The following is a 57671-nucleotide window of genomic DNA, read 5'->3' as shown; positions in this document are numbered from 1 at the left end:
ATCAACTCCCTATCCTCATCACTTACATTATCTTTCACCTCTATATTTTTGCGCCAAGAAGCTAAAATCTCCAGCAATTGATCCCATTTAGAACTTTCTTCTGACAGTTGAACCAACTCTTCTACCGCCTGTTTTTGCGTCCTTCCCTTCCCCAAAACCCTTAGCCATAGGGTATCTTCAATAACAGGTAACTGATTAATAGCTACGATCGCTCCTTTCAACAATTCTGGCAGAAAATAAACCCCCTCAACCCAATTCTCTGACTCTTGAATTTTCCCCCCAAATCCGTTCAGCATTCTAGGAGAACAAGAAGGGGTTAAAATCCATAAACATGGCAATTCTCCCTCTGACAAAGACCGTTTTTCCCGTTTTGCTTGTCGTAATAAATCTCCATGAACCGTATATAACTTTAATAAACAACTCCTAATTTCCACTTCACTAGGAGCATTACGGAACGGTTCAAATAGACAACTAGTTGCAGCCATTTTTGCCAATAAACCTAATTCTGATGTATTAGATGGAGACGTATTGGGGACAAACCAAACATCTATCTCACGAACTTCGCTTTTAACATCTTTGCTAGTTTCTACTTTACCTAAAGAGGTTAACAACTCTTCTAGATATTCCTTGGCAAATTGGTCATGGGGTTGTCGAGTCATGAAATTATGATTGCCAGCATTGTTAATTTTGCAGTAATTAGTATTTTTTCATATCCGGGAATAATATCTCAAAGAATGCAAATATTTAACTTTATATATTCTCAATTTGAAAATATCGAAGATTTTTAGCACAATATCAGGTTGTATCAATATCTCCCCACTCTTTGCATCAGGGGGGAATTGTTTTTTCAATTTCGGCTGAGGTTTTATTGATGAGTGCGATCGCGCAAGCACTATAATGACATCCGTCGTTGCTGACTTATCAGTTCACATTTTTGTTGCTTTAGGTGCGATGTCTGACGACAAGCCTTACGGCTACGCACCTAAAGCTATAGTTTCTAGTTCACAATAGAGTTAACATACCCTTATCGAACTGTAATTGATGCTCACCTCCTCAGCTACCATTCCTCATATAATTGCTGCTGGCTTTCACGCCCTTTCTGATCCACTCAGGATTAGTGTGCTGGAATTGCTCCGACAGCGAGAATTATGTGTATGTGATTTGTGCGAAGCCTTGGGGGTAAATCAATCGAAACTATCTTTTCACCTGAAAACCCTCAAGGAAGCCGGCTTAGTTAACTCCCGTCAGGAAGGACGTTGGATTTATTACAGTTTGAATCTGTCCCAATTTAGTGTTTTAGAGGAATATCTGGCAGATTTTAGCCATAATTCTATAATTTCATCTGCCCGTTCCTGCTGTGATTAAGAAAGAGTTTAGATAAGTTAATTCATTGAAACCAGAATCTTACAGCTTCAAGCCCTAGAAGTGTCAACTAGGACTGATTCCGTTTGTGCTGAATTAATTTATTTAATGCATCAAGTTTTTTTGATGAATTTTTATGTATAGTGCTATGCTTTATATTGACACATCAAGTTTTTTTGAAATGATATAAACATACTTTCAAAATTACCCCTAACGGTGAGGTCAATGAACGCAATAGCAAAGAAATTGGCTCTCTTATTTGGAGTGTTGGCTTTTGCCACCAGCTGCACAGCCACACCTAATTCATCTACTCAAACTCAGTCGTTGCCAAAGGTTACGGAAGTCAGTAATTCGACAAAGGTAACGACAATTAAGATTGATGGTTCTAGCACAGTGTATCCGATCGCAGAGGCGATCGCTAACCAGTTTCAACAGAACAAGCAACAGTACAAGGGACGGGTTGTAGTTAGCTTTTCCGGTACTAGCGCCGGGTTTAAAAAGTTCTGTAGTAAACAGACAGACATCAGCAACGCCTCGCGTCCTATCCTGAAAGCAGAGATAGAAGCTTGCAACAAAAATGGTGTCAAGTTTATCGAGCTTCCCGTTGCCTTTGACGCGCTGACTGTTGCCGTAAATTCCGAAAATACTTGGGCAAAAGATATTACTGTAGCCGAATTGAAAAAGCTTTGGGAGCCAAATGCCCAAGGAAAAATCACTCGTTGGAACCAAGTGCGATCGTCTTGGCCCGATAAACCAATTAACTTGTATGGTGCAGGTGGTCAGTCTGGTACTTTTGATTACTTCACAGAAGCTATTGTTGGTAAAACTAGAGCCAGCCGCACTGACTACATCTCCAGTGAAGATGATCTTGCTCTAGTGCGTGGAGTTGGCACAGATCCTAATGCCTTGGGTTATTTCGGGCTTGCTTATTATGAAGACAACAAAAGTCGGTTAAAACCTCTTGCAATTGATAGCGGTAAAGGAGCAGTATTGCCATCAACTGAAACTGTTGAAAAAGCTGAATATCAGCCATTAGCTCGACCTTTGTTGATTTATGTTAATGCTCAGTCTTTACAAAATCAGCCAGAACTCAAAGAATTTGTAGATTATTACCTAAAGTACGCTCCAATAACAACTAGTTCGGTTGGGTATGTGCCTTTACCTAGTGAAGCCTATGAACTGGCAGAAAAACACTTTCAAGCTGGTAAAGAAGGAACAGTATTTGCAGGCAAAGAGCAGATAAACTTCCAAATTAGTGATTTGTTGAAAACACCACAAAAATAGTGGTTTAACTCAAAAATACTGATGTAAAAGAAAGTTTTGATAAGTTCGTAGTAAGCACTTTAGTGCTTAAAAAATTAAGGACTAAAGTCCTTACTACAAACATACTATTGAATAAATTTGGTGCTACCCATTAATTGAGGATGCATTCACAAACTCAGATTTTGTTGATTTAAATAAACTTAGGAAAACTGATGAGAGTACGTGTTGGCATCAACGGATTTGGCAGAATTGGACGGCTAGCTTTGCGGGCTGCTTGGGGTTGGTCAGAGCTTGAGTTTGTCCATATCAATGAGATTAAAGGCGGGGCAGTAACAGCTGCTCATTTGCTCAAATTTGATTCTGTTCACGGGCGTTGGGCACCGGAAGTAGAAGCACAAAGCGATGATCGCATTCTCATTGATGGCACACCCCTCAGCTTTAGTGAACATTCTCAACCGGGTGAAGTCCCTTGGGAAGAGTTAGGCGTTGATCTCGTGCTGGAATGCTCCGGCAAGTTTAGGACTCCTGCCACTCTAGATCCGTATTTTAAACGGGGAGTACAGAAAGTAATTGTGGCTGCTCCGGTGAAGGAAGAAGCCTTGAATATTGTCATGGGGGTTAATGACCAACTTTATGAGCCAGAAAAACATCATCTGTTAACTGCGGCTTCTTGTACTACTAACTGTTTGGCTCCAGTTGTGAAGGTGATCCATGAAGGCTTGGGCATTAAACATGGAATTATTACCACAATCCATGACAACACCAATACTCAGACCATTGTGGATGCCCCTCACAAGGATCTGCGCCGCGCAAGAGCTACCAGTTTATCTTTGATTCCTACTACCACTGGATCGGCAACTGCGATCGGGTTAATTTATCCCGAACTCAACGGCAAACTCAATGGTTTGGCAGTACGGGTGCCATTGCTCAATGCTTCTTTGACAGACTGCGTGTTTGAAGTTGTGCGACCCACCACAGTAGAAGAAATTAATAGCTTACTAAAAGCAGCTTCAGAGCAAGCACCGCTCAAAGGAATTTTGGGCTATGAAGAACGTCCTTTAGTATCTATCGACTACAAAGACGATCCTCGATCTTCCATCATTGATGCCCTCTCCACAATGGTGGTAAACGAGACGCAAGTGAAAATACTCGCTTGGTATGACAACGAATGGGGCTATGCCAACCGGATGGTTGAACTCGCCCGGAAAGTAGCTCTGAGTCTTAAACATTAAAGGTGATTGAGCATGGGAAAGAGGCAGAGGGGCAGGGTGCGGGGGGCAGAGGGGAAAACTCTTCTCCCTTGCTCCCTGCTCCCTGCTCCCTTGCTTCTTCTCCTACTTCCCTCTGCGGCATCAACGCCAGCTTGGCATTGCGAAATCGCAAATTGTCCAAATCGGTTTTAATCGCGCCGCCTTGACCTGACGACGCTATATTAGTGGAAACCCATCGCCCTTGGTTATCCTGTTCAATGTAAATATCTGGGTTGACTAAGGTAACATCTAGCTTTAGCTGGCGGTTAAAAATTAACTGCACTGGGTTAAAACCCACCTCCACAGCTTCGACTGCGGCTCGATCTGGATCTGTGGATGTGGCTGGGATAGTTGAAGCTCCAAACTGCACTCCCGTCAACGAAAATTGTGTGACTCTTCCCAGTTTTACCGGACGATTGAGTGTAGTCGTGAGACTTTGTTGTGCCAAGGGTGTTAACTCTGTTTGGACAAAAGTCCACAACCGCCAAATACCAACGAGAACTCCTAACAGCAAAAGTCCGCCCAAAGCAATGCTGCCCCGACTCAACACCAGTAACCACAGACGCTTGCGGATAGGGGACGGGGAGAAAATATCTTGATTGGGAGATTTAGTCATTTGCTTTCACTGTATTAATTGCCAGATGTCGCTGGCCCGCACAAGCATTAACTGGCACATTGATTCAGTATGCCATTTCCAGGATACGCCAACTAAACCCAAGACCTCATTGGTTGAGTTACGGTATTTGCTTGATCCAATACTTAAATATTGCTTAATAATATTGGCGTTTTCAGGTAAATCTGATCTGAATAGAGTGAAAATTGTTCCTGTGACTTTCGCTGAGTCACAACCTAGAACTTTAATATGAATAGACCTTAAAAAAGACAGATGATTACACCAATGCGTGTTTTTGTGTTAATTTTTAATGCTCGAACGGAAAATGAGGGGATTCACACGATTCGGGAGGGCGATCGCAATAAAATTTTGATGTTCGAGTCAGAAGACGACGCCACGCGCTTTGCCCTAATGCTGGAAGCTCAGGATTTCCCGTCACCTACACCAGAACCGATCGATGCTGAGGAAATCAAGGAATTTTGCGAAAGTGCTGGATATGAATGGGAAATCATCCCAGAAAACAGCAATTTAGTTATCACTCCGCCAGAACTGAACGTGGAAGAAACCGATTGGCAAGAAGATGCCCAGAAGGAGGATACTGTTGAAGACACCTTCCCTCTCAATCAACAGCCACTAGAAGAACCAGAATTGTCTGATTCTGAACTAGAGAAAATTCGTCGCCAATTGGAAGGATTGTTGTAATTAGTCATTAGTCATTAGTCATTGGTCACTGGTCATTAGCCATTGGTCGCTGACTAATGACAACGGACATAGACGCCCAAAGAGCGGCTTCCCGTAGGGTAAGACAAAGGACAAAGGATAAATGACAAATTTGCAGGAACGCGGGCATCTTTTAACCGAGTTGGTAAATCCTAACAGTCTGAACTTAGACCAGCTCAGTTCTCTGGAATTGGTGGAGCTGTTTAATAACGAAGACCAAAAGGCGGTCGAGGCGGTTGCAGCGGCGAAAATTCAGTTAGCAGAGGCAATTGAGCGCACCGCAGAGCGTTTGCGCCACGGAGGACGGCTATTTTATATCGGTGCGGGTACGAGTGGCAGGTTAGGGGTGTTAGATGCTGCTGAGTGTCCACCTACTTTTTGTACACCCCCAGAGTTGGTACAGGGAATTATTGCTGGTGGTGCTGGGGCACTGGTACGCAGTTCAGAGGATTTAGAAGACAGCATCCAAGATGGCGAGGCTGCGATCGCTGGGCGACATATTACCCAGCTAGATGTCGTAGTCGGCATTACCGCTGGTGGGACAACGCCATTTGTTCACGGTGCGCTTCATGCTGCTCGTCAGCGAGGAGCCACTACTATTTTTATCGCCTGTGTTCCAGCGGAACAAGTTAGATTTGATGCCGATATTGACATTCGCCTATTGACAGGGCCAGAAATAATCGCCGGTTCAACTCGCCTGAAAGCTGGTACAGCCACTAAATTAGCTTTAAATATCCTTTCTACTGGGGTGATGGTTAAGCTAGGCAAAGTGTATGGCAATCGGATGGTGGATGTGGCGGTCACAAATCAAAAGTTACGCGATCGCGCTTTGCGAATTTTGCAAGACCTCACAGGTTTAAGTCGTGAAGCTGCTGGTTTTTTACTAGAACGCAGCGGTAAATGGGTCAAGCTAGCCCTATTAATGCACTGGACTGGTTTGGAAAAAGACGAGGGCGATCGACTTCTTGCAGAACACCAAAGTAATCTTAGGGCAGCAGTTTTGAGTTATCAAAACCACAACCAAGCTTAAAGAAATTTTTCTAAATAAATACTCTATTGATGGCTGCTACTTGTCTTAGTAGCACGCCTTTTTTTAAGATAATATTCTCTCGAAAAATTCACTACTAGTGATATACATTAAGAAAAATAAAGTTAAATATTTTTTTTTAACATTTCTCGCCAATCTCAATAACTAATACAATTTTCTAAGAGGCTACACAAAATAAAGCAAAAATATCTAGAAACGGTTAATCTCTTTTAAACAAAAATTCAGAACTTATACGGATATAATTCCGTATGAAAATTCTTAAAATAATATATCAATACTGAATGCATATTAATGATGTGGACTATAACAACCCACTTGAGTCGTACACTTTGCCAATAAGAAACTTTGCGCTAGATAACTTTTTTTAGCAACTTTTTTGCTATTTCCCCATCTCCCTTGCTTTTAATAATCTTGATTTAGCCTGCTATATACCAAATGCATTTGCCCATATTGACATGTCTGCTGAAGACCATATAGCTAGTGTGGGTTTTTTAAGGGCTGGCTTTTTAATTAAAGGAATAAAGTATGACCCACCCAGAACTTATTTTTTCAAATAACATAGTTAATGAATTTAAAACTTGTACTCAGCTGCAATACAATGGCAAATTAAATATTAAAAGTTCAAAAGGCAGCCAATGGACTTTTTATTATCGGCTAGGACGCATAGTTTGGGCGACAGGGGGAACTCATCCCTTCCGGCGCTGGCGTAGACATATGGCCCAAAATTGTCCTCAAATTGATCTTGATAAATTGCAGTTGCGTTTACAAGACTTATCAATTGATTATTGGGATTACCGCCTTCTAGAAATCTTTTATAAAAAACAAAAAATCCAGCGAGAACAGATTCAGTCTATTGCTGAAAACACGATAGTAGAATTATTATTTGACCTAGCTCTGCAAGGGAATTTTGCTTCTATAAGTTGCAATCGCAGCCAAGAAGTTATCTTAGAAACAGCAATGAGCTTTACAAGTGCAGAAATGTCTGTAAAGCATATGCAAGACTCGTGGAAAATTTGGTCAGAAGCTGGTTTAGCAAATTTTTCTCCTGACTTGGCACCAGTTCTGCGGCGACCAGAACAACTCCAGCAAATGGTAAGTCCATCTGTCTACAAAAACTTTGTCAATTTAATCAACGGCAAATTAACTTTGCGAGATTTAGCCGTGAAAATGAAGCAGAGTGTACTGCCACTCACCCGTTCGTTGCTTCCCTATGTTCTTAAAGGAATTATTGAATTGGTGGAAGTACCTGACATACCCTTAGGAGTTACTGAAGGCAACAAGAACTCTAGCACTACACAACCAAAGAAGCGGACTGCTCCACTAGTGGCTTGTGTCGATGATAGCCCTCAGGTATGTAAAATGCTAGAGGATATTATCACTTCCAATGGATTAAGGTTTGTCAAGATTCAAGATGCTGTACAAGCTCTACCAACCCTCATTCAGGATAAACCAGACCTGATTTTCTTGGATTTGATTATGCCAGTTGCCAGTGGTTACGAAATTTGCACTCAGTTGCGACGAATATCTACCTTTGCCAACACACCAATAATTATATTAACAGGCAGTGATGGTCTTTTAGATAGAGTTCGTGCCAAAGTAGTTGGTTCTACAGATTTTCTCACTAAACCTGTAGTGGCTGATAAGGTAATGGCTATAGTCCGTAAATATTTACCTACATCGAATGTATCTATCGATAAGAGTAAATCTAATTTAGAGGTTTGTAATTAGGGGGAATTAGTAATTTTACTTGATGATTAATCACGAGCTAATCTGATGAGCTTTAAAATTTAATTGTTCAGGAATAGCCATAACAAAAAATTTTATAGCCTGATACTTTTCCACCTCAGTAAACATAAAAATGCTGGGGTGATGAATAAAAACTCAGAATTCAAAAAAGACAATTCAATTAGATAGTGGTCTGAAACCAATCTAACTTTAGGCCAAAAACAAAAAATTAAATACTTAATAAGAATTTAAAACATAATTTATCATCTGATATTTCTACAAGATAACTTCTTAAGTATAATGATAAATGCTTTTATTATCTTATGAGTTTAATTTATATGAAACATAAATTAAATTATATTTATTACGTACTTTTTCTGAGGTTAATAAATAAAGATTAAACCAAAATTAGACAAATACAATTTTTTGTATTTATAGCAATCCTATTTGAATTGTTAAATAGTGGTTAGGGGCTAGTCTCTAGTCCCTTCCATCTCTTTGTAAGGAATCATTTAGGATTTGTATGTCTAATTTGTTTACATTCTCAAAAGATTTTAACGAGTAATTGCCATGAATACTGTTTTAGTTGTTGAAGATGGCTTAACAGATATGGAAATAATCAGCCGTTACTTGCAACAGGCAGGTTATTCTGTGATTAGCGCCACAAGCAGTGAAGAGGCTCAAGACAAAATAGATAAAAATAAACCAGATTTAATATTTCTTGACGTAATTTTACCAGGGAAAAGTGGCTTTGAAATTTGCCGAGAATTGAAAAACAATCCCAACACTAGTAAAATACCTGTAGTTTTTTGCTCTACAAAAAATAGTGATGTAGATAAAATTTGGGGTAATATGTTGGGCGCTGATGGTTATTTATCAAAACCGATTAATAGAGAAGAACTAGTGGTAATTTTAAAGCGTTTAATTAATTAATAAAAATGAAATAATTCAACAAACACTAGAAGACACTATTTCTAATCATAACTTCTGCAAGATTCACATAATAACTGCAAATAGTGGCTAGAGTTCAATAATCAAAGACTAAGGATCAATAACTTTGGAAACCAAGGAAAAGTTTTTAAGTTTTAATTTGGGAGTAAGTGATACAGCCGTAATTTCGTTACAACACATCACAGAAATTTTGCAAGTATCATTACCAGAAATATGTGGCGTTCCTCAGATGCCCAATAGCGTCTTAGGTATTTATAACTGGCGCGGTGAGATGCTTTGGCTGGTAGATTTAGAGGCAATGTTAGGTTATCCTCCAATTTCGCAAGGATCAAATTTACTTTCAAGAATGATGGCGATTGTTCTGGAAAATAAGGGTAAGTATTTGGGGCTATTGGTGCGACAGCTTATAGATATTGAATGGCTGGATACTAAGCAAATGAAACCCCAAACTCCCGAATTATTTTATCCTAAAATATCACCTTTTTTACAGGGATACTTTATTAATGATTCCGAGGATATGATTTTTAATTTGGATGCCATAACTATTATCCAAGCTTCCATTTGGGGTATTCACAATTAAACATAGACATAGTATTTTGACGATTTTTAATCCTGCCTGAATTACCAAATACTATTTCATTCTTACCTGCAACATATCAAACTATTACAAACCACAAATCTTGAGGATAATCAAATGACATTTTTGTATAACAATAGCCATGAAAATCAGCATCTAATCTCTGAACTAGAAAATCAGAATGGTAACGCTCATATAGCAAATATTGCTAATAATGAAATATCTTTATTAAATGCGATCGCTCAGGAATTTAAAACTTGGCGGCGACAGTTGCAAGATATCGCAACTCATATGCGCCAAGCTCCAGACCTTGATACACTACTCAAAATCACTGTAGCGCAAATTAGAGAAAAGATTGGCTGCGATCGCGCCTTAATTTATCAGTTTACTTCCCTTGATTCAGGTAATGTTTTAGCAGAATCCAGAACACTAGGTTGGACACCAACTTTAGGCGAAAATATTCCAGGAATTATTTTTGGATTATATACCAATCAAGACTATATAGAACCTGTAGTTATTGACGATATTAATCAGATACAACTTACACCCTATCAAAAGCAGCTGCTAGATAAATTTCAAATTAAAGCTAGTTTGAGTTTACCGATTGTAGTAGAAGGTAAAGTGTGGGGGTTACTGGCAGTAAATAATTGCTACTCAACGCGGCAGTGGCAAGAGGTAGAAATCAGTCTCCTATCTCAAATTACAACAGAATTAGCCTACAAATTGCAGAGCTTTGGATTCCAAAAAGAACAGCAACAGCGAATACTAGCAAAAAAATCGGTAGCTAAAGTCATCGACAAAATTCTGCGGGTATCAAATGTTGATAAGCTCTTTCAAACAACCACTCAAGAAGTACGCCAATTACTAAAATGCGATCGCGTTGGTGTTTATCGCTTTAAACCTGACTGGAGTGGCGAATTTGTAGCTGAGTCCGTGGGTAATGGCTGGATAAAAATGGTAGGCCCTGATTTTTACATGGTCTGGGAAGATAGCCACTTACAAGACACTCAAGGAGGACGTTATGCCAAGGGTGAAAGCTTTGTAGTCAATGACATTTATCAAATGGGCCATGCTCAATGTCACATTGACATTTTAGAGCAGTATGAAATGAAGGCTTATATCATTGCGCCGATATTTTCTGGAGAAAAATTATGGGGTTTGCTCGCAGCTTACCAAAATTCTGGGCCTCGTGATTGGCAACCTTGGGAAGAAAGCTTTGTAACTCAAATTGGTCTGCAATTTGGTGTGGCTATCTCACAAGGGGAATATTTGGAACAAGTGCAGACTAAATCTGACCAACTAGCTCAAATAGTTGAACAAGAAAAAGTTTTCACTAAGATAGTCAACCGTATCCGACAATCTTCAGATGTAGAAAGCGTCTTCAAAACAACCACTCAAGAAGTGCGTCAATCACTGCAATGCGATCGCGTCGCTGTCTATCGCTTTAACTCTGACTGGGGTGGCGAATTTGTGGCTGAGTCTGTGGGTACTGGTTGGACAAAACTGGTAGGCCCTGATATTCAAACCGTTTTGGATGATACCTACTTGCAAGAAACTAAGGGAGGTAGGTATGTCAGAGGTGAAAACTTTGTTGTAGATAACATCTATGAAGTAGGGCTTGCTCCTTGCCATATTGAGATTTTAGAGCAGTTTGAAGCCAAAGCTTACATAATTGTTCCTATATTCTTCGGGGATAAATTGTGGGGCTTGCTGGCGGCTTATCAAAATTCCAGCATCCGTGAATGGCAAACCTGGGAAGTGAACTTTTTGGTTCAGACTAGCTTGCAATTTAGCCTAGCTAAATCACAGATCGATTATTTGGAATTAGTTCGAGTTAAATCTGAGAAACTAGCTCAGATAGCAGAACAAGAGAAAGCTGTCACCAAAATCAGTAACCGCATCCGCCAATCTTTAGATGTAGAAGAAATCTTCAAAACCACCACTCAAGAAGTAAGACAATTACTGCGATGCGATCGTGTCGCAGTCTATCGTTTCAACCCTAACTGGAGTGGTGAATTTGTAGCAGAATCAGCAGGTCATCTTTGGGTAAAACTGGTAGGCCCGGATATAAAAACTGTCTGGGAAGATACACACTTACAAGAAACTCAGGGAGGCCGATATATCCAGGGTGAAAGCTTTGTTGTAAATGACATCTATCAGGTAGGTCATTCTCCTTGCCACATTGAAATTTTAGAGCAATTTGAAGTTAAAGCTTATGTAATTGTTCCTGTATTTGCTGGGGAACAATTGTGGGGATTGCTGGCAGCTTATCAAAATTCGGGAACTCGTGATTGGGAAGAATCGGAAGTCACTTTGTTATCACGCATTGGTAGCCAGTTAGGACTGGCATTACAACATACCGAGTATTTGCAACAAGTACAAGCGCAGTCAGCAAAATTAGCAGAAGCAGCAGCACGGGAAAAAGCAGCCAAAGAATTACTACAACAACGATCTATTCAACTTCTAACAGCCCTTAGACCCGCTCTCAACGGCGACTTAACGGTACGCGCACCAATTACAGAAGACGAACTAGGAACGATCGCAGATGCTTACAATAATACTCTGCAAGCACTGCGGCAAATCGTTATTCAGGTACAAGGGGCTGCTCAACAAGTTGCCCAAACTTCTAGCAATAGCGATGCTTCACTAGCAGGATTGACCAATCTAGCGCAACAACAATCTGAGGAAATTACCGCAGCCTTAGGTGATATTCAACAGATGGTGGACTCTACTCAAGCTGTGGTCGCAAATGCCGAGTTAGTGCAACTAGCAGTGCAACAAGCCAATCAAACTGTAGAGTCTGGCGATACTGCGATGAACCTAACTGTAAAAGCAATCCAAGGAATTCGGGACACCGTTGCTCAAACCAGCAAAAAGATTAAACGCCTCAGTGAATCTTCGCAAAAAATCTCCAAAGTGGTGAATTTGATTGGTAATTTTGCCACACAGACAAACGTACTGGCTCTGAATGCTGCCATTGAAGCCACCCGTGCCGGTGAATATGGCAAAGGCTTTGCAGTTGTAGCTGATGAAGTCCGTTCTTTATCTCGCCAGTCAGCAGCAGCAACCATCGAAATAGAAAAATTAGTCCAAGAGATTCAAGCAGAAACCGGAGAAGTTGCAGTAGCGATGGAAATTGGCATTCAGCAGGTGGTAGAAGGTACAAATCTTGTCAGTGACACTCGCCAAAACTTAAATGCGATCGTTTCTGCAACTGCCGAAATTAGTCAGCTAATCGAGCGCATTACCGCCGCAACTCAAAAACAAATGACGCAATCTGTAACAGTAACTAAATCAATGCAAGATGTAGCAGAAATTGCCAATAAGACTTTTGCTGAATCTCAAGAAATTGCTACCGTGTTCCAAGAGTTATCAGGAATGGCGCAAGAGCTATTAACAACTGCAAGCAAGTTTAAAGTCAAATGAAAAATAGTTAGGAGTTAGGAGTTATTAGGTCAAAGCATTAATTAAATAAGTCACTATTTTATTTGAAAATTTAAAAATGCTTTGACCTTAATTAATTGTAACTTTTGAGTTGAAGGTAGGAAAAGAGTAATTGGCAGAGAGTATTATTCAACAGAAGAGTTTTAAATTTGCTTTGGAAATTATTCACCTATATATGAAACTGCAAGAGCAACGGGAATATGTGCTTTCTAAGCAATTACTACGAAGTGGGACAAGTATTGGCGCGAATGTTGAAGAGGCTAGCGGTGGTCAGAGTAGAAAGGATTTCTTGGCAAAAATGTATATTGCATAAAAAGAAGCTAGGGAAACTAAATACTGGCTACGTTTACTACAACAGTCCAGACTAGTAAATATTGATTTAACCAATGAACTAATCTATGCAGACGAAATCATTCGAATTTTGAGTTAAATAGCCAAGACAACTGAAAAATCAATTAGTTGATCAACTCTCAACTCCTAACTCCCCACTCCCCACTCCCCACTCCCCACTCCCTAATTATGATTACAGATAAAGAAATTCGAGAACAAGGATACATCTATTTTCTAGCTGAAGCCCCGGAATTAGTCCAAATTATTGAGCAAGAACTATTTAGCTTATCGGAAGGTTATAGTACTGCTAAAGTTCACAACTTAATGCGGGCTACTCATACACTTAAAGGTGGTGCTGCTAATGTTGGGCTAGAAGTAATTAAGATGATAGCCCATTTTTTAGAAGATGTATTTAAGGCTCTATATAATCCAAATGTGGTAGTTGATGCCGAATTACAAACACTTTTATTACAAGCTTATGAGTGTCTTAGCATAGCATTAAATACCGAATTAATAGGTAGTACTGTTAATGACGAAGAACTAATACATCGGGCAACTTCAGTGTTTGCACAGTTACAAGAAAAACTAGGTGATGCTTTTGGTGCTGAGTCTCATATTCCCACTTCTGAAGAATTGGGATTTGATATTGTACAATCCGTTTTTGAAGTGGGAGTAGAACAACGGCTAAACAGTATTGCTGAAGCTGTTAAAAATCCACCAAATAATGACGATTTTATCGAATTCTTACACTCTCAAGCTGAGGTGTTTCTCGGTTTAGCAGAATCTTTAAATTTACCTGGATTGGGAGAAATTTCTCAAACAATTTTGTCAGCGCTGCAAGCAAACCCAACTCAGGTGCAGCAAATTGCAGAAATTTCCCTTGCAGATTTGCAACAAGCGCAACAATTAGTACTAGCAGGCGATCGCACATCTGGCGGAGAAGCTTCTCCAGGTTTGCGAAAACTCACGACAGTCGCAAATAATGAGTTATCTGGAGAATTGCAAAATAATTCATCTGCTGGAATGTTTACCCTCAATGAGGAACAATTTTACCAGTTTCTCACTACATCCGATAACAATAAAAATGAATCTGTCAACCCAACAACTGCCAAGTTTTATTTAAAAGTAATTCGCTACATTTATGGCTGGTTTAATCACCAGATGGAAATACCAGAGCCAGAACTAAGTTTGACTTTGCTGGTTCCCACATTAGAAAGAAAAACTTTACTTAATTATATCGAAACTTGGCTGAAAAGTTTTCTTGATTTTGTGCAAGAGAAAGAAGATAGTCAAAGTCTTTGTATTTATCGACGTGGTATCATCTTAATCATCCTATTTGCAGTTGTAAAATTTCAATATTCTATTAAACCATCTGACAGCTATCTCTCAGTAATTAAAATATTACAAAATAGAATTCATACATTAGCACAAGAATATAAAAATTATCCTCCTGTTACCAGCAAAGAGAAGAATTGGCTTGATAGTCCCAACTTACAAACACTGCTAATTCTTAAAGAAATATCTAAGTCTCTATCTTCTCAAGCTACTGATAACCTACTAGAAGCAATATGGGGAGAAGAAGCTAGCCAAAATATTGCTGCTGAAGTCGTGACTACCCAAACTGATGATTCTTCAGAAAAGCTTGATTCATTAACTGTTGGTGAGCAGGTAGTTGCAGATATTTCTGAAACAGCTATTGAAGTCATGCCTGATTTAGCTACACAAATCAATAAAGAAATAGAAGATAAATCACAGTATGTTCAAACTAAAACTTTTCGCCAACCTTCATTTATTCGAGTAGATACAGAGAGACTACAACACCTCAATTATCTAGCTGGAGAATTGCTGATTTACCAAAAACGGCGTAGTTTGCAAGATGAACAAGTCAAAGAAATAATTGAGCAATTAATACAGCAACTCGCTAGACACCAAAGAACTTTAAATGAATTACGTGATTTACCATTACAAATACAAAATATTAACTCACAACAAACACAAAATTTTGCAGTGAAGTTTGACTCTCTAGAAATGGATGTATATACAGAATTTCAGATGACATTGCACGAAGCAATAGAAGAGACACTGCAACTACAAGAAACCACAGAGTCTCTTGACTTACTCGTGACGCAAGCTGCTCAAATTAGTGACAAACAAGAGAATTTAACTCTTAATATTATAGATAGCTTAGTCGAAGCACGAATGTCGCCTTTGGGCAATATACTAAATCGTTTCCCCCACATGGTAAATAAGTTGGGGAATGTTCATGCCAAACTTGTAGAATTGAAACTTACTGGTACTGAGGTACTAGTAGATAAAGCGATCGCAGAAAAGCTTTACGACCCGTTATTACACTTGGTGCGTAATGCTTTTGACCACGGTATTGAAGCTCCACATGTTCGCAGAGAGCTTGGTAAACCAGAACAAGGTTTAATCGAAATCTGCGCCTATCATCAGGGTAGCCAAACTGTTATCGAAGTTCGAGATGATGGTCAGGGATTGAATTTAGATAGAATTCGGAGAAAAGCTGTTGAATTTTATCCCATACAAACTGAAGAAAAAATTAGAAGCTATGGTTCTAATCTGTCTGATACTGAACTTTTAGATTTGATATTTTCGCCTGGATTTTCTACTGCTAATAAAGTGAGTGAAATTTCTGGGCGCGGTATGGGTTTAGATATTGTGCGTACTCAAATGCACGCACTCAACGGCTCAATTTCAGTTCAATCCTTGCCCAATCAAGGAACAATATTCATACTCAAAATTCCTTTTTCTATGACTACAGAAAAATTAATGCTAGTTCAAGCCAAAGGTGTTGTTTATGCCCTTCTTTTAGACAGTATCGAAAAAATATTGATTCCTTCTGATCAGCAGATTAAAGAAATCGAAGGAAAAAAAGTCTTGCATTGGAACACAGACAATGATGAGACTATGGTCAGCATCCGTCAACTTTCAAAATTGATTGATTATAATGGCTCACTCTTTAATAGTGGTACTCCATACAACACATCAAATATTCACGATCCAAGCGTAGCGAAAAATCCAGTGCTTTTACTACGACGAAATCAGGGAATATTTGCTTTAGAAGTTGACCAAATAATGGGTGAACAAGAACTGGTAATTAGACCTTTAGGAAATGTGATCGCACCGCCAAAATACATTTATGGTTGTAGTAGTTTAGCCAATGGCAATCTTATCTTAGTGATTGATGCTTCACTGCTGGTAAAGTCTAGCGAAAGCCAACAAACAACACTTGATATCATGGCGCTACCAGTAACTTCAGCTTCTTCCTCAAATAAAAAAGCCTTGGCGATATCGGGAGATACTTTGTCATCTACACCATTACTTGCTGCATCTACTTCCACAACAGCTATAGAAACCCAACCCAGTTATTCTCAAGAACGAGATAATAAATCACCTATAGAAACCCAACCCAGTTATTCTCAAGAGCTAGATAATAAATCGCCAAAAGTTGTTTTAGTAGTAGATGATGCAATTAGTCTGCGCCAAACTCTTTCTCTCACTCTGCAAAAATCTGGCTATCAAGTAATACAAGCTCAAAATGGTGTAGAAGCTCTAGAAAAGTTACATTTGCATCCTGAAATTCAAGTTGTCGTCTCCGATTTAGAGATGCCACGAATGAATGGTTTTGAGTTGTTGAGTAATTTCCGCCAGTACCCAAATTTAGCAAAAATACCTGTAGTGATTCTCACTTCTCGCAGTGCTGAAAAACATCGTCAGCTTGCTCAAGAATTGGGTGCAAAAGCTTATTTGAGCAAGCCTTATTTAGAGCATGAGTTTCTTGCTACAATTAAGAGTTTAATTAACAGTAATACAGATGATTTAAACCCTTTATTTATGGTGGCACATCATTAAAATTAATCTTATTTCAATTGGGTACTATCAGCAAGTTATCAGTGGAAGTTTAAGCTAAGTGATACCACATCGTGGAGAGAAACATAGAGAAACGGAGAAAACCAAGCTACCGTTAACCCAGTCGCTCAACGAATCATACAGTTAGGATTTGAGGCAACAGCTAATCCTGATTTTCCTGTTATTTACGCCACTTTGCCTCGAAGAGTTATTAATAAATTAGAATCCTGGGAGGAAGTACTTAAAATATCTTTGGATGAAGTTAATAAGGCTGATAGTCTTAATTACAAGGTAGATTATTTGGATCTACACCTAGAGAACGTAAATACTGCGCTAACTGTTCAGCCCTTTGTCGCTCCTGTTCAGCCTGTTCTGCATCTGTCAAATAGCGATTTCCTTGCTGATCATACCAACATAAAAACTCCTGTTGTATCCCGGCAATTACAGCTTGGTTGCGTCCAATACCTAACCCCACCTCCGGCATAAAATAAGGTTCACCTATTTGTAGTTGGTAGTTTCCATCTATCAACTTATACACTTCAAAGGGTTGATGTTGGTCGCGTCGCCAAAACTCAGGGTTATAAATTACGTAGTACAATACACCGAGTTGTCTGTATATATCTAGCTTCTCGTCGTATTCGCCTCCTGGGGTATGGGATACCATTTCTAATGTGAATATTGGAACTATGTCATTTTCTTCCCAAACCGCATAACTTTTACGCGATTTACCAGCCTTTTTCCGTTCTACTCCTACACTCAAAAATGCATCCGGCACTACAGGTACTCTAGGATTGACTCCTGTGGTGTGATACACTGCCATATCAACTCCGAAGTACCAATCCATGCGATTTGCCCAAATGGAGTTGAGTAAGAAGAGTAAAATGTTGGGCAAAAAATTTTGATCCTCGTTATCCACTGGCGTATCGTCTGAACAGGGAAGTTCATCAGTAGTTGGTAACGCATTTTTGAGATCAGGTGAGAGCATAACCGTTGTCTCGCTGGCGTTTGATGCCCTTATTATAAATGAGTGACGGAAAGTTTAGCGTTTGGGTGCGGCCTCGCCAAACTTAATTAAAAGTGCGATCGCAATACTAACAAGCAAAATTAACGTCATACTTAAAGCTGAACCAAATCCCCAATTTTGCGTTGCTCCCAGAAACTGGTTATAAACTAACCGCGCTGCCGTCATACTAGAAGCACCACCAAGTAATTCTGGATCAACAAAATCCCCCAAACCTGTGATAAATACAAGCATAGAGGCAGCCGCAATTCCAGGCAAAATTTGCGGTACGGTTACTTGGTAAAAAGTTTCTACCGGATTTGCACCTAAATCAGCCGCCGCTTCTAGCAACCGCTTGTCTAGCTTTTCGAGAGAAGCATATAAAATCAAAACCATATAGGGTAACAAGCTGTAACTCATGCCAATAAATACAGCTTGACTCTGGTTAAGTAATTCCAAAGTAGGCAAGCCCAAATTGCTGAGTAAACTGTTCAATAAACCAGTAGGACGAAGAATTGTAATCCAAGCATAGGAGCGAAGTAAGGAGGAAGTCCACAAAGGCAATATAAAGCCTAATAGCAGTAAATTACGCCAACGCTGCGGAGCTATCTGAGCAATCCAATAGGCGACAGGGAAGCCTAAAATTAAACAAATTACTGTAGTGCCAAAGGCAAAAAATAGCGATCGCCCAATTACTTGTATGTAAAGGGGGTCAAATATGCGGATGTAGTTTTTGAATCCGTTGGGATTGACCAAATCTCCTGGTCTGATGTCTGCAACTAAACTTAACTCGAAAATTATCAGAGTTGGCAGCACCAACAAAAGTAATAACCAAATCCCAGATGGTGCAAGTAATAGCAAAGGTTGGAGCCAATTCGCTCGTGGGCGATGCAATTCTTCTATTTTAGAAATATCACTTTTTTGAAAATTAACCACTTATAACTCCTAACTCCTGTACAGACGCGATTAATCGCGTCTCTCCAAATTATTAATTCCTAATTATTTTAGCCGCTAGTTAATTGAGTCCAATAGCGCTCGTAAACCTCTTCAAATTCTCCCACAGGAGTAACACGTTCACAATTTGCTAAAAGCGACTCTGAGGGAAATAAATTAGTATTGTTTTGTATTGTTCTTGGCAATTGCTCAAATCCAGCTCTATTAGGCGTAGAAATACTCAGGCGTTGACTGATTTTGGCCGCTAATTCTGGTTGCAGAATCATATTAATCCAAGCATAGGCTCCAGCCTGATTAGGGGCTGTTTTTGGAATTACAATAGTGTCTGTCCATAATGAAGAACCACTGCGAGGAATTACATATTTGAGTTTAGGGTTTTCTTGAGAGATTCTCACCGCATCTGCTGAATAGCACATTGCCAATAGTAAATCTCCTGCCAGAATTTGATTTTGCCAAGCGTCGGTGTCAAAACGGGCGATCGCAGGTTTTAGCATCTTCAACTTTTCATAAGCTTGTTTGATTTCTTGTTCATTTTTTGAGTTGTAAGAATAACCTAGCATTCGTAACGTCGCACCCATCACTTCTCGAACATCATTAAGCAAGGTCATCCGCTGATTAAGTTGCCCTTGGTTTTGCCAAAGGTAATCCCAGTCTTGTGGTGCATCTTTGAGTTTTTCGGAATTGTAAAGTAAACCTGTTGTCCCCCAGTTAAAAGGGATACTATATCGGTTATTAGGGTCATAGCTAGGATTCTGAAACCGGGGAAATAAATTCTCTAAACCAATTAAGCGATCGTGATTTATTTCTGTTAATAAACCTTTGTCTACCATCTTCTGTACCATGTAATCGGATGGGTAAATGATGCTGTAAGTGCCACCACCTCCAGCTTGGAACTTAGCCAGCATGACATCATTGGAATCATATACATCCGCTAGCACTTTCATGCCAGTTTGGGTGTTAAAAGTTTTCAGTAATTGGTTGTCAGTATATTGTGTCCAGGTAAAGATATAAAGTTGATCACCTTGACCAGAACTATTAGAATTAGCACGTACTTCAGCCAGCTTCCAGCCACAACCAGCTAAAGATAAGCTAGAAAGTGCTGCCACCCCTTTTAAAAATTGGCGTCTGTTAGTCATTAAGTTAGAAGTTGTTCATCGACAACCTCTAGATTACGGTATACTTAGTAGCCCTTGGCGTGATTTTTTGGGTTAAATGTGTCATTCTTCACACTTATCAAACGCACCCCTTTCCTTCCCCTATGGTCACCGCTACGCAAACGGGTGAGATGTAGGGCTTCTGTAGGAGTTAGCTAAAGACTTTATTTTACTTTAGGGCTTGGGTAATCTTATGATGGTTGTCCTGCCTCAATGAGATCCCTGCATGGAAGGGGTTTTTTAACATACGGGTATCAATAGAACAACAAACCAGAAGTTTTTGCAGATGAAATTATGTAGATTTTGACTATATAGCTTAGACTAGTAAATCTATCATCATATTTCTTATAGCTTCAATCAATAGGCTGTTATGCTCTTCCCAAGAAAGCCAAACAAGTTTGTAGAGAATTGCGGCACAAAGTAGTTAAATATGTTGTTAAACATTTGTAAACTGTTAGCAGCCGAGTAGCCGCGTGTCACATCTTGTTAAGGAATTATCATGAGACAACTTGTTATTGCTGAACGCGTATGCCTCATTGGTCATATCGTGTCAAAAGCTTTTGGACTGGTAGGGATGCTACTGGTCGTACCTAATGCCGAAATAATTTTCAACTTATCGCAGGTTGGAGAAACTGCCGTACAGTTAAGTATGGCAGGTGGCGGTGTAGTTGATATCATCTTGGGGACAATAGCTGTCTCTATTTATGCCTACCGAACGTTGGGATTGGGAACTTGGCTAGCATTTATGCTGCCGGCTATGTTTATCTCCTTGGGGAGTGAACTACTGGGAACCAGCACAGGTTTTCCATTTGGAGATTATAGCTACTTGAGTGGCTTGGGTTATAAGATTGCGGGGCTAGTTCCTTTCACTATTCCTTTATCTTGGTTCTATGTTGGGCTGTCGTCGTATTTAATTGCGAGAACTGGTTTGAAAGTGGCTCAAAAACCCAGTTGGGGACGCCATATTGCGGCTATAGCCGTTGGTGCTTTACTCTTCACTTGCTGGGATTTTGCCCTTGAGCCAGCGATGAGTCAAACTTCTCTGCCTTTTTGGTATTGGGAACAACCAGGAGCTTTCTTTGGGACACCTTACCAGAACTATGCAGGTTGGTTTGGCACTAGCGCCCTGTTTATGAGTGTGGCAGGATTGTTGTGGAGAAACACTTCGATTAAATTAGAGCGATCGCAACTTAATCTACCCTTAGTCGTTTATTTAACTAACTTTGCCTTCGCCGCCGGATTAAGCTTGGCCGCTGGATTCTCCATCCCTGTGTTGCTCGGCTTACTTCTTGGTGTGGCTCCCGCTGTGGCGCTGTGGTTAAGCAGTTCAACCACACCTCCTCCAGTTGCTGTTGAATCAGCAAGCAAGGAAGTTTCAGTGGCAAGAAGCGTTAAAGTTGCCTTGAAATAAGCCTATAGATTGGGGAGTGGGGAGTAGAGAGTGGGGAGCAGGGAGCAGGGAGCAGGGAGCAGGGAGCAGGGGGAAAATTCCTCTTTTCTGTAATCCTTCCCCTGGTCACTGAGCGAAACTTTGCCCATCTGCCTCTTTCCCATCCTCAATGCCCATTTGTTTTGTATAGCCGCGATTTTAATTGATAAGTATTTTGACAACAGTAGACAACGCTTTGATAGTAGAAAGCGCCATTTCCCTTTTATTGCTACTTATCCAAGTACCAGCAACGGCGATTCTGTTTTCGCGCTTGCTAAAGGGGCCAAGACGGCATCCTCCAATAGAACCGCAACAGCCGACACCGGAGCTTTTGGGTAAGGTTAGCGTCGTCGTTCCCACGCTGAATGAGGCGCTTCGTATTAGCCCTCTGTTAGCTGGTTTAAGTCGGCAAAGCTACGAAGTTCGGGAAATTATTGTTGTAGACAGCAAGTCTAGTGATGGCACCCCAGACTTGGTAAAAGCGACACAGCAAAAAGATCCGCGCTTTCGCGTGATGACAGATGACCCCTTACCATCTGGTTGGGTGGGTCGTCCTTGGGCCTTGCATAACGGTTTTCTATATAGCTCTGAGGGTAGTCAGTGGTTTCTTGGGCTAGATGCTGATATCCAACCGCATCCTGGTTTGGTTGCTGGTTTGGTGAAGACGGCCGAAGCACAGGGCTATGACCTTGTTTCCCTTTCACCCCAGTTCATTCTCAAATATCCAGGGGAGTGCTGGCTACAACCGGCTTTGTTAATGACTCTGCTTTACCGATTTGACCCCGCTGGGATCAATACAGAGCAGCCAGAACGGGTGATGGCAAATGGGCAGTGTTTTTTGTGCCGCCGCTCCGTTTTAACTGCTGTGGGTGGCTATAGTAGTGCGAGTGGTTCTTTTTGTGATGATGTCACTTTGGCACGAAATATTGCTGCTCAAGGGTATAAGGTAGGCTTTTTAGATGGTGCAAAAGTGCTGAAGGTACGGATGTATGAAGGAGCGATGGAGACGTGGAAGGAATGGGGGCGCAGTCTCGATCTCAAAGATGCAACTTCTCGTTCGCAGTTGTGGGGAGATTTATGGTTACTCACATCTGTTCAAGGTCTACCTCTTTTAATAGTCCTGAGTTTTGTGTTGATTTCTCCTCCACTTTCTTACTCGCTACAGACGCGATTAATCGCCTCTCTACCCACTCCCCCACTGCTCTTACTGGGACTAAATTTATTCTTGGTGGTGATTCGCTTTGCTATGCTAATTGCGATCGCACCTTCTTACGATCGCAAAAGTGCAAAAGGCGGCTGGTTATTCTGGCTTTCTCCTTTGGCTGATCCCTTAGCTGTGCTGCGAATCTTCTTATCTGCGTTCCGTAAGCCACGCGAGTGGCGGGGACGGAAATATAGTGATGAGTTATGAGTGGTGAGTTATGAGTTATGAGTTATGGATTTTCAACTCCTCACTCCTCACTCCTAACTCTTCACTTCTACTAAACTCCCTACTCCTCTTCACCTCCTATTTGATCCCCCCGTTCTAGCTCCCAAAGAATTTGATTCCCTTCACGGCGTACCCGTGATACTATCCAGTTTCGCCAGCGCCATTGATCTCCTCGACTGGTAACAGCGCTGGCGTGGACATCCATCAAGTCTGCTAACTCAGAACTGGTGATTAAATAGCCTTTTTCAGAAATTTCGTCAGCGATACGCAGAGTTTCAACCAAGCTGCGGAGTTGCGAAACCCTCATTTCTGGCGGTTTTTCATCGGTTGCGGCCGCACTTGGGCCAGTTGATGGTTCCATAACGGTTATTTCTGGTGCAGAAGTACTGATTTCTTGCGGACTTTGGTTAGTTATTCGAGAGTTTTTTTCATAATCAGCTACTTTTGCTACATTTAGTTCATTTGTGGAAGGTAAAGATTTATAAAAATTTGTAAGAGTTAATTGTTGTAGCGAAGGAATTTTGCCACTGGCATAGGTGCGAGCGATCGCATCACAACGTTCGTTACCTATGTTACCAGAATGTCCCCTAACGTGTTGCCATTTTACTTGTTGGGTATTGAGTTCATCGAGAGTCTCCAAAAGCTCTTGGTTTTGGACAGGTTTACCATCTGACTTTTTCCAGCCTTTCTTTTTCCAGCCTTTCACCCACTTGGTAACGCAATTAATCAAGTATTCGCTATCCGTATGAAGGATGATCGGTTCAGCTTGTTGAGATGTTTGCAGGAATTGTAGGGCTGCGATCGCAGCTTGCATTTCCATTTTATTATTGGTGGTATGAGGGGATGCATCACCCATTTCGTGGATTGAGCCATCGCTGAAATAGACGACAACACCCCAACCACCAGGGCCAGGGTTTCCGGTGCAAGCACCATCGGTGTATATGCTTTGGATTGTGGGTTGAGTGGACATGGTTAGGGTATCGAACCGCTAAGGACGCTAAGGGAAGAGTGATTAGCTGCGAATTTTTTGAAGAATATCCAGGCTATTATACTGGTTCGCACTCCAGCTAAGGTAAAGACGTTGGCGCGTTGAAGATGCATTTCTCCTGACAAAACGACTTTTGGGTTTGGCTTATGTATGGGTCGGTGATAGGAACGGCGTACAAATCCAAATTCTGGCTACTTGGATTTTTTATGCTGTTCTCAATCAATTATGTATTGATGTGGCGTAGTTTACCGCCGTAGGCATCGCTTTGAATCAACCCCTAGTCCTGATTTCTACGGTGATGGCTTTTCGTGTTTATACCCGGATTTTTCAAGCTATTCTAAGTGATGATGCCACTGACGCTGTTCTCTATCTTGTTGAGCGTCAAAAGCTTTTTGGATTAGTCAAAACCAGGCGTAAGCGCCATCGGCAGATTGACGCTTACACCCAACAAATTTGGGCTTTATCTTCTGAAGTTGACACCAATTGGCACTGCGTGCCCCTACGGGTGATGTAATGTTGTACCGTATCTGAATGGGAACCGCTATCTAACTGCTAAAGATATCGCTGCAATAGACCAATGAAAACTTCTGGTATTTCCAAATGAGGTAATACTCCTGCATCTTCGATCGCATAAAAATCTCGAATTGCACTTGTATTTAAATTTGCCAAGCGTTTTCCTAATTTGATGTTGGTAAATTGTGCCTTTTCTCCCCAAAAGATCACCGTGGGAATTGTCAGTTGCTTAATATATAAACTCAGGTCAAAGTAAAGATCGCCCCGCAAAAATGACAAAGCGGCAAACTTGGCATTAGGCTGCTGTGCAGAGGTTAAATAAGCCTCCACCATTTCTTGAGATAGTCGTTGTGACTTGGCAAACAGAAAACTTTGTAAAAAATTTCGGACTGCAATTTCATTTTCAGCACCCAGCATATAAATAAAATTGTCCAACAGAGGCGTATTGATCACCGAAAGCGGAAGTCTGCGTCCAGCACCCTGCCCAAAATCATCAAATCCAGAGGGGGACACCAGAAACAGTGCTTTGAATAAATTGGGTTGAACAATAGCTAGGCGGATAGCAAAAGCGGCTGTTAGAGACGAGGCTACCACGGTCACTGGCTGGCGACAAGTTTCGATGATAAACTCTGCGATCGTGCTGAGATAATCCCTAATTTTATAATCCCGGACTGGATGAGCCGATTCTCCCCAGCCGATTAGATCGGGAGCTAAAATGTGATAACTAGAAGCAAAAGCCGGGTAAACTTTAGACCATTCATACGCAGATGCCCCACCACCAAAGTTATGGAGAAACAGTAGTGGAGGTAAATCTTCAGTATCAGCGATCGCCCAAGGTGCATTCGTTTGGGTATAGTAAACCATCGCCCCCAAGGATGTATGGATGACTTTATGTCCAAAACCAGGAGGTTGAAACTGAAGCATAAAATTAAAAACTATAGTTTAATAAGAACAGTGATAATTTATAATTCATTCTTGCTTTTGGTTACTATCTCCTGTGATTTGAACAACTTGATTGAGGTTATCACCACTGATGTGATAACCTCCGCCAAAACCAACTACAAAACGACCTTCACTAGGAATTAGCTGGAAAATCCGAAAGTCAGACAAGCCGCGCAAAACTTCGATAATTTGACCAAACCGCCTTTGAAATTGCTCAACCATTTGATTCCACTTGTCAGTTTCACGCTCTATCAAAGTTGCCGTACAATCAAAACTCAAACGACGACGGGCAAAAATTAGATTACTCTTAGCTTCATCCTCAATAAACAAGACGCTAACATGAGGATTGGCATAGATATTTTTGGTATGAGTCGAAAGACCACTGACGTAAATGTAGATGTTCTTGGAATCATCCATTACAAAGGGAGCATAACTAGCATTGGGTATTGCCTGGGCACTGACGGTGCTAATGATGACACTCTCAAATTCTTCAGGAAACTTTTCGTACTCAGCTTGAATGTTTTCAAGTTGGCTCATAAGTAAATTACCGTTTGATTAGGAACACCTAATTAAGTATCCTAACGTGATTGAGCGATGTCTACGACGGGCTATAACTATGCATGGAATGCCAAAGATTTGGCTTAATTGTAGCTAGTCTCCCTCATTAAAGAGAATTGCTGGTTACAGGTATCTCCTGTAGCCTATCCCCTTTCACCTAATTAAAGCAACTCAGCATTATCCAATTTCTGAGTACTGGAGGATTTGGAGAAACAGACATTGGGCTAAACTTAAGAAAGTTGTGAGGACGCAAATGTGACTGACAAAAATCGTTCTCAATGGGATTTAGGCAGGTTTCTCGAAACCCTGACTTACTTTGAGGTAATTCCTTTCCTTAACTGGGTACAGCAGTTAATCCAAGGCCGTCCTAAGGATAATCAATATAGACCCAATGGAGGAAGAAACGTGGGTGTAATACTAGTAGCAGGGGCAACAGGTGGTGTAGGTAAGCGAGTGGTGCAGCGATCGCTCCAACAGGGTTATAAAGTTCGCGCCCTAGTTCGAGACATTAATAAAGCACGGTCAATTCTTGGTAATGATATAGACTTGGTAGTTGCGGATATAACTAAACCAGAAACTTTAACTCCTTTAGTTATGGCTGATATCCAAGCTGTAGTTTGTTGCACAGCAGTGCGCGTGCAACCAGTTGAGGGAGACACAGCAGATAGAGCAAAATATTACCAAGGTGTTAAATTTTACCAACCAGAAATTGTTGGCGACACCCCAGAAAATGTGGAATATCAAGGTGTCAAAAATTTAGTTCAAGCGGCGGCAAAATATCTACCCCAAGCAAATGAAAAACCGATATTTGATTTTACAAAGCCATCAGCAGAATTAAAGGATATTTGGGGGGCGCTAGATGATGTCGTCATGGGTGGCGTGAGTGCCAGTAATATCCAATTAGTAGAAAATACAGCTTTGTTTGCTGGTAATGTCTCCACGGCTAACTCTGGCGGATTTGCTTCTATCAGAACTAAGAATTTTGATCCCCCCTTCAACTTATCTGATTGCGAAGGTGTAAAATTGCGCGTCAAAGGTGACGGTCAGCGTTATAAAATATTTCTGCGGACAGATACAAAATGGGATGGCATTGGCTATAGCTATTCTTTCGATACCGTAGCTAATACCTGGATAGATGTTCACATTCCCTTTGCAGATTTGATTCCTGTCTTTCGGGCAAAAGTTGTCAAAGATGCGCCGCCAATTGAGCAGAGTAGAATTTGTTCATTTCAACTGATGTTGAGCAAATTTGAATATGATGGAGCTTTGAATCCCAAATTTTCTCCCGGTGGTTTTACTTTGCAGTTGGAATCAATTAAAGCTTACGGCGGGACAACTTTACCACAATTTATCTTAGTCAGTTCAGCAGGCGTGACTCGTCCTGGTCGCCCTGGGATTAATTTAGATGAAGAACCGCCAGCAGTGAAATTAAATGACCAATTGGGAGGGATTTTAACTTGGAAGTTAAAGGGAGAAGATAGTTTAAGAGAAAGCGGAATTCCTTATACCATTGTTAGACCTTGTGCTTTAACTGAGGAACCAGGGGGTAAGGAATTAATATTTGAACAAGGCGATAATATTAAGGGCAAAATCAGCCGTGAAGATGTGGCAGAACTTTGCGTGCAAGCGCTAAAACTAGCAATAGCTTGTAATGTCACGTTTGAGGTAAAACAGACAGAAAATACTGTTACCTCTATCGATTGGCAGAAGCTATTTTCTAATTTAGCTAAAACAGCAATTCATCTCACGTCTTACCGCTAAACGGAAGCGTGAGATGAATTGCGCGTGAGTTGACGACAATCTTGCGACCAATGCCGTCAGGCGTTCGCGGTAGCGTCTCGTAGAGAGGGAGGAAGATGTGGAGGAAACGAACAAATCTTGTGTTAGCAAGAAAGGCAGAGGGCAGGAGGCTCAGTTGGCAGAAGGGAATTCTGATTCCTGCCCTCTGCCACAGGGTTCCTGAAGGGTAGCCTACACTGATTGCAAACCTTCTGCCCTCTGCCCTCTGCCCTCTGACTTGAAAATCAAACTTTGGTAAAAAACCAAAGAAAGAAAGTATGTGGCTCTACACCATTGACGGTGACAGCCTGAGCGTGGAAAGCAGAAAATGTCTAGACAGCTACTTCAACAGATTGGACAGTAACTTGATAACCAAGTTTTTCCAAGCGTTTAATCAAGAGCAAGGATAAACTTTTGATGGGGACGAACTCGACCTTCAAGAGCAGAAATGAGTAAATCATGCTTTCTGGTCATTGTTCCTTTGGCTAAAGAATACTTCGCTTTCTGTTGGACAGGAAGCCTACACTGTACCGTAAGGTCAGTGTAAGTAGTTCACAATATTGATAACTGATTTCTGGCGATCGCTTCAGATATAATAAATTTCTTACGCCAACCAACTTAGCTGCCAGTAGAACAGTAGTATCGCTCCCCTAACTTCCAAAGTTTCAGCGCAACTATCAGAAATAGAATACCTGCCATTGGAGAGACGTAGCAAAACCACAAAGGCACTAAAAAAGTATCTTCTTTTTCAAGCACTGCAAGCAAAGGAAAATAACTCACGCAGGCAAGTGGTATAAAGAAAGTGAAGAATCGCTGAAACCATTTGCCATAAATTGAAAGAGGATATTGAGCCGTTTCGACTCCTCCATAAGTGAGGATATTCATAATTTCGAGCGATTCAATAGTCCAAAATGTGAGCGTTGCTTGCACAATAACGATACCAATAAAAAGGGCAACGCTACCAATAAATGAAGTGCCCAAAAGCCACCATGTTTTCAAAGTAAAAGGAATGTGGAGAGTTGAAAGCGACCACCCGGTAACAATAAGCCCTTGAGAAAATCTTCCTATTCGTTTCAAGGTAAATTCTGTCCCCAGAAGTTGAAGTACTGTGGTGCGTGGACGAAGAAGTAAACGATCAAAGTCTCCATTCTTAATTATTTTTCCAAATGAATCAAACCCTCGTCCCAGAGCATCAGCACAGGCGAAAGAAATATTTACCATTCCATAAAAGAGAGCAACTTCACTCAGAGTCCACGTACCAATATTATTAAAACGAGTAAAAAGTGCCCATATTCCGAAAAATTCAACAAAGGTTCCGAGAAAATTCCCTACAACTTGAAGCAAGAAGGACACTTTGTACTGCATTTGTGATTTTAAAGATATAGAAATATATCGGAGGTAGAGAAAAAAAGCATTCATACTCATCCTCCCTGAATTACAAGCTTTCTTACACCACGGTTCACAAGAAAACGTCCAAGGATAACAATCACAACTATCCAGAAAGTTTGATGGAGCAATACATGAAATAGTTCATTTGGTAAAAGATTCCCAGTAAAAAGACGAAAAGGTTGGTCAACAAGCCCTGAGAAAGGAAGTGCATTCAAAAAAGGCTTGCTCCACTCAGGAAAAAGTGGCAGAGGAACAATCATTCCAGACAAGATAATAATCAGAGTGGGGAGGATACTATTAATTCCCTCACCAGAAAGTGTCCACATCATTGATACAGTCAGAAGCATAGTCAATGCAGACGAAAGCAGAATTGCACCAATAAAGGAGATAAAAAAAGCAAACAAAGAAGCAAAGGAGGGTGGAAAAGAAAGCGATCGCTCCGAAAGCCCGACAATGGGAAAAAGGAAAATTGTCACACAAAGAAGAGGAATAGCACGAAGTATCAAGGGTGCTGTGCGAAGCGCCAAAGCGCGAGTAAACCAAAAATTATAAAGGTCAGTGGGCCGCAGAAGATCGTATCCTACCGCACCGGAACGGATCAAGTCTTGAATCTCCTTATCACCTGACCAAGGGACAATCGCCATCAAAAACGCCTGTCCAAGCCATACATATCCTACAGCCTCACGAAAAGTCAGAGGTTGAGCAGAGGTTGTGTTAGTGAAGAATGCTTCTAAAACCATCACTTTCACGAACCCCCAAAATAGTTGAGTTGCAATCCCAGCTAAAGCAGCAGTCCGATATTGCAGCAGCAGTGTAAATCTCGCAACAAATAGTGACAAATAGGCTTTCATCGGAAAATCCCTCCTGACTTCGCATAAAGTTCAGCAACTATCTCTTCAATAGGTGGATTTTCCACAAAAAGATCCTCTACTTCGTGTTTTGAGGTAATCTCGCTAATCAGGGATGCAGCAGAAAGCTTTGTGGGATCGAAGGCAAGAGTTACGGTACGACCTTCTTTGGAGATGATACTGACCCCTTTTTCTTCAAAGGAGAAATCATCGTTTGTCAGGTCTATTCTTAAGTAGCGACGCGAAGAAACTTGAGAACGCAGCGTTGCTAGAGTTCCATCACAAAGAATTTCACCTCCACCAATAATAATTATGCGATCGCACAATGCCTCGATATCATCCATATCATGGGTAGTCAGAATAGTGGTTACTTTATGAGTTTTATTCAGCGCTTTAATAAATTTTCTGACAGCAAGCTTTGAAACTGCATCCAGACCGATAGTAGGTTCATCCAGAAAAAGGATCTCAGGTCTGTGAAGCATTGCGGCTGCAAAGTCACATCGCATCCTTTGACCAAGGCTTAATTGCCTCACAGGCGTAGAGAGAAAGCTTGATAGATCAAGCAAATCAATCATTTCTTGGCGTGTCTGGCGATACTCTGAATCGGGAACGCGATAAATATCCCGCAGCAGATCGAAGGACTCAATCACTGGTAGATCCCACCATAGTTGCGATCGCTGACCAAACACTACTCCAATACGACCAACATGCCGGATTCTATCTTTCCAGGGAGTTCGTCCGCCAATTATGCATTTCCCACTCTCAGGGACTAAGATACCACTTAAAATTTTAATGGTAGTCGATTTCCCGGCTCCATTTGGGCCGATATACCCTACAAGTTCTCCTTGATCAAGGGAGAATGAAACTCCTTTCAACGCATGAACAACTCTTGTTTTTCGCTGCACAAGTCCTTGGATTGAACCGAAAAGCCCAGAGGAGCGTTCAGACACAAAAAAAGTCTTTCTCAGGTCTTCGACAATAATGTGAGACATATATTATTTCAAGTTTTTTCGCATGAAATTGCAGCAGTTTTGATGTTATTGAAACACGTCAAACTGCCAGATATTTTTGTAGGCAAGTATCATTTTATATCGCCTCAAATTTGAAGGTTATGCCTATGGCAACTCCTTCAGGTGTACACGCAAAATTCCTTGAATTACTTGTTGTACAGCTTCTTTACTCAAGCTACCATCTACACGCATAATTCGTGAGGGATAGGATGCTGCTAACTCTGCGTATCCTTGCTGAACGCGCCGATGAAAAGCGATTGTTTCTTGTTCAATGCGGTCTAGTCCTACTCCATCTCCCCGTTTGCGGGCCAGTCCCACTTCGACATCGACATCTAGCCAAATAGTTAAGTCACTTTCTAAACCACCAGTGGCAATATAATTAAGCTGATTGATTAAACTCATGTTCAAACCGCGACCATATCCTTGATAGGCAATGGTAGAGTCAGTGTAGCGATCGCATAAAATATATTTCCCGGCTGTGAGATTTGGTTTAAGTTCTTGTTCAACGTGTTGCGATCGGTCGGCAGCATACAACAAGAGTTCTGTCACTTGTGCAACTGGTTTATCCTCTGCTTTTTCTAGTAGCAAGCGGCGAAGATGTAAGCCTAACTCTGTTCCTCCTGGTTCACGAGTTAAAACCACAGAAATACCCAAACTTTCCAACCACTCAGAACAAAGCTGCATTTGGCTGGTTTTGCCACAGCCTTCTACTCCTTCAAAGACAATTAATTTGCCACCCATGCTTTTTAAAGTTCGCTGCAATAAACTTGTTTGCTGACATTTGATCAAGAATAGCGCGAAGTGTTACAGGCGGGCGAGACGCTTACCCCACAATCATTAGTTGGATATTTTTTTATCCAACTAAAGAACTTTTTTATCAAGTCTTTCCACGCAGAATCAAATATGAGGAACTGGATAAAGTTTACTACCCAAGGGTGCGTTCCATCCTCCACCCATCTCCCATACCAGATGACATTAGTAATTGAAAACTTCGACAATCCCATCGCTCCATTAGTCATCGAGCAACTTCCTTTGCCGATAGTTCCCCAAGGTGTGTTAGCTCCTGTGAGCCTAGCGATCGCCAAGCCGGAGGGCTATCTGAGTTACAATACTTCTACGCAGTCAGCTAATCTCTTCTGGCCCAAGAACTCAGCCAACAATCAAAAAATTACCCAGGCTAAACAGTATACTTACCACTATCTGATTTGGGGAGATGTAACGCGAATCGTGACTGTTGGTAACATCGGTTGGTTTGTCTCCTTTATGTTATTCCATCTGGGGCTTTGGCTGCGGCGCGATCGCTCGGAAGTTTTGTTGCCTCGCATATGTTTGGGCATTCTGCTGTTAGAAGTGGTGGGCGGACTTGCTTGGGGTTGGCTCAATTTGCTAATTGGGCTATTATTTCCCATTGGTGTCATGGGAATAGATGCGGTAATTCGCCGTGTGAACTTCCCTCCATTTCATCCCAGTTGGTGGATGCTTGGTCACTATTGAAGTGAAATGACTAAAAAGGCACTACAGTTATATTCTCAAAATTGACTAATTTTAGTAATCGATATAATTGGAAAATATTTGAACAATATATCACGTAATAATATCGATATTAACTATATAAAATATTCCAAACCTGTGGAAAAATGTTTCACACCTGAAGTAGAAATACTCCATATCTCATTGTTATGCTACCTGTATAGTGTTGAGGAAATAGAGTAATGTTAAAAGTTTTTGCCGATCGCGGTGGTACATTCACAGATATTGTTGCCGTTACTAATAATCAGGCAATTATAGACAGACTCTCAAGACATCCTGAACGTTTTTTAATTGTGACTCTGCCTAATCAGCAATGGATTATAGTCTACAAGCTGCTTTCAGAAAATCCCGAACAATATCAAGATGCAGCCATCCAAGGAATTCGGGATATCATGGGTATTGCTGAGAACGAACCCATTCCTAATGAAGCGATAGAAGTAGTAAAAATGGGGACAACAGTAGCAACAAATGCACTGTTAGAAAGGAAAGGCGATCGCGTCGTTCTTCTTATCACCAAGGGTTTTAAAGATGCATTGCGAATTGGCTATCAAAATCGTCCTAATATCTTTGCTCGTCATATCGTTTTACCAACCATGCTATATGAGCAGGTAATTGAGATTGATGAACGTTATGATGCTTATGGCAATGAATTAATTTCTGTAAATATTAAACAAGCCAAAAATGACTTACAAGCAGTATACAACACAGGAATTCGGAGTTGCGCTATTATTTTCATGCACAGCGATCGCTATCCTGAACACGAACAACAAATAGCCCAGCTTGCCCGAGAAATCGGCTTTACGCAGATATCTGTATCTCATCAAGTTAGCCCATTAATGAAGTTAGTAAGCCGAGGAGATACAACAGTAGTCGATGCTTATTTAACTCCTATTCTACGTCGCTATGTCAACCAAGTAGCGAGTCAGTTACCTGGAGTAAAATTAATGTTTATGAAATCTGACGGCGGTTTAGTCGCAGCCGAACAATTTCAAGGCAAAGATAGTATTTTGAGTGGTCCGGCTGGCGGTATTGTCGGTGCAGTTCAAACTAGTAAAAGAGCAGGTTTCGAGTTAGTTATTACCTTTGATATGGGAGGGACAAGTACAGATGTCGCCCACTTTAAAGGAGAGTATGAACGACAACTAGATTCAGAAATTGCTGGGGCACGGATGCGAGTTCCTGTATTAGCAATTAATACCATTGCTGCTGGCGGTGGTTCAGTTCTCTTTTTTGATGGTTCTAGTTATCGTGTTGGCCCTAAATCTGCTGGTTCAAATCCTGGGCCTGCTTGTTATCGACGTGGCGGGCCATTAGCGGTTACTGATGCCAATGTGATGTTAGGTAAAATTCACCCACAATATTTTCCCTCAGTTTTTGGAATTGATGGGAATTTACCTTTAGATAAAGATATTGTTATTCAAAAATTTACACAATTAACCCAAGACATTCAAGCCACTACATTGAATCATTGTACTCCCGAACAAGTAGCGGCTGGATTTATTGCGATCGCAGTGGAAAATATGGCGAACGCAATTAAAAAAATCAGTCTGCAACGGGGTTATGATGTCAGCCAATATGTGCTTTGTTGTTTTGGCGGTGCAGGCGGGCAAGTTGCTTGTTTAATTGCCGACACCTTGGGAATGAAAAAGATATTTCTTCACCCTTATGCTGGTGTTCTTTCTGCTTATGGAATGGGATTAGCTGATGTCAGAGCGATGAGAGAAGCAGGAGTAGAACAGCCTTTAACCCAAGCATTAATTCCTAAATTACACCAGTTAATGGAATATTTAGAAACTCAAGCTAGGAGTGAAATAAATGAAATTAATGCTCAAACAGAAATAGTCCAAAAAGTCAACTTGAAATATGAAGGAACTAACTCTACTTTAACCGTTAACTTTGCCGATGATGTGGTATTGATGCGGCAAGAATTTGAGGATGAACATAAATCCCGCTATGGTTTCATCCAATTAGAGAAAACTTTAATTGTTGAATCCGTCTCAGTAGAAGTTATTCAAAAAATGGAGACTCCTGAAGAACCCTTAATTATTCGTAGTCGTCCTTTAGATAAAGCTCCGGCATCTGTTGAGGTAGTCAGGATGTTTACTGCTGACAGATGGCATGACACGCCTGTTTACCGACGAGAAGATTTACAACCAGAAGATAGTATTAATGGGCCTGCGATCGTTGTAGAAAAAATTAGCACGATTGTAGTGGAACCTAACTGGCAAGCGAGATTAACTGAACGTAACCATTTAATTTTAGAATGTTTATAAACTAGCTGTTGTCCTGGAAAGTTCTTATGATCGCCACACTAAAATCAACACGATTTTACAATAAAAAGTCTATCCATTCATGGACACTCACAAGTGTTAAAAATCGCTGAAGCGATTCTTACACAAATTATTAAGGAGTTAAAAATGTACACAACATCTCAACCCGATCCAGTCCGCTTAGAAATCTTCAAAAATCTCTATCAATTTATTGCAGAGCAAATGGGAATTGTTCTGCAAAATACAGCAGCATCTGTAAATATCAAAGAAAGGCTAGATTTCTCCTGTGCCATTTTTGACTACTCTGGATTATTAGTCGCTAATGCCCCCCACATTCCTGTACATTTAGGCTCAATGAGTGAAAGTGTCCGTAGTTTAATTAATGAAAAAAGTGACACTCTAAAACCAGGGAATGTATATCTATCAAATAATCCTTATAACGGGGGAACACATCTTCCTGACGTAACTACAATTACCCCTGTTTTTGACGAAGACAAAAAACAAGTTATTTTCTATGTTGCTTCTCGTGGACACCAAGCAGATATCGGTGGAATTACTCCCGGTTCAATGCCTCCCCACAGTACTCTAGTAGAAGAGGAAGGAATTATATTTGATAATTTTCTTTTGGTTGAAGAGGGAATTTTTCGAGAAACCGCAGTAAGACAGCACCTTTCAAATCATATTTATCCTGCTCGTAACCCTAACCAAAATATCGCTGATTTTAAGGCACAAATTGCTGCAAATGAACGAGGAGTTATTGAACTCCGTAAAATGGTTTCACAATATGGGATCGAGACTGTCCAAGCTTATATGAAATTTGTACAATCTAATGCTGAGGAGTCGGTCAGAAAGGCTATCCATCTTCTTAAGGATGGCTCATTTATTTATGAAATGGATAATGGGGCAATCATTCAAGTAAAAGTTACAATATCCCAAGAAAATCGCAGTGCTACCATTGATTTTACTGGAACTTCTGAGCAACTAAATAGTAATTTTAATGCTCCTAAAGCTGTAACTCAAGCAGCAGTATTATATGTCTTTCGGACATTGGTTGATGATAATATTCCTCTTAATGCCGGGTGTCTTAATCCTCTAGAAATTATTATACCGAGTGGCTGTATGCTGAATCCAATTTATCCAGCAGCAGTGGTAGCGGGTAATGTAGAAACTTCTCAAACCATTGTTGATGCTTTATATGGCGCTTTGGGTGTCATGGCTGCTTCTCAAGGAACGATGAATAATTTTACTTTTGGGAATGAGAAATATCAATATTATGAAACTATCTGCGGTGGCTCTGGAGCAGGAATTGATTTTGATGGAACTGATGGTGTTCATTCTCACATGACTAACTCCCGTTTGACTGATCCAGAAGTTTTAGAAACCCGTTATCCTGTACTTTTAGAAAGCTTTAGCCTTCGTCCCGATAGCGGTGGTAAAGGAAAACATTCCGGCGGTAATGGAGTTGTCCGCCACATCAGGTTTTTAGAACCAATGACAGCTAATATTCTCTCTGGACATCGGGTAGTCCCTCCCTTTGGGTTAAATGGTGGGGAAGCTGGAATTGTCGGACGCAACTGGATTCAACGTCAGAATGGAATTGAAGAGAATTTAGATAGCACAGCAACAGTAGAGATGAAACCTGGGGATGTTTTTGTGATAGAAACTCCTGGTGGAGGCGGATTTGGTAAAGTCTCCTAGCGACTTTTCAACTCTCAGAATTTCAGCAGTGTCTATTTGTCATATCGATTGGCAAAAAATTTTATCTGTAATAACATTTATCAATCCAAATTCGCATTTCTTCTTCTGAACCAAAACAGGCAGAACGTCCTGTCATTGGATCGTAGGCACGCCAACAAGAAATGTGACCATGCCAGTCTGATTCCTGCCACACTTGGAGGTCAGAACCACTAGTCATCCATATGACCAAATGTTGCCAATATTTTCGTAAATTTAACAAAAAATTAAATTTATTCATAGTGAAAGCACCTGATACACAGTGAACTATTACTTTTACTTTCACGTAAGTTTTTTCAACTGAGAAGGTACAGTTTTGGTAGATTTTATCTAGTACAGTTAAACGCTATCTCAGCTGGTATAGTAAAAAATCTCTCAACTGTACTAGGTAAACTTGGTAAAAATAGTTTATATTGCCAGTATTGATGATTATTTAGTCATTAACGAGTGCGCCAAAATGAACATTTTATTAGAACGACAGTCACGCAAACCGATTTATTTACAGATCCGCGATCGCATCAGTCGTCTCATTAAATCTGGCGCACTCAAAAGTGGCGATCGCCTCCCTTCTATCCGCTCTCTGGCAGAAAGTTTACAAGTTAACAAACTCACGATTATTGAAGCATATAACGTTTTAGAAGCAGATGGTATTGTTTCTGCTCGTCAAGGTTCAGGATATTTTGTCAGCAGCGTTTCTCCTAAAAGCGCCAACTTAGAATCTACATTTGCTCCAGCCCAAAATGTCATAATTACAAAGCCAGGGAAGTGTTCTTTTTATGAGATGTATACTCCACTGGTGCAAGCACAAACACAGCCAGGAATGATTAATTTTGGCTACGGTTATCCTCGTCCACCCAAAGATATTAACCTCATTGCCAGACGAGCATTAAGACAAGATGATGCTGATATTTTCTTTCCCCATGAGATGCCTCAAGGACAACTAACTCTGTGCAGACAAATTGCCCAGATGCTAGTACATCAAGGATTAGAGGTTTTTCCAGAAGATTTAATTATTACTAATGGCTCTCAGCAAGGGTTGTCATTAGCTATGAGTTATTATGTACAACCTGGTGATTGGGTGATTGTCGAAGCTCCCACCTATTACGGTGCAATTTCTATCTTAGAAAACTTAGGAGCTAAGATTATTGGCATTCCCATGACTGCGGAGGGAATGAATTTAGATTTATTAGAGCAATATCTACACAGCCACCGTCCGAAATTAATTTATACGATTAGTACTTTTCATAATCCAACTGGATTAACGACAACACAAGCTCATCGTCAACAATTATTAGCATTAGCTGAAAAATATGAGTGCCCTATTTTGGAAGATAATGCTTATGAAGGAATAAATTTTGATGCTGTGCCAGCGCCAATTAAAGCTTTAGATAAAAATAATTTGGTGACTTATTTAAGCACCTTTTCTAAAACTTTAATGCCGGGTTTACGAGTGGGCTATATGGTAGTTACAGGTAAGCATTATCAAGCAATTATTGAGCGGAAATTGCTCCATGACTTGCACACATCCAGTATTTCGCAAACAATAGTTAGCGAATATCTCGCTTCAGGACATTACCGCCGCCATCTCAGCCGACTTCGCACAGATAATCTGCAAAGTCGTAATACTATGCTGCAAGCTTTGGAGCGTTATTTCCCTGAAGAGATCCGGTGGACAGTTCCCACGGGTGGATTGTTTCTGTGGGTACAATTACCAGATGATTTTCCGATTGGAACAATTCGTAAGGAAGCCTTTGCACAAAATGTCTACCTGGCGTGTGGTTCGGCATTTTTCCCCGATAAACAGGGTTATCCAGCGATGCGTCTGACTTTCTGTCTCCCGCCTGAGGAGATTGAGCAAGGTATTTCGATTGTGGGTAAGTTGCTGAAAAAGTATATTTCCAAAGGATGCGTAGATACAGAGCGGCTTGTTGTTAAGCATCGCGTATCTAATTATCAGCCGCTTGTTCACAGTTTGTAGTCTAGGTTTCAATACGCTTGGGTTAAGGGCTAATTGTACAAAATTGTGGGTTTTCGAGACGCGATAAATCGCCGTCTCTACAAGTGTTTTGGTTTTATCTGAACTGTATTGGGCTAGGTTTCGTTATCTGAACGCAGTAATCTATTAGCCTGTAAGATTGAAATTAATGAACTTGGCATCATTGGGATTTATCTTGCTCCCACTCTCGCTTGATTTTCTCCAAATCCTTCGCTGCACCCAATTGCTGAAAGATTTGATACGCTGTGTTGTAATGCTGTTGGGCAAGTTCTGTATTGCTGCGCTTACGCTCTAGCTGTGCTAAATCGTAGTTAATCTCTCCCAGTAAGTGAGTCATCCCCAATTCTTGCGCCATTACTAAAGCTTGTTTAGAAAACTGTTCTGCTGCTTCGAGACTACCGCGATCGCATTCATTTTTTCCTAAACAACTATAAGAATAAGCCATGCCAGAGCGATCGCCTAATTCTGTCCGCAATTCCAAAGATTGCCGATATAGGATTTCGGCTGCATCCCAATTACCACGACGGTACTCTATGTATCCCAACTGTTCCCAAATATTCACCATGCCAGAGCGATCACCCAATTCTGTCATCAATTTCAAAGATTGGCGATATAGGGTTTCGGCTGCATTCCAGTTACCGCGATTGCGCTCTATATATCCCAACAATCCCCAAATATTCGCCATGCCAAAGTGATCGCCTAATTCTGTCATCAATTTCAAAGATTGGCGATATAGGGTTTCGGCTGCATCCCAGTTACCACGATTGCTCTCTATATCTCCCCACTGTCCCCAAATATTCGCCATCCCAGAGCGATCACCTAATTCTGTCCGCAATGCCAAAGAGTTATGATACAAGGTTTTGGCTGCATTCCTGTTGTCAGGATTGCGCTTTGGGATTCCCAAGAAATAAATTATCCAATTTTGTGGGGTGGGCGTCTCGCTCGCCCATAACCAAAGGCGTGCAAGATGACCATCCCACAATAAATAGTTGGATATTTTTTTATTTGGAAATCTTTCAATATCTCCCCACTGTCCCGAAATAGAAGCCATGCTAGAGCGATCGCCTAATCCTGTCTCAACTTTTAAACATTGTAGATAAAAGGTTTCAGCTGCATCCCAGTTACCGCGTTTACGCTCTATGTCTCCCAACATTCCCCAACTAGAAGCTATACCAGAGCGATCGCCTAATTCTGTCATCAATTTTAAATATTGTCGATAAAAGGTTTCGGCTGTATCCCAGTTACCGCGTTTGCGCTTTATATCTCCTAACAATCTATTGCTATATGCAATACTATTTTTACTTTCTTGCTTTTGTGCAATGGCTAAAGCATTCTGAAAATATCTTTCTGCTTCATCCCAATTGCCTAAATCACGATGAATGACTCCAATCCATTGCAAGCAGATGCAGGATTCCTCCTCATCAATGTGCGGCAAAACTTGTTCACATAAGCCTTTTAATAAATTCCAGTGTCCCCAACGTCTCAGATATTTTCCCAAAATTCTTGTTATTAAATTATATGCTTCACTGTAGTTGCCCAACTCAAAAGCAAAATATTGTGCTTCTAGTACTAGGCGCAAATCTTCTAAAGTTTTAGGATTTTCAACACTCTTGCCTGAGCAGTAAAACTTATAGATACTCTTGAGCAGATTGGGCAGTTCGTCTTGATATTCCCCTTGAAGAAACTCCACAATCACCCGATGTAAGTCATAAAATATCTCACATTGCTGTTCATCATAGCGACTCTGCACCAAACTGCTATCGACTAATCGCTCTAAAATTACTTGCGTTTCACTAATTTCTTCCTCTGTAAATTCAGCAGGTTCTTCTAAGACTGCTGCCATTTCAAAGCGATCATCTTGCTCCCAATCATCTGTATATAACCGCAAGAAAGTTAAACCTCGGATATCTATCCCCACCCGCAACAAACACATCCGGCTGAGTAAATCTCGCGCTGCTTCACTTTGCCTTGTCAGTTGTTCTCTGAGAATGGGTTCAGCCTTTTTCGTTACCAATTCTGGATGCTTCCGCAGATACCCAGGCTTACCCTTACCAATAGCCGCCAGTTGGGTTAACAAAAATACGTGTCCCTCAACGCGCTCAGATACCCACTGCAAATCTGCTACACTGTCTTTCAGTTGGCGCTGTCGCAAAATCTCAACTCCCGCGACTGTCACCACTCCAAAAATTCTCTCGATATACACCAATTCTGAATCTGGTTCCGCACCTTCATAGCGAATATCTGCCAAATCTGCTGGCACTTCTCGACTGGTTAATAGGGTTTGTGATTGATGCTGCTGATAAACTAAGGCATTTAGCAGTTTACCCCAATCCTCTGAAATTGCCCGTCCTGCTTGCGGATGGTTGGCAGGCTGTAAAATACTTTCTAGGTTATCCAGCACTACAAGAGTGCGCGTTTGCGCCAACCCCTCAATAATTTTGGCTATCTTTTCATCAGCACTTTTTAACTTCTCTGCTGTTTGAATACCCAAGCCATCAATTAATAAAAATTCTGCCACATCATCAAAACTTGTCCCCTGCTGCGCTTTGAAATACATTACGCACTCATAAGGACACTCTTCTACATTTGCCCCTTTTTCAACAGGAGTTAGGGCGGATCTTCCACAATTAACGCCCAGTGCTTCTAAAAGTTTTACAGCTAAACTGGTTTTGCCAATACCCCCTTGTCCAATAAGTGCCAATACCTTAAGCGGATTTTCTGGTTGCAGTAATTTTGCCTGCAACTCTTCAAGGAGTTTATCTCGTCCCTTCCACACAGGTACTTCTGGGATTGCTTGATTTCCCACTAACCGTTTTTCAGTTGTTGTTTTTGTCTGTAGAGGCGATCGCACTTCAGCTTCAATTTTATCGAGTTCATCCTCAAGACGCGCCAGTTGAGCCTCTTCTTCCAAAAGCTGCTGCTCTAATTTAAACTTTACTGTCGTATCAGTCTCAATAGCTAAGTCACGCCGTATCCGTTTTACTTTCTCATTTCGGATATCCCAGTTTTGTTGAAGTTCGTCTCGTTTTTCCTCTAATCGACGCTGTTGTTCTCTGTTCATTTAGAGGCTGAGATACAAGTTAGATTACTTAAGTATAATCATGATAATCTATGGTGCTGCTAAAGGGTGTGTACTTAGCGGGCTTTTTTAGGAGCGATAGCACCACTCACCCCAAAAATGTAGATGCGGGGCTGGTTATCGTTAGACATCGCCTTTTCAACTTCATCATTCCACCTCATATTATTTCACTTTAATAATGATACAAATATGCTGGTAAGGGCATGGCAATGCCATGCCCCTACGAGAAATCTATATGTATCAGGATTTTTGTGAATTGGTATCAGAACTCGGAAGGCCGACCTTTTATCTCGGAAATTCATGCTCAGAACTCGGAAGGTCGACCTTTTATCTCGGAAGTTCATGCTCAGAACTCGGAAGTCCAAGCTTTTATCTTGAAGTTTTATGCTCACAACTCAGAAGTCCAAGCTTTTATCTTGAAGTTTCATGCTCACAACTCGGAAGTCCAAGCTTTTATCTCGAAGCTTCATGCTCACAACTAGGAAGGCCAAGCTTTTTCCTCAATCCGTCGAGTTAAGAGACTGATAAATCTAAATTTTGCTGAAAAGAGATTAGTATTTCATTCAATGCAGCCATGTCAATTAAAAATGCATCATGTCCGTGGGTTGATTTCAGCCAAGCCAGTTGAGCATTGGGGATTAAATTGGCCAATTCTTGTTGTTCTACTGGAGGATAGAGGATATCAGAATCAATGGCGACAACTAAAGTCGGTTGCTGGATGCTTCGCAGAACAGATTCATAATCTGATAAATTAGGGACTGTGCGATCGCGTCCAACATCATGGCGATCCATTACATGGGTGAGGGTAATGTAAGTGTTGGCATCAAATCGTTCTGTCAGCTTTTGACCTTGATGCTGTAAGTAATTAGCTATGACAAACTGCTCAGATGCATCATACTCCCGTCCGAAGCGGGTTGTAAAACTATCCCAAGAACGGTAAGTAGACATCGCCATCATCCGCGCCACTGCGAGTCCTTGGTTTGGGGGCGCATCCAGGGTGTAGTTCCCATCTTGCCAGTTGGGATCGGCATAAATTGCCTGTCTTTGGGCTTCACTTAATCCAATACACCAAGCTGAATGCCTGCCAGAAACAGCAATAGGTGCGATCGCTTCCACCTTCTCTGGATATAGTAATGCCCACTCCAGTGCTTGCATCCCACCGAGTGATCCGCCTATTACTAACCGCAGAGATTGAACACCCAGATATTCTAGTAGTGCAGCTTGCAGGCGAACCATATCTCGGATTGTAATCTTAGGGAAGGATACGCTATAAGGCTTTTCTGTTATGGGATTGATACTAATTGGCCCGGTTGTGCCGTAACAACTTCCCAAGATGTTGCTGCACACAATAAAATCGCGTTCTGGGTTGAAGGCTTTCCCTGAACCAAACAAAGGCTCCCACCAATCATCAGCGTCAGCCGAACCAGTTAAGGCATGACAAATCAGTACCCCATTATCGCCTTGGGTATTTAACTGTCCCCAGGTGCGATAAGCAACCTGAACCCCAGTTAATGTTTCGCCCCCTTCCAGTTGAAATGGTATCGTCAGTTGGTAAAACTGGGTTTGCGGTGAGATGAAGTCTGAGTAGATCATATCTAGGAGTAGGGAGTGGGGAAAAGGGGACAAGGGGACAAAGAAAATAACCATGCCCAATGCCCGATTTATTGAGAACTAAATCCTAACTTGCCCGAATGCCTGCTGGAAATCCTCTTTGATATCGTCGATATGTTCAATTCCCACTGATACCCGCACCAAATCGGGTGTCACACCTGCTGAAAGCTGTTCGTCATCACTCAGCTGTTGATGGGTTGTGGAAGCGGGATGAATAACGAGGGTTTTAGCATCACCCACATTTGCTAAATGACTTGCCAATTTCACATGATTAATAAAAGCTTTACCTGCCTCCAATCCTCCTTTGATGCCAAAGTTTAAAACTCCCCCAAAGCCATGCCGGAGATATTTTTTAGCTCGTTCATGATATGGATGATTAGGAAGTCCCGGATAATTAACCCATAATACTTGCTCTTGCTGCTCTAACCACCGAGCCAATTCTAGGGCATTGCTCACATGTCGATCTACACGTAGAGAAAGAGTCTCTAATCCTTGCAGTAATAGAAAGGCGTTAAATGGACTCAAGGACGGGCCAAAATCTCGTAACCCCTCGACTCTGGCGCGGATAATAAAGGCAATGTTGCCAAAAGAACCACTAGGGCCAAATACTTCTTGAAAATTCAGTCCATGATAGCCGGGTGCTGGCTCAGTAAATAGGGGAAATTTGCCGTTACCCCAGTCAAATTTACCCGAATCTACTATTACACCACCAATAGAAGTGCCATGTCCACCAATCCATTTAGTTGCAGATTCCACTACAATGTCTGCACCATGTTCAATGGGTCGAGCTAGATACCCACCAGCACCGAAGGTATTATCCACAATTAAAGGTATGCCGTTTTCATGGGCAATGTGGGCTAAAGCGGCAAAGTCGGGGATGTTGAATTGCGGATTGCCAATGGTTTCAACGTATAATGCTTTGGTGCGATCGTCGATCGCCTGACGGAAACTTTCCGGATCATCTCCCCCAACAAACTTGACCTTAATACCTAAACGTGGCAATGAGACTTTAAACTGGTTATATGTTCCCCCATATAGAAAACTAGTGGAAACAATATTATCCCCAGCCTGAGCAATGGTAGTGATTGCCAAAAATTGCGCCGCCTGACCACTAGCGGTTGCTAATGCTGCTACACCCCCTTCTAGAGCAGCAATTCGCTTTTCAAATACATCCGTCGTCGGGTTCATGATCCGGGTGTAAATATTGCCAAATTCTTGGAGAGCAAATAACCGCGCTCCGTGGTCGGCATCGTCAAAAACGTAGGAAGTTGTTTGGTAAATTGGTACAGCACGAGCATTAGTTCCAGGAGCCGGCTCTTGTCCAGCATGAACTTGTAGGGTTTCAAAACGATATTGTTCAGACATAAGCAGTTATTTTAGTTTCCAATAATACAAGTAAGTAATATACTATTTGAGCCTTGTGTTGGATTAATCAACGGTAATTAGTCAGGCTTGCCGTATTTTACAGTTATTTTTAGTTAATTAAACATACTGTAAGGACGCACAGCTAGCTATGCGCCCATGCAGCCAAAGTAATTTTAAGTCGTGGAAACGCTAGCGGAGATGTTCTCTCTACTTCTATACGGCGCAATTCCTTAAAAGCAAAGAACGTCAGTGATGCTAGAATCCCCGCCATTTATGCCTGGGGAGTGTCAAAGAAAGAATTTTATCCCTGCAAAAACTGATCAAGCAATTTAGGGAACCAACATTGAACGAGGATTAATCATCCCTGCCTCTTGAATGCTTGAAAAAGCAGTTTCCCCGATGATGCGATGAGCCGCAGCTGTCGGATGAATACCATCCCAGAACAAAAACTGGTCTGGATTACCGCAGGTGCGAGAACCTGACAGACATGGACTGATCACATTGGTAAAGTTAAAGGCTGCGGGATTGGCGTAGGCGTAGCCCGTCGCAGACATCGCATCTCGATACAGCGCATTAGCATCTAATACCACCATCTCCAGATCGTAATGCTGTTGATTTAGTACTTTAAGCGATCGCCTCAAGCCTTGATTATGTGCTTGTGTTAATGCACTGAGGTTCACAGAATTTGCACTGTTTCTAGTGGCAGGTAACTGTCCTAAATCTGGTAAATTTCCAACCAGAATCTTTTTAGCACCCACATCAGTTAGAGAGTTGATTGCCGTCGTCACATTTTTAACAGGAATATTTGCACTGCTTACCCCTTGCAAATAATCATTTGCCCCTGCCCACAGCACATACAAAGCATCTGAATTCGTATGTTGATGTGTCTGTATAAACGACTGCACTTGATTTAGCAAGCTAGGTACATAGCTGTTGCCAACACTGCCAGTAGTCGAGCCTCCATAAGCAAAATTGTGAGTTTGCTTAGAGGAGAGATGGAGGGATTCAGCAAGATACTCAATCCAAACCCGACCATTGGAGTAACGCCCCTGAAAGTAAGTTGGATTAGGTGGGTACATTCCTCCTGTCGCCCGGAATACCATCCCTGTATCCGAAAGACTGTCCCCAAATACGTAGAGTTCTGTGATGGGATGAGTTTTATCCATAAATTTTGCCGCTACAACCATGATAAAAATTACGAGAGCAAGTCCTGTTCTGAAAAGCCACTTTTTTCTTTGCATTAAACTTTTCTGCAAACCCTAAAGACAACAGTTTTTACAACTGTTGTTGATGTTTATTGTTATGAGTAAAGATTAAGCTTGCAATTGAGCACTTCTCTAACTTAACAAGCTAGCTTCAGAGCTAGTGAGCAAAACCGGATACTTTCAGGTGTGGATTTTGCCAATTGTCTTAATGCAGCGCTGTTGTGTTTTGTAACATCTCACCAATAAACGATAAGGCGCTGGTCGACCTTTCTTGATAAATACTTATCGTTAACAAAAATTAGACTTGCATCGCTGCTCAAACCGTTGAAAGTTCGTCAGAGTAAAAGTAGGAGTTTTTACATCCCTTTGGTTGAAAACTGAAATGACTCAAAAACTTGCAGCCCCAACCCATACAGACAAATACATCCGTGTTGCTAAATTTGCAGATGTTCAAGCAGCAGGTAGTTTGTTGGTTCGCAGCGAAAAACACACTATAGTTTTGTTTTACTCAGATAATAAAGTCTATGCAATAGATAACCGTTGTCCTCATATGGGCTTTCCGCTTCACGGTAGCACTTGCAAAGATGGCATTGTGACTTGCCCTTGGCACTATGCCCGCTTCGACCTCGCCAGTGGCGGAACATTTGACTCTTGGGCAGATGATGTTCCCTCCTTTGATGTAGAAATCCGTGATGGGGAAGTTTGGGTAAATCTAGCTCCTCTAGTTGACCTTCATGCCCACCACCAACGTCTTCAGGATGGTTTAGAACAGAGTATTTCCTTAGTTATAGCCAAATCAGCGATCGCACTACTAGACATGGGGGCAGATATTACCGAACCATTTCAGATGGGACTGGAATTTGGCACCCGTTACAACAAAGCAGGCTGGAGTACAGGCTTAACCATCCATACTTGCATGATGAATTTGCTGTCTTATCTGGATGCAGAAGACAAACCCCGCGCCCTTTTCCAAGGACTTTCAGCAGTAGCTAGTGATAGCGCTGGAGCGCCGCCTCACTTTGTAGTTCATCCATTGCCCAATTCTACCGTTGATCTGAATACCCTCAAAAGCTGGTTTTGTCAGTTTATTGAGGTGCGGGATAGTGAAGCAGCAGAGAGATGTCTGATATCTGCAATTCGGGCGGGAGCTAATTCTGAGCAAATTGCAGATATGCTGTTTACATGTGCTACAGACCACCGTTACATCGATAGTGGTCATGCACTCGACTTCATTAACAAGGCACTGGAATCCCTGGATGCCGTTGGTTGGCAGGGGGCAGAGTCCGTTTTGGCGAGTCTAGTTTCTGGTTTAGCAACTGCTTCCCGCATGGAAGAATCCAATTCCTGGCGCTATCCGGTGGATTTGGTAGCAATTCTGGAGTCTGCCTTTGAGCAGTTACCTATGGCTTTAGCAACAGGACGACCCCGATATGGAACTTGGTCAGGTCAAGAGGAATTAGTGCCGATTTTGTTAGGGGAAGACCCCCAGAAAATTACCAACTCTCTTCTGACTGCTCTGGAAGCTGGTTGTACTGAAGAACAATTGGCAAGTGTAGTTACGTACACAGCAGCACTGCGAGTAGCTCGCTTCCACACTAACAACGATTTTGGGGACTGGAATTCGGCGCACCATCCGTTCACTTTTGCCAATGCAGTACATCAAGGATTACGACGAGTGCCTTCGCTGGAACTATTACGAGGTGTGTTTGATGCTGCCATGAGTGTATATTTGAATCGTTTTTTGAATGTACCACCAGCAAGACTTCCAGAACCAAAAGACTCTGCTCAAAATCCTGAAGAATTACTCAACCAACTACCAGATTTATTAAATCGCCAACAGCAAGTCAATCAGACAGGTCAGTTAGTGGCTGATTATTTGTATAGTGGCGGCTCTGCTGAACGGTTGATGGCAATGTTGGGTAAGTTGATGCTGCGGGAAAATCGAGAGTTTCATGTGATTCAGGAAATAGAAGCAGCTTTTAGACAATACTCGCTGTTAGGTGAAACTGCTGCTGGTATTCATGTACTAGTTGCTGCTGCTCGTTATCTAGCAGCACATGCGCCGACAATGCGATCGCAAGGACAAACCTATCAAATTGCTTATCGGTTGCATAAAGGCGATCGCCTGTTTGAAGAATCGTAATTTAGCTAATCTGGCAGAATAATTGGTGCGATCGCGGCAATTTCTGCAATGCTTGGCAAACTCAAGAGGCGAATTAAAAGTTGCATAAATTTTCAACTCGCCTCAGTTAAGTACTTGAAAATGTAAACCAATCTGTTCTGTACTGGGCTTAAAGGAGTCTTTATTGCTCTTGATGTCGCTCAATTAGCTCACCCTTTTGGGTGAGTCATATATCAACCGATCAGATGAACTGACTGAAGGAAGCTGAGATTAATAATAAAGAGGACTCTATTAATAAAGAACACCGTTCGCATTTTACCTAAGAATTATTTATGAAACTTGTTACCTTAATAAATTCTGCACTTATTTTTGCTGCTATTACTCTTGTACCTGGAATCGCTGGTGCTCAAACAGCTACTACCAACGGTAGTGAAATAGTAATTAACTCTAACAACTTATCCAGTAAATCTACTTCTGTTAATTATCTCCAGCCTTTCAATCTAGTTACTTTTGCTTATCAGGGAGGTCTGAAACAGCACGGTATTCCCAGCGGAGGAGAGCTAGTAGTTGAAACTCTAAACAGAAATATTATTGCAAAAGATTTGGTTAAGGCTGCTGTTAATGCAGATAAATTACCATCACAAGTTTTAAACGACCAAAATTATCTCAGTGCTGTTAATTTCCAACTAAATGCATTGCCTGATTATGCTGCTGCTGATTGATTTGGTTTTTCTTCAATCCTTTTAAAAAGCGAAATTTTTAATTATAGTATATTCGTGCGCTTGTTACCAATATAAACAAGAGCCTTTTCTACGCAGAAATTGCTGTGTATAAAAGAAAGTTTGATGTTGAAAAACAATTTTTAAATTTTGAGAGAAGTTGTGCCTATAAGTTGCATTTCTGGTGTGCTAAAGCTACAGAAAATTGTATAATCGACAGCCTATCGACCACAAATTTCCTTTTCTATAGAGAATGACAGAAGTAATTAGATCCGGGAGCCTAAATAACATCGAGTCCATTGAGTTTGAAAAACAGTGCTTGCACAAAGCCAGAGAAACAGGCGATCGCAATAGGGAAGTCACTTGTTTAGGAAGTTTGGGCAATGCTTACCACTCACTAGGCGAGTACCACCTGGCAATTGAGTTTTATCAGCAGTGGTTGGATATAGCTAAAGAAATAGGCGATCGCTTCGAGGAAGCCAAATCTTTATCTGGGTTGGGCAATGCTTACCAATCACTGGGAAAATACCAGCGAGCGATTGAATTTTATCACCAGTGGTTGAGCATCACCAGGAAAATAGGCGATGCCTACGGCGGGCAAAGCCAACGCACTGGAGAAGGCATTTGCTTGGGAAGTTTGGGCAATACTTATGAATACCTAGGCAAGTATGAGCAAGCGATTGAGTGTTATCAGCAGTGGTTAAGTATCAGCAAGAAAACAGGTGATTGGAATGAGGAATGCATTTGTCTGGGAAGTTTGGGCAATACTTATGAATCGTTGGGGCAGTACCAACTGGCAATTGAGTTTTACCAGCAATGGTTAGAATTAGCAAGATTAATCAGCGATCGCAATGGCGAAGGCATGGCCTTAAGTGGGTTGGGTAATGCTTATAATGCTCTGGGACAGTACCAAAAGGCAGTTGAGTTTCATCAATATTCATTAGAGATCAGAAGGAATCTTGATGACCAAAATGCAGAAGCAAACGCCTGGTTTAATTTGGGTCTGGTATTAGAAAAAATCAATCGAGAATCGGAAGCGATGGATGCCTTTTGCCATGCCCGCGAAATCTATCACGCAATGGGACTCGATGCAAGTCTGCAAGATTGTAACCATGCGATTCACCTTCTTTCTGAAAACGTTGCAAGTGCAGCATCTCGCTTCTGGTTTAGGAGATGGTTAAGTTATTTGTCGCAGTTCATCAAAGCTGGTGCTAACTAGTAATATTTCCCACGACTGATTGAGTTAATGTGAGGATGTTTTAAAAGGCTTTGGCAATTTATAATCGCCAAAATACATTGAAAAACCACTTTTAAAACATCCTCTGAATCCAGGGAGATTACATCAAGAGGACGGATATTTATTGAATACTGCAACTGAGTCCTTGTGATCAAAGGAAAGCACAGAAAATGGGTCTTTTCGATTCCCCATCTCCATCCCAGGAGTGCCTACGGGCATTTGGGGAACAGATAAACCAGCAACATTTGGCTTTTCTTGAAGCAGACGTTTGATGTCGTCTGCTGGGACGTGTCCTTCGATCACATATCCATTAACAATTGCTGTGTGGCAAGATGACAAGTTATCTGGCACGTTGTACTTTTGTTTGACTGTTTCGATGTCAGGCGTGGAAAAGTCTGTGATTTGAAAACCTTGTGTCTTTAAGTGCTCAATCCATCCGCCACAACAATTACAATCGGGACTGTGATATACAGTGGCATTTAGTGCTGTTGATTTTAATGGTGTCTGTTCATCTTGGATAAGCTTAGTGGTACTTACCAGTTGAGCATTAGCTGCAAAAGAACTAGGAAAAACAGCTTGAGCATTACTCATAGAAGCAGTGCTTCCCAAGATGCCCAACACTCCTACTGTTAGACAAATTATTACCACTGCACGTACAGCAGCACGTACCAAGATAGGAGGTAACCATTTTTGCCAGTAATAAATAAATTGTTTGTGCGACATCTGAGACTTCCTGAGTACAACATTGCATAAATTTGTTGTAACAAATTCCCTCCAAAAAGACTCTGCATACCTTTACTTTTGCGTTTATTTTGTGTCCCCCTGCGTTTAAAAACACTACAATTTTACGCAAAACTGTACTATGTGCGATAAAACAAAAGCAATTCCTTAGCAGTCATCATAACTGCAAGCTTAGACGCGTAGCAGCTTGTCGCCAGACATCATTCCATCAAAGCCACCATTATCCAACTTCCACCAAAGGCTGGGGTATTTTAACTTTCTGCCATACCGATTGCCCTGTCAGCAGTTCCACAACATCCATCCCATTCCCAATTACACCTGGTACACTCGGATAACCAGCACTCGCCCCTACCAAAAAGAGGTTAAGTAACTCTGTCGTATATCCCAGACGATTTAAACCAACCTGTTTCGGTATTAATTTCGCACCGTAAATATTACCCTGCGGTTGTCCCAGATAAAATTCACTGGTGGTAGGTGTACCGTAAACTTTTATCCGGGCGTAGTTGTCTACATCTGGAATCAAATCTCGCACATTTGCCATAATCTGCTGATAAATTTCCCGCTTTTTGGCTTTATATGCTTTTGGGTTGGTTTTGTGCAGATGTTCAAATGGTTCATAGGAACACACAGTGGCAATCTCTAAGACATGATGTCCCTTAGGCCCCATCCCTGGTTCGCTAGATTTCATCGTCGGACAAGAGAGAAAAATCCACGGTTGGCTAAAGTCACCTTGGAATTGTTGTTGATATTCTCTGTTCAGGTCGCCTGTGGGATAATACCAAATATTCCAGTTCCCGATGCCATAGCGTTGGGGATCGAAGCGGCTATCTAAACCCAGGTAAATATTGAAAGCACTGGTTGAGTATTCGTAACTAGTGAGGCGTTGATGCTCCTTTTGACTCAGGGCTGCAAAATCATGCATTAACTCCACTGTTAATTTGGGGTCGAGGTCACTGATATAAGCTTTGCTGGCACAATAGGTCATACCATCGGCAAGGACACTATGGACAGTGTGGTTGCTAACTTGAATATGGCTTACCGGGGTTGAGTATTTGATCACACCTCCACCTGCGGTAATTACGTCTGCAATGGTGTTAACAAGGTGTTTGAAGTGATGTTTGGGATAATAAGCACCTTCTGAGTAGTCCCAAACTAGGGAAGTGTGCGTGAGTAGCGCAATTTCTTGGGGTGGTAGTGCATAGTCGCCACTTTGCCCCGCCAGCACTGCTTGTAGTTTAGGCGATAAACCGACATGGTTATACAAATCTTGTAGTGTCCAATTCCGCTTCCAAAATAGATTCAAATATTTTGGTAACTTCAACCAGTCAGACAACTTCTGATCAAACAAGCGTACTTCCTGTACTAGGTTGCGAATTTCTTGGTGGAGTTGCTGAATTTCATTGCAATAACGGTTAATAGCAGCAGTTTCTTCTGGAAATGTGGAGAGTAAACGCGATCGCAGATTTTCCCATCCCAAAGGAATTTTAAAATCCGCCTCTGGTGTGATAACTCGATCAATGCAGTCAGGATCAAGGCTATTAAACGGTACATCTTGATCAATATAGTCGAGAAATTGGGCTATAGTCTGTCCAGAACCACATTGAGAGATGTAATGTACGTCAGCACAAAAACTGTATTCCCCGTAATCAAAGGTGTGACAACATCCGCCAGGTAAATAATGTTGTTCTAGAACTGCTACCCGATAGCCTTGTCGAGTTAAACAGGCTGCGGTCGAAAGTCCACCCAGTCCGGCTCCCAGAATCACATAATCGAAGATTTCCATATCAGCCTCCTTGGCAATCTTGATTTCTCTTGATTTCGGTGCTATGAATTTTTATCACCGTTTTTTACCAGTACAAATGCCAAAATAATCAGCGGAGCTTTACCTAGCTTTACAGTTTTCATCAAAGGAAAATAGGTAAAAAATCATCCGGGAGAAGGTGTAAGAATTTGTATCGTTGATAGTAGTAATTGCACCATCACCGAATATTTTAATATTTAGCTGTGGCAATTTTTTGCCAACATCCTCACTAACATTTAGATACCCTAAAGGATGTTTAACAGTTCACTGATTTAAAGTAACCGCAAAATTTAGCTTCAAATCACCGTAAAAACTTGCAGATAGTTAGCAGGCGATAATTTCCGAATTTAAACCCTTATTCTTTAATCCTTATGTCTATTCATATTATCGAAACTAAAAAAGTGATTTAATAATGTTTGCTTTTCTTCACAAAAACTGATTAAAGTATTAATTAGCTAAAAGTATACTTATAAAACTCCTGTTTTATTTTTGACTATTGATCCTTGATTAATGACCGAAACAGACTCATGATACAAGCCTCTAAATTTATGGGGATTATTAATTTTGAATTTTGAATTTTGAATTCGGAGTGAAGCGACGTGACTATTAACCCATTTACACCAATTGTAGGACAACAGCAAGCCATAGAATTACTCACTCAAGCTGTTAGACAAAACCGGATTGCTCCAGCGTATCTATTTGTGGGGCCAGATGGTGTAGGAAGGAGTTTAGCAGCTAGGTGTTTTGTGGAATTGCTATTTTCGAGTGAGATGGGAGTCACTACGGCTTTACAAAACCGTTTGCGTCAAGGTAACCATCCAGCTTTGTTGTGGGTGCAACCAACGTACCAATACCAGGGACAACGATTAACAGCAACAGAAGCAGCCGAGAAAGGACTTAAGCGTAAAGCACCACCTGTAATTCGGCTAGAGCAAATTCGGGAAATTACCGAGTTTCTCAGTCGTCCGCCCTTGGAAGCACCGAGAAATGTGGTAGTGCTGGAAGAAGCGCAAACAATGGCAGAAGCAGCAGCGAATGCTTTACTTAAAACCTTAGAAGAACCGGGACAAGCGACGTTAATTTTAATTGCACCTACACCTGAGTCTGTTTTGCCAACTTTGGTGTCACGCTGTCAACGCATTCCTTTTTATCGTTTAGATGCACAGTCTTTGGCTGTTGTACTCACACAAACTGGTCATCAGGAAATTTTGCCAAATCAGGCGGTATTGAGTATAGCAGCTGGCAGTGCGGGAAGTGCGATCGCATCTTACGAGCAATTACAAACTATTCCCCCTGAGTTACTCGAAGATTTGAAAAAAGCCCCTGCTTCCTACCGCAAAGCCTTGGAGTTAGCCAAGAAAATCGATAAAGATTTAGATACAGAAGCCCAACTGTGGTTAGTTGATTATCTTCAGCAATTCTACTGGCAGCAGTGGCATCAACCTAGCATCATCAACCAGCTAGAACAAGCTCGTAAATACTTGCTTTCTTACGCTCAACCAAGGCTAGTTTGGGAATGTCTGCTTTTATCTGTATGTCAAAAAGAAAATCCTATTTACTAACTCTTGCACAAAAATCTCAAACCCTCTAGCAATATTAAATAATATTACTTAAGCGATCAGGAATAGTGATGATCAAATAATTACTAATTAGTAATATTTATAGAAAGCACAAAGCGGTACTTAATAAGTAATTATATGAATTATAATGAGACATCGTTGGCGTTTATGAGATTACTAGTATGAAACGGCCAACTGCGTAGGTATAGCCCGTCGTAGACATCGCTCTTTCATTATCCACTACTTTGAGACTGCTGATAGCGACGCAAAACAGATTGGATATTTTTTTTACACACCTCTTCACCAACTACCTGAGAAAGCTCTCGCCACAACTGAGAACCTACTTGTTTGATGTAGTCGTGTTCATAACTTATCTGCACCGCAATTTCCGCATAGGTGCGTCCCAGCCAACTTTCCAGCAAGACTACAGATTGAACATCATTAAGTCTTTGCCCAAAGGTAGACCATAAAAGAGTATCGACTAGATTCAGCGCCTCTTGTGCCGTCATGGGTTAGTCTGCTTTATTTATAGGTTGAACTTATGAAATTTCTCTTTTTAATCATATTTTTACGTAAAAAGTTACATTTTTTTACAGTAACAACTCACTTTTTCTCACCGACAGAGCGATCGCATCGGGTTAATAATTAATACAGTATAGTGAGTTAAACCATACCTCTCAAGTTATAAAAAGGACATCAACTCTATGAAATTTGGTATTGATATGGGACACAATTGCCCTCCTCACGATACAGGGGCAACAGGTATCCAACAAGAAGATATTTTAACGAAAGCAGTTGGTACAAAGTTGATCCAAAAGCTAAAAGCCGCAGGTCATACGGTTATTGATTGCACTCCCACAAGTGCTAGTAGTGTAAACGATTCTCTGAGACAACGAGTCAATAAAGCAAACGCCAATAACGTTAACGTCTTTATTTCGATTCACTTTAATAAGTTCAACACTATAGCTAATGGCACAGAAATTTTTGCCATTAGCAATACATCAAAAGGTATTGCTAAATCAGTTTTAAAAGAGATTGTTAAGCTTGGATTCAATGATAGAAAAGTTAAAAATGCAGATTTCTTTGTTATCAAAAATACACAAATGCCAGCTATTTTAATTGAGTGCTGCTTTTGTGATGCCAAAGTAGACATGGATCGCTTTGATGCTGAAAAAATGGCCGAAGCAATTAAAGATGGATTAATTGGTGAGTCAGATGATGAAGCTAAATCTGATAAAAATTACATTTTGGAAGTTACAACAAAAACAGTTTTAAAGCCTTCCACAGAACAAGCATCAGAGCTACCAGAAGAATCTCTATTCGATCTTGAACCAGGGAGTTACCCCATTTTAGATGTCCGTTTTGAAGAAAACCATTACTGGGTTAAGTGGCCTGATAAAAGTAAAGGAAACCGAGATAGACATTTTGTTTTTGCTGGACATGCCAAAGTTATAGAAAAAAATTAACTAATTATATCTAAATTATTTTTTAACACCTAGATCCTCGAATTCTTAAAGAATTGGGGGATCTGCAAAAAGTTTTTAATAGGACAAAGATATGTCATTACTAGATAATTTAGTCAACAATTATTTTAATAAAGATTTAGCAGTAATATTTACATATCTTGGCGTTGATACGGCAAGAGTTTCTGAGATAAATCGGCAAATTTTAAAAGAAGTTACCCTTGCTCAATGGTTACTAGAGTCTACTAGAGGGAAAAGCGATCTTGCTGTCCATGCTAACAATTTTGCCGGATTAAAATGGCGAGATCCTGATATGAAAGGGTTTGCCGAACCGTTGAAAATCAAAGTTCCTTCTGAGCCAGAAGAAGTTGAGTTCTGTAAATTTACAGATATAGACGCTTTTATTATTGGTTATTGGAAGTTTTTAACTCGTACTCCCTATAAAGGCTTAGAAGATCATACCAACACGCCAGAAAATTTCCTTGGCTTTCTCAAGGGTAAAGGCTATTCATCCGATCCTAACTATGTGAATAAAGTTGTGAATTTACTTCCAGAGGCACAGAATTTACTGGCTAATGCCGGTGGAGTTAAAATTGCTCCGGTAGAAAAACTACAGCTAATTCGTGCGCCAAAAGAAGTCGAAGTAGGACAAAGTTTCAGGGTTGAAGGTATAGCTCGTTTAGAGGACAGTGGCAAAATTTTGTCGGTGATGATTGATGACAAATTTCCAGCCCCAAATGTAGTAATTAGTCAGGATGGCAAATGGCAATTTGATTTAGTCTTTAAACAAGAAGGCGATCGCCGCATGATAATTGCTGTTGATGATCAAACTCTAGAGATCCAAATTAAAGTTGTTGTTCCTTTCGATTACAAGGACGATGAGAACACTCAACAACCTACAGCATCCAGTTTACCAGGGGCGAAGGTAATTAAACTCGGTGGTAGTGTGGGAATTGGCGGAGTCAATAAAGCTGATGATGTTAAAGCTATTAAGGCACGATTGCATGATCTAGGCTACACATGGGTAGGTGATCCTAACCGTGCAGACATAGACAGAGGACTCTTTGACGCAATCAAACTATTTCAGTCAATTATTGCTGGTCGCAGTACTGTTAATGGTGATGGTCGAGTTGATGTTGGTGGAATCACTCATCGATGGTTGCAAGCAGCTAACGCACCACGGTGGGAGTTGATGCCAAAAAGCGACCTTGATAATGGTTTCGTTAACGGTGAACTGGAAGACACCCAAGATAACCACGATTTTGGAACACACTGGTTAGCTGATGTTATTAAAAAAATTGCCCAAGATTATCAAAACAGTTATCGTAATACTCACCCCACAGCTGCTCCATTCGCAATTAACGATGTTAGCCTTCCTCATGGAGGAGATACTCCCGACCATCATGGACATGAAACTGGCATGATGTGCGATGTTTACTTACCCAAAACAAATCGATATTTTGGTGGCATTATTTGGTCAAGTTCTGAATATGATCAAGATGCTGCACGAGCTATTCTCAAGTCTATTCGGAAGCAAAAACTGGTACGGGCAGTCTTTTTCAACGATCAACAGCTAATTAAAGAAAGACTTTGTGTTTCTCTAAATGGTCACGATAATCATATTCATTTTGAAATTAACCCACCAGTGAGGAGCTAATTCTTGGTGAGTTGATGCATTGGATTTCACCACTATCTAAACCTCTTCTCAACTAGGGAGAGGTTTAAAAAGCTTATTCTTATAACTTCTGCCCTGCGTAAATTGATCGCACTTCGCCGTTACGGCGGATAACAGCTTCACCATTACTAACATCTACTAATGTCCAACCACTTGAGCCAATGCTTTCACCCATATTTATGCGACGAGTCACGCCATCAATTTTAAACAAAGCGGCAGATTTGTTACCCAACTCTAGCAATCCCTCTAAGGTATTACTCGGAGCAACTGCGATCGCAGTTGCCGGATATACTTGTTCTTGGGTAATAGTTGGTTCTGACTCTGGGGCGAGTGCTGCACGTAATGGAACTACTGGTAATGCAGGCAAAGGCTTGGGTGTTTGCCGCACGGTAATGGGTGCAGTTTTCGCAGCTACAGG

Annotated in this window: 45 protein-coding genes and 2 pseudogenes (2 of these 47 cut by a window edge); 26 read left to right on the top strand and 21 right to left on the bottom strand. The window is 41.1% G+C overall.

Going from position 1 to position 57671, the window contains the following annotated elements; genetic code table 11:
- A protein-coding gene (locus F8R90_RS23930; RefSeq protein WP_196512758.1) for a DUF4351 domain-containing protein crosses the window boundary here: on the bottom strand, nucleotides 1-659 show its 5' portion. Its footprint begins 226 nt before the window's first position; only the first 659 of its 885 coding nucleotides appear in the window; the start codon lies at nucleotides 657-659; its stop codon lies beyond the left edge, outside the window.
- Between the two features lie 382 nt (nucleotides 660-1041).
- On the opposite strand from F8R90_RS23930, the gene F8R90_RS23925 reads away from it, so the two are divergent.
- From F8R90_RS23925 to F8R90_RS23915, 3 genes are all read left to right on the top strand, one after another.
- Nucleotides 1042-1365, top strand: coding sequence for an ArsR/SmtB family transcription factor (locus tag F8R90_RS23925; protein ID WP_196512757.1), 324 nt, complete (start codon nucleotides 1042-1044; stop codon nucleotides 1363-1365).
- Nucleotides 1366-1587: 222 nt separating this feature from the next.
- Nucleotides 1588-2646: a PstS family phosphate ABC transporter substrate-binding protein gene (locus F8R90_RS23920; protein WP_196512756.1), complete on the top strand. Its 1059-nt coding sequence runs from the start codon at nucleotides 1588-1590 to the stop codon at nucleotides 2644-2646.
- Nucleotides 2647-2837: 191 nt separating this feature from the next.
- Nucleotides 2838-3857 carry an ArsJ-associated glyceraldehyde-3-phosphate dehydrogenase gene (locus tag F8R90_RS23915; protein WP_196512755.1) on the top strand — a complete coding sequence of 340 codons (1020 nt, stop codon included), beginning with the start codon at nucleotides 2838-2840 and terminating at the stop codon, nucleotides 3855-3857.
- 28 nt (nucleotides 3858-3885) lie between these two features.
- Here the strand turns inward: F8R90_RS23915 and F8R90_RS23910 are convergent.
- A pseudogene (locus F8R90_RS23910) lies at nucleotides 3886-4491 on the bottom strand (hypothetical protein); the annotation flags it as partial.
- A 270-nt stretch (nucleotides 4492-4761) separates the two neighbouring features.
- Between F8R90_RS23910 and F8R90_RS23905 the strand changes: the two are divergent.
- The 8 genes from F8R90_RS23905 to F8R90_RS23870 all read left to right on the top strand — a co-directional run bounded on the left by F8R90_RS23905 (nucleotide 4762) and on the right by F8R90_RS23870 (nucleotide 17156).
- A complete protein-coding gene (locus tag F8R90_RS23905) occupies nucleotides 4762-5190 on the top strand; it encodes a DUF3110 domain-containing protein (RefSeq protein ID WP_196512754.1) in 429 nt (142 codons plus the stop codon).
- A gap of 121 nt (nucleotides 5191-5311) precedes the next feature.
- Nucleotides 5312-6238, top strand: coding sequence for an N-acetylmuramic acid 6-phosphate etherase (gene murQ, locus F8R90_RS23900; protein ID WP_190896965.1), 927 nt, complete (start codon nucleotides 5312-5314; stop codon nucleotides 6236-6238).
- A gap of 543 nt (nucleotides 6239-6781) precedes the next feature.
- The gene (locus tag F8R90_RS23895; protein WP_196512753.1) at nucleotides 6782-7984 is read left to right on the top strand and encodes a response regulator; all 1203 of its coding nucleotides are present in this window, start codon (nucleotides 6782-6784) and stop codon (nucleotides 7982-7984) included.
- Between the two features lie 567 nt (nucleotides 7985-8551).
- Nucleotides 8552-8914, top strand: coding sequence for a response regulator transcription factor (locus F8R90_RS23890; protein WP_196512752.1), 363 nt, complete (start codon nucleotides 8552-8554; stop codon nucleotides 8912-8914).
- Between the two features lie 124 nt (nucleotides 8915-9038).
- Nucleotides 9039-9512, top strand: coding sequence for a chemotaxis protein CheW (locus F8R90_RS23885; protein WP_196512751.1), 474 nt, complete (start codon nucleotides 9039-9041; stop codon nucleotides 9510-9512).
- Between the two features lie 114 nt (nucleotides 9513-9626).
- Nucleotides 9627-12935, top strand: a complete 3309-nt coding sequence (locus tag F8R90_RS23880; RefSeq protein WP_196512750.1) for a GAF domain-containing protein — start codon at nucleotides 9627-9629, stop codon at nucleotides 12933-12935.
- A gap of 130 nt (nucleotides 12936-13065) precedes the next feature.
- Nucleotides 13066-13266, top strand: a complete 201-nt coding sequence (locus F8R90_RS33105; protein ID WP_230966744.1) for a four helix bundle protein — start codon at nucleotides 13066-13068, stop codon at nucleotides 13264-13266.
- Nucleotides 13267-13472: 206 nt separating this feature from the next.
- On the top strand, nucleotides 13473-17156 hold the full coding sequence (locus F8R90_RS23870; protein ID WP_196512749.1) for a hybrid sensor histidine kinase/response regulator: 3684 nt from the start codon (nucleotides 13473-13475) through the stop codon (nucleotides 17154-17156).
- Between the two features lie 277 nt (nucleotides 17157-17433).
- Here F8R90_RS23870 and F8R90_RS23865 read toward each other — a convergent pair whose 3' ends face one another.
- The 3 genes from F8R90_RS23865 to F8R90_RS23855 form a co-directional block, all read right to left on the bottom strand.
- Nucleotides 17434-18138 (bottom strand): Uma2 family endonuclease, encoded by a 705-nt coding sequence (locus F8R90_RS23865; RefSeq protein WP_196512748.1) that lies wholly within the window; start codon nucleotides 18136-18138, stop codon nucleotides 17434-17436.
- A 54-nt stretch (nucleotides 18139-18192) separates the two neighbouring features.
- Complete coding sequence (locus F8R90_RS23860; RefSeq protein ID WP_331000701.1) at nucleotides 18193-19089, bottom strand: ABC transporter permease; 897 nt, start codon at nucleotides 19087-19089, stop codon at nucleotides 18193-18195.
- Nucleotides 19090-19157: 68 nt separating this feature from the next.
- The gene (locus F8R90_RS23855; RefSeq protein ID WP_196512747.1) at nucleotides 19158-20243 is read right to left on the bottom strand and encodes an ABC transporter substrate-binding protein; all 1086 of its coding nucleotides are present in this window, start codon (nucleotides 20241-20243) and stop codon (nucleotides 19158-19160) included.
- Between the two features lie 517 nt (nucleotides 20244-20760).
- Between F8R90_RS23855 and cruF the strand changes: the two genes are divergently transcribed.
- Nucleotides 20761-21672: a gamma-carotene 1'-hydroxylase CruF gene (gene cruF, locus F8R90_RS23850; protein ID WP_196512746.1), complete on the top strand. Its 912-nt coding sequence runs from the start codon at nucleotides 20761-20763 to the stop codon at nucleotides 21670-21672.
- 193 nt (nucleotides 21673-21865) lie between these two features.
- Nucleotides 21866-23101, top strand: coding sequence for a 2'-O-glycosyltransferase CruG (cruG, locus tag F8R90_RS23845; RefSeq protein ID WP_230966735.1), 1236 nt, complete (start codon nucleotides 21866-21868; stop codon nucleotides 23099-23101).
- A gap of 79 nt (nucleotides 23102-23180) precedes the next feature.
- Here the strand turns inward: cruG and rnhA are convergent, their stop codons facing one another.
- Nucleotides 23181-24089, bottom strand: coding sequence for a ribonuclease HI (rnhA, locus tag F8R90_RS23840; RefSeq protein ID WP_196512745.1), 909 nt, complete (start codon nucleotides 24087-24089; stop codon nucleotides 23181-23183).
- A gap of 106 nt (nucleotides 24090-24195) precedes the next feature.
- Here rnhA and F8R90_RS23835 point away from each other — a divergent pair.
- Nucleotides 24196-24621, top strand: a pseudogene (locus tag F8R90_RS23835) (hypothetical protein); the annotation flags it as partial.
- 38 nt (nucleotides 24622-24659) lie between these two features.
- Here the strand turns inward: F8R90_RS23835 and F8R90_RS23830 are convergent.
- Both F8R90_RS23830 and F8R90_RS23825 read right to left on the bottom strand, forming a co-directional pair.
- Nucleotides 24660-25544, bottom strand: coding sequence for an alpha/beta fold hydrolase (locus F8R90_RS23830; protein WP_196512744.1), 885 nt, complete (start codon nucleotides 25542-25544; stop codon nucleotides 24660-24662).
- 45 nt (nucleotides 25545-25589) lie between these two features.
- The gene (locus tag F8R90_RS23825) at nucleotides 25590-26099 is read right to left on the bottom strand and encodes a HugZ family pyridoxamine 5'-phosphate oxidase (RefSeq protein ID WP_196512743.1); all 510 of its coding nucleotides are present in this window, start codon (nucleotides 26097-26099) and stop codon (nucleotides 25590-25592) included.
- A gap of 276 nt (nucleotides 26100-26375) precedes the next feature.
- Between F8R90_RS23825 and F8R90_RS23820 the strand changes: the two genes are divergently transcribed.
- On the top strand, nucleotides 26376-27881 hold the full coding sequence (locus F8R90_RS23820) for a CIA30 family protein (protein ID WP_196512742.1): 1506 nt from the start codon (nucleotides 26376-26378) through the stop codon (nucleotides 27879-27881).
- Nucleotides 27882-28517: 636 nt separating this feature from the next.
- Here the strand turns inward: F8R90_RS23820 and F8R90_RS23815 are convergent.
- From F8R90_RS23815 to tmk, 4 genes are all read right to left on the bottom strand, one after another.
- The gene (locus F8R90_RS23815; RefSeq protein WP_196512741.1) at nucleotides 28518-29318 is read right to left on the bottom strand and encodes an ABC transporter permease; all 801 of its coding nucleotides are present in this window, start codon (nucleotides 29316-29318) and stop codon (nucleotides 28518-28520) included.
- A gap of 2 nt (nucleotides 29319-29320) precedes the next feature.
- Nucleotides 29321-30139: an ABC transporter permease gene (locus F8R90_RS23810; RefSeq protein ID WP_196512740.1), complete on the bottom strand. Its 819-nt coding sequence runs from the start codon at nucleotides 30137-30139 to the stop codon at nucleotides 29321-29323.
- Entirely contained in the window at nucleotides 30136-31128 is a 993-nt protein-coding gene (locus F8R90_RS23805) for an ABC transporter ATP-binding protein (RefSeq protein ID WP_196512739.1), read from the bottom strand. Before F8R90_RS23805 ends, F8R90_RS23810 begins: the two co-directional genes overlap by 4 nt.
- A 123-nt stretch (nucleotides 31129-31251) precedes the next feature.
- Nucleotides 31252-31887, bottom strand: coding sequence for a dTMP kinase (gene tmk, locus F8R90_RS23800; RefSeq protein ID WP_196512738.1), 636 nt, complete (start codon nucleotides 31885-31887; stop codon nucleotides 31252-31254).
- 162 nt (nucleotides 31888-32049) lie between these two features.
- On the opposite strand from tmk, the gene F8R90_RS33100 reads away from it, so the two are divergent.
- The 3 genes from F8R90_RS33100 to F8R90_RS23785 all read left to right on the top strand — a co-directional run bounded on the left by F8R90_RS33100 (nucleotide 32050) and on the right by F8R90_RS23785 (nucleotide 36644).
- Nucleotides 32050-32640, top strand: a complete 591-nt coding sequence (locus F8R90_RS33100; protein WP_230966727.1) for a hypothetical protein — start codon at nucleotides 32050-32052, stop codon at nucleotides 32638-32640.
- Nucleotides 32641-32858: 218 nt separating this feature from the next.
- Nucleotides 32859-34949, top strand: coding sequence for a hydantoinase/oxoprolinase family protein (locus F8R90_RS23790; protein ID WP_196512737.1), 2091 nt, complete (start codon nucleotides 32859-32861; stop codon nucleotides 34947-34949).
- Between the two features lie 144 nt (nucleotides 34950-35093).
- Nucleotides 35094-36644: a hydantoinase B/oxoprolinase family protein gene (locus F8R90_RS23785; protein WP_196512736.1), complete on the top strand. Its 1551-nt coding sequence runs from the start codon at nucleotides 35094-35096 to the stop codon at nucleotides 36642-36644.
- Nucleotides 36645-36705: 61 nt separating this feature from the next.
- On the opposite strand, the gene F8R90_RS23780 is transcribed toward F8R90_RS23785, so the two are convergent.
- Nucleotides 36706-36921 (bottom strand): hypothetical protein, encoded by a 216-nt coding sequence (locus F8R90_RS23780; RefSeq protein WP_196512735.1) that lies wholly within the window; start codon nucleotides 36919-36921, stop codon nucleotides 36706-36708.
- A gap of 216 nt (nucleotides 36922-37137) precedes the next feature.
- Here F8R90_RS23780 and F8R90_RS23775 point away from each other — a divergent pair, with 216 nt between their 5' ends.
- Nucleotides 37138-38658: an aminotransferase-like domain-containing protein gene (locus tag F8R90_RS23775; RefSeq protein WP_230966725.1), complete on the top strand. Its 1521-nt coding sequence runs from the start codon at nucleotides 37138-37140 to the stop codon at nucleotides 38656-38658.
- A 178-nt stretch (nucleotides 38659-38836) separates the two neighbouring features.
- Here the strand turns inward: F8R90_RS23775 and F8R90_RS23770 are convergent, their stop codons facing one another.
- Nucleotides 38837-41737, bottom strand: a complete 2901-nt coding sequence (locus F8R90_RS23770; RefSeq protein WP_196512733.1) for a tetratricopeptide repeat protein — start codon at nucleotides 41735-41737, stop codon at nucleotides 38837-38839.
- 269 nt (nucleotides 41738-42006) lie between these two features.
- Here F8R90_RS23770 and F8R90_RS23765 point away from each other — a divergent pair, with 269 nt between their 5' ends.
- Nucleotides 42007-42237: a hypothetical protein gene (locus F8R90_RS23765; RefSeq protein WP_196512732.1), complete on the top strand. Its 231-nt coding sequence runs from the start codon at nucleotides 42007-42009 to the stop codon at nucleotides 42235-42237.
- 31 nt (nucleotides 42238-42268) lie between these two features.
- Here the strand turns inward: F8R90_RS23765 and metX are convergent, their stop codons facing one another.
- The 3 genes from metX to F8R90_RS23750 all read right to left on the bottom strand — a co-directional run bounded on the left by metX (nucleotide 42269) and on the right by F8R90_RS23750 (nucleotide 45972).
- Nucleotides 42269-43348, bottom strand: a complete 1080-nt coding sequence (gene metX, locus F8R90_RS23760) for a homoserine O-acetyltransferase MetX (protein ID WP_196512731.1) — start codon at nucleotides 43346-43348, stop codon at nucleotides 42269-42271.
- 78 nt (nucleotides 43349-43426) lie between these two features.
- Nucleotides 43427-44731, bottom strand: coding sequence for an O-acetylhomoserine aminocarboxypropyltransferase/cysteine synthase family protein (locus F8R90_RS23755; RefSeq protein ID WP_196512730.1), 1305 nt, complete (start codon nucleotides 44729-44731; stop codon nucleotides 43427-43429).
- Between the two features lie 329 nt (nucleotides 44732-45060).
- Entirely contained in the window at nucleotides 45061-45972 is a 912-nt protein-coding gene (locus F8R90_RS23750; RefSeq protein WP_196512729.1) for an SGNH/GDSL hydrolase family protein, read from the bottom strand.
- 346 nt (nucleotides 45973-46318) lie between these two features.
- On the opposite strand from F8R90_RS23750, the gene F8R90_RS23745 reads away from it, so the two are divergent.
- The 3 genes from F8R90_RS23745 (at nucleotide 46319) to F8R90_RS23735 (ending at nucleotide 49996) form a co-directional block, all read left to right on the top strand.
- Nucleotides 46319-48079, top strand: coding sequence for a Rieske (2Fe-2S) protein (locus F8R90_RS23745; RefSeq protein ID WP_196512728.1), 1761 nt, complete (start codon nucleotides 46319-46321; stop codon nucleotides 48077-48079).
- Nucleotides 48080-48390: 311 nt separating this feature from the next.
- Entirely contained in the window at nucleotides 48391-48780 is a 390-nt protein-coding gene (locus tag F8R90_RS23740; protein WP_196512727.1) for a hypothetical protein, read from the top strand.
- A gap of 250 nt (nucleotides 48781-49030) precedes the next feature.
- On the top strand, nucleotides 49031-49996 hold the full coding sequence (locus tag F8R90_RS23735; protein WP_196512726.1) for a tetratricopeptide repeat protein: 966 nt from the start codon (nucleotides 49031-49033) through the stop codon (nucleotides 49994-49996).
- A gap of 123 nt (nucleotides 49997-50119) precedes the next feature.
- Here the strand turns inward: F8R90_RS23735 and F8R90_RS23730 are convergent, their stop codons facing one another.
- Nucleotides 50120-50737, bottom strand: coding sequence for a DUF411 domain-containing protein (locus F8R90_RS23730; protein WP_196512725.1), 618 nt, complete (start codon nucleotides 50735-50737; stop codon nucleotides 50120-50122).
- 238 nt (nucleotides 50738-50975) lie between these two features.
- The gene (locus tag F8R90_RS23725) at nucleotides 50976-52538 is read right to left on the bottom strand and encodes a phytoene desaturase family protein (RefSeq protein WP_196512724.1); all 1563 of its coding nucleotides are present in this window, start codon (nucleotides 52536-52538) and stop codon (nucleotides 50976-50978) included.
- Nucleotides 52539-53155: 617 nt separating this feature from the next.
- On the opposite strand from F8R90_RS23725, the gene F8R90_RS23720 reads away from it, so the two are divergent.
- Complete coding sequence (locus F8R90_RS23720) at nucleotides 53156-54118, top strand: DNA polymerase III subunit delta' (RefSeq protein ID WP_196512723.1); 963 nt, start codon at nucleotides 53156-53158, stop codon at nucleotides 54116-54118.
- A 230-nt stretch (nucleotides 54119-54348) separates the two neighbouring features.
- On the opposite strand, the gene F8R90_RS23715 is transcribed toward F8R90_RS23720, so the two are convergent.
- Complete coding sequence (locus F8R90_RS23715) at nucleotides 54349-54624, bottom strand: hypothetical protein (RefSeq protein ID WP_196512722.1); 276 nt, start codon at nucleotides 54622-54624, stop codon at nucleotides 54349-54351.
- Between the two features lie 195 nt (nucleotides 54625-54819).
- Here F8R90_RS23715 and F8R90_RS23710 point away from each other — a divergent pair, with 195 nt between their 5' ends.
- Nucleotides 54820-55581: an N-acetylmuramoyl-L-alanine amidase gene (locus tag F8R90_RS23710; protein ID WP_196512721.1), complete on the top strand. Its 762-nt coding sequence runs from the start codon at nucleotides 54820-54822 to the stop codon at nucleotides 55579-55581.
- 91 nt (nucleotides 55582-55672) lie between these two features.
- Nucleotides 55673-57235, top strand: coding sequence for a glucosaminidase domain-containing protein (locus F8R90_RS23705; protein ID WP_196512720.1), 1563 nt, complete (start codon nucleotides 55673-55675; stop codon nucleotides 57233-57235).
- Nucleotides 57236-57314: 79 nt separating this feature from the next.
- Here the strand turns inward: F8R90_RS23705 and F8R90_RS23700 are convergent, their stop codons facing one another.
- Nucleotides 57315-57671, bottom strand: the 3' end of a protein-coding gene (locus F8R90_RS23700; RefSeq protein WP_196512719.1) for a hypothetical protein. Its footprint extends 1002 nt past the window's final position; 357 of the gene's 1359 nt are visible here — the last part of the coding sequence; its start codon lies off the right edge, out of view; it ends in the stop codon at nucleotides 57315-57317.

The sequence above is a fragment of the Nostoc sp. NZL genome, from assembly GCF_015714705.1.
Taxonomy (GTDB): domain Bacteria; phylum Cyanobacteriota; class Cyanobacteriia; order Cyanobacteriales; family Nostocaceae; genus Nostoc; species Nostoc foliaceum_A.
Note: the sequence above shows the minus strand (reverse complement) of the source record. Positions and strands in the feature narration are given on the sequence as shown.

Excerpts from the sequence above, each read along its gene's own strand:
- rnhA (WP_196512745.1), bottom strand. The coding sequence starts at position 24,089 with ATGTCCACTCAACCCACAATCCAAAGCATATACACCGATGGTGCTTGC.
- F8R90_RS23730 (WP_196512725.1), bottom strand. The coding sequence starts at position 50,737 with ATGTCGCACAAACAATTTATTTATTACTGGCAAAAATGGTTACCTCCT.
- F8R90_RS23725 (WP_196512724.1), bottom strand. The coding sequence starts at position 52,538 with ATGGAAATCTTCGATTATGTGATTCTGGGAGCCGGACTGGGTGGACTT.
- F8R90_RS23865 (WP_196512748.1), bottom strand. The coding sequence starts at position 18,138 with ATGCTCTCACCTGATCTCAAAAATGCGTTACCAACTACTGATGAACTT.
- murQ (WP_190896965.1), top strand. The coding sequence starts at position 5,312 with ATGACAAATTTGCAGGAACGCGGGCATCTTTTAACCGAGTTGGTAAAT.
- F8R90_RS23830 (WP_196512744.1), bottom strand. The coding sequence starts at position 25,544 with ATGCTTCAGTTTCAACCTCCTGGTTTTGGACATAAAGTCATCCATACA.
- F8R90_RS23755 (WP_196512730.1), bottom strand. The coding sequence starts at position 44,731 with ATGTCTGAACAATATCGTTTTGAAACCCTACAAGTTCATGCTGGACAA.
- F8R90_RS23920 (WP_196512756.1), top strand. The coding sequence starts at position 1,588 with ATGAACGCAATAGCAAAGAAATTGGCTCTCTTATTTGGAGTGTTGGCT.
- F8R90_RS23745 (WP_196512728.1), top strand. The coding sequence starts at position 46,319 with ATGACTCAAAAACTTGCAGCCCCAACCCATACAGACAAATACATCCGT.
- F8R90_RS23750 (WP_196512729.1), bottom strand. The coding sequence starts at position 45,972 with ATGCAAAGAAAAAAGTGGCTTTTCAGAACAGGACTTGCTCTCGTAATT.
- F8R90_RS23815 (WP_196512741.1), bottom strand. The coding sequence starts at position 29,318 with ATGAATGCTTTTTTTCTCTACCTCCGATATATTTCTATATCTTTAAAA.
- F8R90_RS23705 (WP_196512720.1), top strand. The coding sequence starts at position 55,673 with ATGTCATTACTAGATAATTTAGTCAACAATTATTTTAATAAAGATTTA.
- F8R90_RS23715 (WP_196512722.1), bottom strand. The coding sequence starts at position 54,624 with ATGACGGCACAAGAGGCGCTGAATCTAGTCGATACTCTTTTATGGTCT.
- F8R90_RS23710 (WP_196512721.1), top strand. The coding sequence starts at position 54,820 with ATGAAATTTGGTATTGATATGGGACACAATTGCCCTCCTCACGATACA.
- F8R90_RS23775 (WP_230966725.1), top strand. The coding sequence starts at position 37,138 with ATGAACATTTTATTAGAACGACAGTCACGCAAACCGATTTATTTACAG.
- cruF (WP_196512746.1), top strand. The coding sequence starts at position 20,761 with ATGAGACAACTTGTTATTGCTGAACGCGTATGCCTCATTGGTCATATC.
- F8R90_RS23925 (WP_196512757.1), top strand. The coding sequence starts at position 1,042 with ATGCTCACCTCCTCAGCTACCATTCCTCATATAATTGCTGCTGGCTTT.
- F8R90_RS23825 (WP_196512743.1), bottom strand. The coding sequence starts at position 26,099 with ATGAGCCAACTTGAAAACATTCAAGCTGAGTACGAAAAGTTTCCTGAA.
- F8R90_RS23785 (WP_196512736.1), top strand. The coding sequence starts at position 35,094 with ATGTACACAACATCTCAACCCGATCCAGTCCGCTTAGAAATCTTCAAA.
- F8R90_RS23890 (WP_196512752.1), top strand. The coding sequence starts at position 8,552 with ATGAATACTGTTTTAGTTGTTGAAGATGGCTTAACAGATATGGAAATA.
- F8R90_RS23870 (WP_196512749.1), top strand. The coding sequence starts at position 13,473 with ATGATTACAGATAAAGAAATTCGAGAACAAGGATACATCTATTTTCTA.
- F8R90_RS23915 (WP_196512755.1), top strand. The coding sequence starts at position 2,838 with ATGAGAGTACGTGTTGGCATCAACGGATTTGGCAGAATTGGACGGCTA.
- F8R90_RS23810 (WP_196512740.1), bottom strand. The coding sequence starts at position 30,139 with ATGAAAGCCTATTTGTCACTATTTGTTGCGAGATTTACACTGCTGCTG.
- tmk (WP_196512738.1), bottom strand. The coding sequence starts at position 31,887 with ATGGGTGGCAAATTAATTGTCTTTGAAGGAGTAGAAGGCTGTGGCAAA.
- F8R90_RS33100 (WP_230966727.1), top strand. The coding sequence starts at position 32,050 with ATGAGGAACTGGATAAAGTTTACTACCCAAGGGTGCGTTCCATCCTCC.
- F8R90_RS23735 (WP_196512726.1), top strand. The coding sequence starts at position 49,031 with ATGACAGAAGTAATTAGATCCGGGAGCCTAAATAACATCGAGTCCATT.
- F8R90_RS23805 (WP_196512739.1), bottom strand. The coding sequence starts at position 31,128 with ATGTCTCACATTATTGTCGAAGACCTGAGAAAGACTTTTTTTGTGTCT.
- F8R90_RS23855 (WP_196512747.1), bottom strand. The coding sequence starts at position 20,243 with ATGACTAACAGACGCCAATTTTTAAAAGGGGTGGCAGCACTTTCTAGC.
- F8R90_RS23905 (WP_196512754.1), top strand. The coding sequence starts at position 4,762 with ATGATTACACCAATGCGTGTTTTTGTGTTAATTTTTAATGCTCGAACG.
- F8R90_RS23780 (WP_196512735.1), bottom strand. The coding sequence starts at position 36,921 with ATGAATAAATTTAATTTTTTGTTAAATTTACGAAAATATTGGCAACAT.
- F8R90_RS23880 (WP_196512750.1), top strand. The coding sequence starts at position 9,627 with ATGACATTTTTGTATAACAATAGCCATGAAAATCAGCATCTAATCTCT.
- F8R90_RS23895 (WP_196512753.1), top strand. The coding sequence starts at position 6,782 with ATGACCCACCCAGAACTTATTTTTTCAAATAACATAGTTAATGAATTT.
- F8R90_RS23790 (WP_196512737.1), top strand. The coding sequence starts at position 32,859 with ATGTTAAAAGTTTTTGCCGATCGCGGTGGTACATTCACAGATATTGTT.
- F8R90_RS23770 (WP_196512733.1), bottom strand. The coding sequence starts at position 41,737 with ATGAACAGAGAACAACAGCGTCGATTAGAGGAAAAACGAGACGAACTT.
- F8R90_RS23740 (WP_196512727.1), top strand. The coding sequence starts at position 48,391 with ATGAAACTTGTTACCTTAATAAATTCTGCACTTATTTTTGCTGCTATT.
- metX (WP_196512731.1), bottom strand. The coding sequence starts at position 43,348 with ATGATCTACTCAGACTTCATCTCACCGCAAACCCAGTTTTACCAACTG.